Origin of the sequence: Fusicatenibacter saccharivorans (genome assembly GCF_015557635.1) — a bacterium.
Lineage (GTDB): Bacteria > Bacillota > Clostridia > Lachnospirales > Lachnospiraceae > Fusicatenibacter > Fusicatenibacter saccharivorans.
The window spans coordinates 173,015-230,685 of record NZ_JADNOP010000002.1; the positions used below are offsets into that span (position 1 = coordinate 173,015).

48 protein-coding genes (2 of these 48 running past the window's edge) are annotated in these 57,671 nt (G+C 50.7%); 10 read left to right on the top strand and 38 right to left on the bottom strand.

Going from position 1 to position 57,671, the window contains the following annotated elements; all coding sequences use genetic code 11:
- The 3 genes in view from I2G42_RS02700 to I2G42_RS02710 are tightly spaced (at most 18 nt apart) and all read right to left on the bottom strand, a layout consistent with a single transcriptional unit that may run on beyond the window.
- On the bottom strand, positions 1-103 hold the start of the coding sequence (locus I2G42_RS02700) for a DUF6320 domain-containing protein (RefSeq protein WP_195530702.1). The gene continues 1,706 nt to the left of window position 1, outside the view; only the first 103 of its 1,809 coding nucleotides appear in the window; it begins with the start codon at positions 101-103; its stop codon lies beyond the left edge, outside the window.
- Positions 104-116: 13 nt separating this feature from the next.
- The gene (locus I2G42_RS02705) at positions 117-1,109 is read right to left on the bottom strand and encodes an alpha/beta hydrolase (protein WP_055264878.1); all 993 of its coding nucleotides are present in this window, start codon (positions 1,107-1,109) and stop codon (positions 117-119) included.
- An 18-nt stretch (positions 1,110-1,127) separates the two neighbouring features.
- Entirely contained in the window at positions 1,128-2,246 is a 1,119-nt protein-coding gene (locus I2G42_RS02710; RefSeq protein ID WP_195530703.1) for a DUF362 domain-containing protein, read from the bottom strand.
- 246 nt (positions 2,247-2,492) lie between these two features.
- Here I2G42_RS02710 and I2G42_RS02715 point away from each other — a divergent pair, with 246 nt between their 5' ends.
- A complete protein-coding gene (locus I2G42_RS02715; RefSeq protein WP_118595090.1) occupies positions 2,493-3,845 on the top strand; it encodes a 5-bromo-4-chloroindolyl phosphate hydrolysis family protein in 1,353 nt (450 codons plus the stop codon).
- A gap of 73 nt (positions 3,846-3,918) precedes the next feature.
- Entirely contained in the window at positions 3,919-5,067 is a 1,149-nt protein-coding gene (locus tag I2G42_RS02720; RefSeq protein WP_117509496.1) for a toxic anion resistance protein, read from the top strand.
- Between the two features lie 81 nt (positions 5,068-5,148).
- On the opposite strand, the gene I2G42_RS02725 is transcribed toward I2G42_RS02720, so the two are convergent.
- The 18 genes from I2G42_RS02725 to gpr form a co-directional block, all read right to left on the bottom strand.
- Positions 5,149-5,661: a dihydrofolate reductase gene (locus I2G42_RS02725; protein WP_055218639.1), complete on the bottom strand. Its 513-nt coding sequence runs from the start codon at positions 5,659-5,661 to the stop codon at positions 5,149-5,151.
- A complete protein-coding gene (gene larE, locus I2G42_RS02730) occupies positions 5,658-6,539 on the bottom strand; it encodes an ATP-dependent sacrificial sulfur transferase LarE (protein WP_330611266.1) in 882 nt (293 codons plus the stop codon). The genes I2G42_RS02725 and larE overlap by 4 nt, the downstream gene beginning before the upstream one ends.
- 111 nt (positions 6,540-6,650) lie before the next feature.
- Entirely contained in the window at positions 6,651-9,263 is a 2,613-nt protein-coding gene (locus I2G42_RS02735) for a L,D-transpeptidase family protein (RefSeq protein WP_195530704.1), read from the bottom strand.
- A 187-nt stretch (positions 9,264-9,450) separates the two neighbouring features.
- The gene (locus tag I2G42_RS02740; RefSeq protein ID WP_158565815.1) at positions 9,451-10,551 is read right to left on the bottom strand and encodes an LCP family protein; all 1,101 of its coding nucleotides are present in this window, start codon (positions 10,549-10,551) and stop codon (positions 9,451-9,453) included.
- 128 nt (positions 10,552-10,679) lie between these two features.
- Positions 10,680-11,780, bottom strand: coding sequence for a UDP-galactopyranose mutase (gene glf, locus I2G42_RS02745; RefSeq protein ID WP_022462231.1), 1,101 nt, complete (start codon positions 11,778-11,780; stop codon positions 10,680-10,682).
- Positions 11,781-11,792: 12 nt separating this feature from the next.
- On the bottom strand, positions 11,793-12,065 hold the full coding sequence (locus I2G42_RS02750) for an HPr family phosphocarrier protein (protein ID WP_022462230.1): 273 nt from the start codon (positions 12,063-12,065) through the stop codon (positions 11,793-11,795).
- Positions 12,066-12,076: 11 nt separating this feature from the next.
- Positions 12,077-13,393: a CdaR family protein gene (locus I2G42_RS02755; protein WP_195530705.1), complete on the bottom strand. Its 1,317-nt coding sequence runs from the start codon at positions 13,391-13,393 to the stop codon at positions 12,077-12,079.
- Complete coding sequence (gene cdaA / locus I2G42_RS02760) at positions 13,390-14,277, bottom strand: diadenylate cyclase CdaA (RefSeq protein WP_055227332.1); 888 nt, start codon at positions 14,275-14,277, stop codon at positions 13,390-13,392. Before cdaA ends, I2G42_RS02755 begins: the two co-directional genes overlap by 4 nt.
- 56 nt (positions 14,278-14,333) lie before the next feature.
- Positions 14,334-15,494, bottom strand: coding sequence for a hypothetical protein (locus I2G42_RS02765; RefSeq protein WP_118697449.1), 1,161 nt, complete (start codon positions 15,492-15,494; stop codon positions 14,334-14,336).
- Positions 15,491-15,922: a hypothetical protein gene (locus tag I2G42_RS02770; protein ID WP_022462226.1), complete on the bottom strand. Its 432-nt coding sequence runs from the start codon at positions 15,920-15,922 to the stop codon at positions 15,491-15,493. Before I2G42_RS02770 ends, I2G42_RS02765 begins: the two co-directional genes overlap by 4 nt.
- An 89-nt stretch (positions 15,923-16,011) precedes the next feature.
- The gene (locus tag I2G42_RS02775; RefSeq protein ID WP_195530706.1) at positions 16,012-16,731 is read right to left on the bottom strand and encodes a ComF family protein; all 720 of its coding nucleotides are present in this window, start codon (positions 16,729-16,731) and stop codon (positions 16,012-16,014) included.
- 66 nt (positions 16,732-16,797) lie between these two features.
- Positions 16,798-19,053 carry an SF1B family DNA helicase RecD2 gene (gene recD2, locus I2G42_RS02780; RefSeq protein WP_173815883.1) on the bottom strand — a complete coding sequence of 752 codons (2,256 nt, stop codon included), beginning with the start codon at positions 19,051-19,053 and terminating at the stop codon, positions 16,798-16,800.
- Between the two features lie 6 nt (positions 19,054-19,059).
- A complete protein-coding gene (mreB, locus tag I2G42_RS02785; RefSeq protein ID WP_195530707.1) occupies positions 19,060-20,058 on the bottom strand; it encodes a rod shape-determining protein in 999 nt (332 codons plus the stop codon).
- A 168-nt stretch (positions 20,059-20,226) separates the two neighbouring features.
- Positions 20,227-23,055 carry an excinuclease ABC subunit UvrA gene (gene uvrA, locus I2G42_RS02790; RefSeq protein WP_055218624.1) on the bottom strand — a complete coding sequence of 943 codons (2,829 nt, stop codon included), beginning with the start codon at positions 23,053-23,055 and terminating at the stop codon, positions 20,227-20,229.
- A gap of 124 nt (positions 23,056-23,179) precedes the next feature.
- Positions 23,180-24,313 carry a radical SAM family heme chaperone HemW gene (gene hemW, locus I2G42_RS02795; RefSeq protein ID WP_173812882.1) on the bottom strand — a complete coding sequence of 378 codons (1,134 nt, stop codon included), beginning with the start codon at positions 24,311-24,313 and terminating at the stop codon, positions 23,180-23,182.
- Between the two features lie 88 nt (positions 24,314-24,401).
- Positions 24,402-26,216, bottom strand: coding sequence for a translation elongation factor 4 (gene lepA, locus I2G42_RS02800; protein ID WP_022462217.1), 1,815 nt, complete (start codon positions 26,214-26,216; stop codon positions 24,402-24,404).
- A gap of 111 nt (positions 26,217-26,327) precedes the next feature.
- On the bottom strand, positions 26,328-27,734 hold the full coding sequence (locus tag I2G42_RS02805; protein WP_243277118.1) for a stage II sporulation protein P: 1,407 nt from the start codon (positions 27,732-27,734) through the stop codon (positions 26,328-26,330).
- A gap of 23 nt (positions 27,735-27,757) precedes the next feature.
- A complete protein-coding gene (gene gpr, locus I2G42_RS02810; protein ID WP_055218620.1) occupies positions 27,758-28,645 on the bottom strand; it encodes a GPR endopeptidase in 888 nt (295 codons plus the stop codon).
- Positions 28,646-28,826: 181 nt separating this feature from the next.
- Here gpr and rpsT point away from each other — a divergent pair, with 181 nt between their 5' ends.
- On the top strand, positions 28,827-29,090 hold the full coding sequence (rpsT, locus tag I2G42_RS02815) for a 30S ribosomal protein S20 (RefSeq protein WP_022462214.1): 264 nt from the start codon (positions 28,827-28,829) through the stop codon (positions 29,088-29,090).
- A 328-nt stretch (positions 29,091-29,418) separates the two neighbouring features.
- Here rpsT and holA read toward each other — a convergent pair whose 3' ends face one another.
- The 11 genes from holA to argC form a co-directional block, all read right to left on the bottom strand.
- A complete protein-coding gene (gene holA / locus I2G42_RS02820) occupies positions 29,419-30,402 on the bottom strand; it encodes a DNA polymerase III subunit delta (protein WP_055227342.1) in 984 nt (327 codons plus the stop codon).
- A 71-nt stretch (positions 30,403-30,473) separates the two neighbouring features.
- Positions 30,474-32,747, bottom strand: a complete 2,274-nt coding sequence (locus I2G42_RS02825) for a DNA internalization-related competence protein ComEC/Rec2 (protein WP_195530708.1) — start codon at positions 32,745-32,747, stop codon at positions 30,474-30,476.
- Positions 32,744-33,667 (bottom strand): GerMN domain-containing protein, encoded by a 924-nt coding sequence (locus tag I2G42_RS02830; RefSeq protein WP_055218615.1) that lies wholly within the window; start codon positions 33,665-33,667, stop codon positions 32,744-32,746. Before I2G42_RS02830 ends, I2G42_RS02825 begins: the two co-directional genes overlap by 4 nt.
- Before the next feature lie 12 nt (positions 33,668-33,679).
- Positions 33,680-35,146 carry a sensor histidine kinase gene (locus I2G42_RS02835; RefSeq protein ID WP_055218612.1) on the bottom strand — a complete coding sequence of 489 codons (1,467 nt, stop codon included), beginning with the start codon at positions 35,144-35,146 and terminating at the stop codon, positions 33,680-33,682.
- Positions 35,103-35,792: a response regulator transcription factor gene (locus I2G42_RS02840; protein WP_055218609.1), complete on the bottom strand. Its 690-nt coding sequence runs from the start codon at positions 35,790-35,792 to the stop codon at positions 35,103-35,105. Before I2G42_RS02840 ends, I2G42_RS02835 begins: the two co-directional genes overlap by 44 nt.
- Before the next feature lie 17 nt (positions 35,793-35,809).
- Positions 35,810-36,514, bottom strand: a complete 705-nt coding sequence (locus tag I2G42_RS02845) for a helix-hairpin-helix domain-containing protein (RefSeq protein WP_195530709.1) — start codon at positions 36,512-36,514, stop codon at positions 35,810-35,812.
- Between the two features lie 113 nt (positions 36,515-36,627).
- The gene (locus tag I2G42_RS02850) at positions 36,628-37,059 is read right to left on the bottom strand and encodes a DMT family transporter (protein WP_055218605.1); all 432 of its coding nucleotides are present in this window, start codon (positions 37,057-37,059) and stop codon (positions 36,628-36,630) included.
- A gap of 292 nt (positions 37,060-37,351) precedes the next feature.
- Positions 37,352-38,542, bottom strand: a complete 1,191-nt coding sequence (locus I2G42_RS02855; protein ID WP_055218603.1) for an aspartate aminotransferase family protein — start codon at positions 38,540-38,542, stop codon at positions 37,352-37,354.
- Positions 38,529-39,425 carry an acetylglutamate kinase gene (gene argB / locus I2G42_RS02860; protein ID WP_055218602.1) on the bottom strand — a complete coding sequence of 299 codons (897 nt, stop codon included), beginning with the start codon at positions 39,423-39,425 and terminating at the stop codon, positions 38,529-38,531. The genes I2G42_RS02855 and argB overlap by 14 nt, the downstream gene beginning before the upstream one ends.
- Positions 39,426-39,533: 108 nt before the next feature.
- The gene (gene argJ / locus I2G42_RS02865) at positions 39,534-40,757 is read right to left on the bottom strand and encodes a bifunctional glutamate N-acetyltransferase/amino-acid acetyltransferase ArgJ (protein ID WP_195530710.1); all 1,224 of its coding nucleotides are present in this window, start codon (positions 40,755-40,757) and stop codon (positions 39,534-39,536) included.
- A 99-nt stretch (positions 40,758-40,856) separates the two neighbouring features.
- Positions 40,857-41,897, bottom strand: a complete 1,041-nt coding sequence (gene argC, locus I2G42_RS02870; protein WP_022462202.1) for an N-acetyl-gamma-glutamyl-phosphate reductase — start codon at positions 41,895-41,897, stop codon at positions 40,857-40,859.
- Positions 41,898-42,178: 281 nt separating this feature from the next.
- On the opposite strand from argC, the gene I2G42_RS02875 reads away from it, so the two are divergent.
- Entirely contained in the window at positions 42,179-43,411 is a 1,233-nt protein-coding gene (locus I2G42_RS02875) for an argininosuccinate synthase (protein WP_055218598.1), read from the top strand.
- Positions 43,412-43,550: 139 nt separating this feature from the next.
- On the opposite strand, the gene I2G42_RS02880 is transcribed toward I2G42_RS02875, so the two are convergent.
- From I2G42_RS02880 to I2G42_RS02890, 3 genes are read right to left on the bottom strand one after another with little or no spacing between them, the layout of a single operon-like run.
- Positions 43,551-45,368 carry an N-acetylmuramoyl-L-alanine amidase gene (locus I2G42_RS02880; protein WP_195530711.1) on the bottom strand — a complete coding sequence of 606 codons (1,818 nt, stop codon included), beginning with the start codon at positions 45,366-45,368 and terminating at the stop codon, positions 43,551-43,553.
- Positions 45,369-45,383: 15 nt separating this feature from the next.
- Positions 45,384-46,568 carry an iron-containing alcohol dehydrogenase gene (locus I2G42_RS02885; RefSeq protein ID WP_082426140.1) on the bottom strand — a complete coding sequence of 395 codons (1,185 nt, stop codon included), beginning with the start codon at positions 46,566-46,568 and terminating at the stop codon, positions 45,384-45,386.
- A 23-nt stretch (positions 46,569-46,591) separates the two neighbouring features.
- The gene (locus tag I2G42_RS02890; RefSeq protein WP_195530712.1) at positions 46,592-47,431 is read right to left on the bottom strand and encodes a carbon-nitrogen hydrolase family protein; all 840 of its coding nucleotides are present in this window, start codon (positions 47,429-47,431) and stop codon (positions 46,592-46,594) included.
- 643 nt (positions 47,432-48,074) lie between these two features.
- Between I2G42_RS02890 and I2G42_RS02895 the strand changes: the two genes are divergently transcribed.
- The 6 genes from I2G42_RS02895 to I2G42_RS02920 all read left to right on the top strand — a co-directional run bounded on the left by I2G42_RS02895 (position 48,075) and on the right by I2G42_RS02920 (position 55,044).
- Positions 48,075-49,838 carry an ABC transporter ATP-binding protein gene (locus tag I2G42_RS02895; protein ID WP_173829715.1) on the top strand — a complete coding sequence of 588 codons (1,764 nt, stop codon included), beginning with the start codon at positions 48,075-48,077 and terminating at the stop codon, positions 49,836-49,838.
- A 67-nt stretch (positions 49,839-49,905) separates the two neighbouring features.
- A complete protein-coding gene (locus I2G42_RS02900; RefSeq protein WP_117761029.1) occupies positions 49,906-51,690 on the top strand; it encodes an ABC transporter ATP-binding protein in 1,785 nt (594 codons plus the stop codon).
- 241 nt (positions 51,691-51,931) lie between these two features.
- Complete coding sequence (locus I2G42_RS02905) at positions 51,932-52,948, top strand: metal ABC transporter substrate-binding protein (protein WP_195530713.1); 1,017 nt, start codon at positions 51,932-51,934, stop codon at positions 52,946-52,948.
- The gene (locus tag I2G42_RS02910; RefSeq protein WP_173859190.1) at positions 52,948-53,655 is read left to right on the top strand and encodes a metal ABC transporter ATP-binding protein; all 708 of its coding nucleotides are present in this window, start codon (positions 52,948-52,950) and stop codon (positions 53,653-53,655) included. Before I2G42_RS02905 ends, I2G42_RS02910 begins: the two co-directional genes overlap by 1 nt.
- Positions 53,652-54,476: a metal ABC transporter permease gene (locus I2G42_RS02915; RefSeq protein WP_117761022.1), complete on the top strand. Its 825-nt coding sequence runs from the start codon at positions 53,652-53,654 to the stop codon at positions 54,474-54,476. Before I2G42_RS02910 ends, I2G42_RS02915 begins: the two co-directional genes overlap by 4 nt.
- A gap of 43 nt (positions 54,477-54,519) precedes the next feature.
- Positions 54,520-55,044: a VanZ family protein gene (locus tag I2G42_RS02920; protein WP_173812865.1), complete on the top strand. Its 525-nt coding sequence runs from the start codon at positions 54,520-54,522 to the stop codon at positions 55,042-55,044.
- A gap of 97 nt (positions 55,045-55,141) precedes the next feature.
- Here the strand turns inward: I2G42_RS02920 and I2G42_RS02925 are convergent, their stop codons facing one another.
- From I2G42_RS02925 to I2G42_RS02935, 3 genes are all read right to left on the bottom strand, one after another.
- On the bottom strand, positions 55,142-55,852 hold the full coding sequence (locus I2G42_RS02925; protein WP_117761020.1) for a peptidoglycan recognition protein family protein: 711 nt from the start codon (positions 55,850-55,852) through the stop codon (positions 55,142-55,144).
- 101 nt (positions 55,853-55,953) lie between these two features.
- A complete protein-coding gene (gene guaB / locus I2G42_RS02930) occupies positions 55,954-57,411 on the bottom strand; it encodes an IMP dehydrogenase (RefSeq protein ID WP_195530714.1) in 1,458 nt (485 codons plus the stop codon).
- A 69-nt stretch (positions 57,412-57,480) separates the two neighbouring features.
- A protein-coding gene (locus I2G42_RS02935; RefSeq protein WP_022462188.1) for a DUF6106 family protein crosses the window boundary here: on the bottom strand, positions 57,481-57,671 show its 3' portion. It continues 319 nt past the right edge of the window; 191 of the gene's 510 nt are visible here — the last part of the coding sequence; its start codon lies off the right edge, out of view; it ends in the stop codon at positions 57,481-57,483.

Sequence of the window (57,671 nt, forward strand, 5' to 3'; positions counted from 1 at the left end):
AGTAAAACCGGAAGACTCTCGTATCCTTTTTTCCGGTGGCCGCCGGAAATGCCTGTGCCGCGTTGTCCAGCTTTCTCCAGCGCGAAGAATGTTCTTTCTTCATTTTCTATGCCTCCTTACGCCTTCCCGTGTGTCAATTGTTTCTTCACTGCTGCTATGTTTTCCAGTTCTTCGTCTGCATTTTTCTGCTGTTTTTCTTTCCTTAAAAATGCATTCATATACTGAAAACTTTCCTGCACATATAGGTGTTCAATGCCAAGCGCAAAATAGCCGTGCAATGCGCCCTTGATCCGATGATGTTCAACCAGATTGCCAGCCCTTTTCAGCTTTTTCGCATAATCCTCGCCCTCATCGCGCAGCGGATCGTACTGCGCCGTCAGTACCAGCGTGTCCGGCAGTCCCTGCAGATTTTCTGCCAGTACCGGTGCAAAGTACGGATTTTTGCGGTCTTCTTCGGTCCGCTGATACAGAATTACATAATCTTCCATTTTGACACTGGTCAGAAGGTATCCGGTTCCATTGGTTTTCACGGATTTGTACGGTGATTTCTCTGTGTAACAGGAATTCACCGCCGGATAAATCAAAATCTGTTTCCCCGGCAGCAGTTCTTTTTTGTCCCTCGCCATCAGGCAGACTGCAGCCGCAAGATTTCCTCCTGCGCTGTCGCCCATGATCGTGACATTTTCCGGCGCTACCTCCGGCAGAATCTCCCCACGCAGCATTGCCTGGGCGGCGGCGTAGCAGTCTTCTAAGCCTGTCGGGAAACGATGCTCCGGTGCAAGACGGTATTCTACCGATACAACAATCTGCCCCGTCGACTGCGCCATGCGTGCGCAGACACGGTCGTATGTCTCCACACTCTCGGTTGTCCAGCCGCCGCCATGGAAGAACAGAATCGCTTCTTTTGCACCATGCTCCTCCATTTTTTCATCCGGGAAGAACAGCCGAATCGGAACCTTGTAGTCCCCATTATATATTTCCATATCCAATTTTCGCAGAAAAATACGGATCGGATCCAGCTTCTTGATATCGGCAAGCCGACGGGCGGATTCTACTTCAATTCCGCCGTAGGACAATACATTTAAAATGGCTTTGACTGCTTTTTTCATTCGCTCTCTCCTCTGTTGCTATTTTTCTGCTTCTGTTTTTCGTCTAGTTGCAATGTACTGCTTCAAAAATTCATACATCTGCTCATCCGTTGGCGGACAGCCTTTCAGATTGCATGCGAACCCGGAAGTACAACTTCCTACACCAAGCGCCCCGCTCTTTCCCCGGTATCCCTGCCCGATGCAGATTTTTTCGCGGAGTTCCGGCAGCAGTCCTTCCTCTTTCAGCCGGTCGAGCGCCGGGATCAGATAACCGTAGCAGGCACTGCAGGACTCAACTTCCTCTACGGCATCCTGCAGTTCCACGATCTTCCGTTTTTCCGGAATCACTCTTTTTTCACCAATTTCGCCAATTTGGCGGATTGAAAGCCGTGTGAGATCAGCGCTGCCCACGCCCAACTCTTCTGCCATTTTGACATACGGGACATCTTCTGGCTTATAATGCAGTTCCGCGCAGACATATGCATCGATCAACACCGGATCTAACCCAGCGAAAAGGCGATTCATAATAAACGGATTACCGCCATCCTCAAAGTCAAGGTCTCCGCAGATATTATCCACCAAAATAAAATCCTGATGAATCCCCAGCCCCAGATGCGCAATTGGCCGATGAAGTCCCATGGCATGAAAATGACGTTTTTCTTTATTCGGCAAGAGACCTTTCATGTTTTTCAGTGCGCAGGTAATTTTAGTCTGGCAATGGCCTTTCATGACCGGGACATTGATCATAAAATCCACCTTTTTCGCACATTCGCAAATCTGAAGTTCCATATCACCACACTGCACCGGCATGCTTTTTTCCTTCTGCGCATCGATAAGCGGAACGCTGTACTGTTCCGAAAGCATACGGTATCCACAGACCTCAAACGATTCCTCTGTCTTATCCCCGACCCAGGAACCTTCCATGATTTGAAGGTTAGTAAATCCATTTTCCTGAAGATATTCGATGATCCCCGCAACCACCTCCGGATGTGTCGTCCCTCCAAACTCCGCCGGGACAGGTGCTACCAAATTTGGCTTAATACCGATGAGACTGACCTTCGAAGGAATGAGCGTAGCTAAGGCACATTTGTTCAAAAGCTGTTTTGTCATTTCTTTATATTCCATTCCCTGTATCTGGATAATTTCGTTTTTATTCATTTAGTATTGCGGCCCCTTTATTCTGATTTGATTTTTTCTGACATTCGATATTCTTTAGTATATAATAGTTACTGCTTTCTTTCAACTCATCCAAAAACAAAATCATTTCCTGTGAACTGTAACCATTCCCGTCAGCTCCAGCTTCATAGAAAATTAAGCACTGTATGCTTGTAAGATTTCCAATCGCATTGTATAATAAATGGAAAACGGTACACAGAAAAAGTACCTCATCAGAAAGGAACTGTCATGAGTTTTGAAGATGATTTAAAGGATGTCGGCGACAGTATTGGAAAGCTTGTGGATAACGCTGTAAATTCTCAGGATTTTCAGGAATTAAACCGGAAGATTTCAGACACCATCAACCAGTTTGTCTACCCAAACCGGAAGGGACCATTCCGTGCAAATGGCACACAGGAGCCGTCCCGCGGCTATTCCGCAGATACTTCCTACAGCAGCCAGCATTCTTCCCATAATAATACAGCGCAGCAGACCGGACCGCATCACTATTCCTACGGGCCGGGAGGCACGATGCCGGGTAAGAGCGCGAACCCGGTTCCCAAACCTTCCCATACCTGGCAGACCCCCCAGAATACGGAATGGAACAGCCGCATACAAGAACGCCGTGTACTGCGCGAGCGCTTTATGCCATCCACCGATCTTGCACTTGTCGGCGGATTTCAGACGGCCGCCGGCTGGGGTGTCACCGGACTGTTCGGCTGCTGCACAGCGCTTAGTCTCTATTCCTTATTTGCAGGTCCAGACAACAGCGCGCTGATTCCTTCTCTTATTTTTGCCGCATTTACCATCGGCGGCGGCATTCTTCTGAAAAAGGGAAGTAAAAACCGGCGTCTGGTCCGCCATTTCCGCCAGATCTGTACGCTGATCGGCACAAAGGAATATATTTCCACGAAAGAACTCTGCGACAGTATGCACTGTGAGAAAGGTGAGCTTCTGACCGATATTACGACCATGATTGATAAATCCATGCTGCGCCAGGGCCACCTCGACGAGAATGGTACCTGTCTGATGGTGACAAATGACTGCTACGACCAGTACCGCGCAATGCTCGCCAGCCAGAAGGAACAGCAGATTGCTGAGCAGAAAGCACGTGAACAGCTGGAGGCCTCCGGTGTAACGCCGGAATACCAGCAGATGCTGGAAGAATGTGAATCGTATATTCAGAAGATCCATCAGTGCAACCTGGATCTGCCGGGTGAAGTCATCACAGCCAAGCTGAGTCGTCTCGAAACGGTTGTTACCCGGATTCTCGAGGAGGCAAAAAAGCGCCCAAAAGAAGCCGCCGCCCTGCGGAAATTTATGGATTACTATATGCCGACAACCTGGAAGCTGCTCGACGCTTACCGTTCCTTTGAGAACGAACCAATTCAAAGCGACAATATCCTCCGAACCAAGAAGGAAATCGAGGACACACTGGATACCATCAATGCCGCATTCGAAAAGCTGCTTGATGATCTGTTCCAGACAACGGCATGGGATATTTCTTCTGATATCTCTGTTCTGCAGACGATGCTGGCGCAGGAGGGACTGACAAATCAGGCAGGTCCGTCAACGCAGGATATTGAGCCGCTTCACATGTAACTATTCAAAGCTATACAATTGAAATCAAATCACCGGTTACGTTTCCGTACCGAAGAAAAGGAGAATAGAAAACATGAATGATTTTGTAAAGGACACCACTGAAATTCCAAGCTTAAGTTTCGGCACTCCGGAGCCGGAACCGGAACTTCCGGTACAGCAGCCGGAAGAAAAGAAAGAGGTCATGGATGATTCTGTTCTGTCCGACGAACAGAAAGCCATGGTGGATGCCTTTGTTTCCCAGATTGATCTTGCCAATACAAACGGCATTCTGCAGTACGGTGCCGGTGCACAGAAGAAAATGGCAGACTTCTCCGAGAAAACGCTGGAGAACGTCAGAAGCAAAGATCTCGGGGAAATCGGCGATCTGCTCACCTCTGTTGTGACAGAGCTGAAAACGTTTGACGCAGAAGAAGAAAAGGGACCATTCTCTTTCTTTAAGAAAAGCACGAACAAAATCAATGCAATGAAAGCGAAGTATGACAAGGCAGAGGTGAATGTCAATAAAATCTGTGACGTGCTCGACGGCCACCAGCGGCAGCTTCTGAAAGACATTGCCATTCTGGATCAGATGTATGCACAGAACCTGAATTATTTTAAAGAGCTGACCATGTACATTCTCGCTGGAAAGAAAAAGCTGGAGCTGGTACGTTCCACAGAACTCCGTGATCTGCAGAATAAAGCGCAGATGACCGGAAAGGCCGAAGATGCACAGGCTGCCAAGGATCTCGAAGATCTCTGCAACCGATTTGAGAAGAAACTGTATGATCTGGAACTGACCCGTATGGTTTCGATCCAGACAGCGCCGCAGATCCGCATGCTTCAGAACAGCGATTCTGTAATGGCCGAAAAGATCCAATCCACACTCGTCAACACCATTCCGCTCTGGAAAAACCAGATGATCATTGCACTCGGCGTTCATCACTCGACTGAGGCTGCCAAAGCACAGCGCCAGGTTTCGGATATGACAAATGAGCTTCTGAAAAAGAATGCGGAGAATCTGAAGATGGCAACGATCGAGACTGCAAAAGAATCTGAGCGCGGTATCGTCGATATGGAAACCTTAAAACAGACGAACCAGAGCCTGATCTCTACCCTCGATGAAGTGATGAAGATTCAGGAGGACGGCCGCCAGAAACGTGCCGCCGCTGAAGTTGAGCTGGTACAGCTCGAAAATGATATTAAGAAAAAAATGCTGGAGCTTTCTGCAGGCGGACAGCACTGATACTTTTTGTATCCTATATGAAAAAAAACGGAGAAACCGCTTTTTCTGTGGTTTCTCCGTTTTTTACGTCCTGTCTTACCCTTATCTCGGGCGTTCTGCCTTTTCATTCTTTCTTCGGTATTCCGTGAAATAAAATTCAATATCAAAGCAGGTCTGCTCATCGCCCTCTTCTACCATCTCCCAATCCGGTGATTCGTCAAGATCCTCAAAGAAGGTATCCGCCTGATACGTCATGTCAATTCGTGTGACGTATGCCGTATCACAGTATGGGAGAAGCTGACGGTAAATTTCTCCGCCGCCCGCAACATAAATATCGTCGTCCTCATACGGCTTTAACACTTCCATCAGCTCTTTGATACTGTGGACAACGGTTGCGCCGCGGACAGTCCATTCTGGATCACGGCTTAAAATAATATTCGTTCTGCCTTTTAACGGCTGGCCTGCCGGGAGTGTAGCAAGTGTCTTTCTTCCCATCACGACAACGTGTCCCATCGTAGTTTCACGGAAGAACCGCAGATCAGACGGAATACTTACCAGCAGCCGTCCCTGATATCCCAGACCCCATTTGCGGTCCGCACTTAAAATTGCTTTCATTTTGTTTCCTCTTTCTGTGTTATTTTCTCATCCATACTGCCGGAACGGAACCCTTCCAGATCCATCGTCAGGTAAGAAAAGCCGAGCTTTTTCAGATATGCAATCATTTCTTCTCTCTTCTCAAGCACTTCCCCCATACGCTCCGGTGCAATTTCAAGACGCACCACATCGCCATGTACACGCAGGCGGAGATTCTCTTCCGAACCGAACAGCGTATGAAGCCATGCTTCGCCGTCCGCAATCCGATCCAGAACGTCATAGTTAATTTCTGCCCCGTAGGGAAGACGTGTCGCCATACATGGAGTGGATGGACGGTGTGCTACGGAAACGCCGTACTTTGCAGCAAGTGCTTTTACCTCTGTTTTTGTCACATGACACGCTGCAAGCGGGCTGATGACACCATATTCTCTCAGCGCTTTTCGCCCCGGCCGGTAGACATGAAGGTCATCCTCATTTGTTCCGTCGAGTACCTGGGTGACACCGTGATCGCGGGCAAATTCCAGAAGCTTCCCAAAGAGATAGTGCTTACAGAGATAGCAGCGGTTTTCCGGATTGTAACGGATTGCCTCCTGCTCCAGCTCATCAACAAAAAGGACCTCATGAACAGCGCCAACCTCCTTTGCTACTCTTGTCGCTGTCTCCAGGTCGCAGGGCGGATGCAGCCGTGTCTGAAAGGTTACTGCATAAACCTTTGTTCCATATTTTGCAGATGCATCCATGACAAGCTTCAGCAGCAGACTGCTGTCCACACCGCCGGAGAATGCCAGACAGAGATCCTGTTTTGCAATCTCGTCAAGTTGGGTAAGCAATGCTTTTTCCTTATTCTGCATATCTGTTTTCTGTTCTGTCCGGTTCTTTTTCTTTTCCTGTAATTCCATCGTATCTGTCTTCCTTTCCTGTAAAATGACCGATGTCTTCTTATGAGAAAATCCATCGGCGGCACTGCTGCCCCGATGGATTTTCTCATACAGGTATTCCTGTTCTATTTTTTATCGATATGTCGGATCGCTTCCGAAAGCACCGCCTGTCCAGGTATAACGGGTCGGGTTTGTCAGCGGATAATCCAGATTGTCGCCAATGCGGACCGTTGTTCCGCTGCTGACGTTATCATAAATCCATTTTGCATCGATTGCAGTCAGTCTGACACAACCATGTGACATCGGTGATCCCAGGGAATTGAAGTCTACGGCAGAGATCATATTCAGATCCGGTGTGCTGCTTGCTACGCCATGGAAGTAAACAGCGCCATAAATCTGTGATACATATGGTGCCCAGCACACATAATCTTCACCTCTCATTTGCTTCTTTTTCAACTGCCAGCCGATTTTATATGTTCCTGCTGCGGTGTAACTGATTGGATTTCCTACGGAGCAGATCATTGATTTGATCGGGGTATCGTAAGAACCGGTTGCACTGTTATAGCCGTAAATGGTGACACGTCCGCGGGTTCTGTCTACTGTGATGTATTTGGATGACGGATTGAAGATGCTTGTCACATCCTCCATCAGAGAACCGTCTGCTTTGCGGTAACGGCGGTATTGTCCGATGTACTCCCATCCTTCCGTGATTCTGCGTCCGGAAGCATCGAATTTGTACTGTTTTCCATTGATCGTAGCGGTGCAGTTCTGATATCTTCCGCCCCAGCTGCGGAAATAATACTGAGAACCGTTCAGTGTCAGCCACTGATCATGGTACATGCCGCCCCAGCTCTTGAAGTAGTACCAGTTCTTATCATGAAGAATCCACTCGTCATGTGCCATGCCGCCCCAGCTCTTCATGTAATAATAGTTACCGTCATGGTAAACCCAGCCGGTCAGCATTTTTCCATCTTTATCCAGATAATAATAATTTTTATCATAGAGGAACCAGCCTTTTTGCGTCCGTTTGGTTCCATCTGCATTAAACCAGTACCAGGTATCGCCGGACTTGCCCCATTCGTTTTTATACATACCACCCCAGCTCTTGAAGTAGTATTTTCCATCGAGCCATTCATTGACAAGCATGGTTCCATCGGATTTCAGATAATACTTATTTCCTTTGTAGGTCAGCCAGCCGCTGGTATATTTCTTTCCATTTCCGTCAAAATAATACCATACATTGTTGACTTTTGCCCATGCGTTTTTGTAGGCCGCACCCCAGCTGCGGAAGTAATAGGTGTTATCCAGCCACTCATTAAAAGCCATTTTTCCATCGGCTTTCAGATAATAGCTGTTTCCATTGTAATCCAGCCAGGAATTCGTCAGCAGTTTTCCACTGTCTGCCGTCGTCCAGTACCAGATCGTCTGAGTTGCGGTTTTAATTTTTTTCCAGCCAGTTGTGGTCGAAACGGTTCCGTCAGCTCCGACATAGTAATAATTGCCTTCATATTCAGCAACATCATTGACGCGCATACCGCCCCAGCTTCGGAAGAAGTACAAGGTTCCATTCAGATTCAGTGCATTGTCTTCCATATGGCCGTCTTCGTGGAGATAATATTTATTTCCATCGTAATTGAACCAGCCGGTTCGTACGCCGCCCCAGCTTCGGAAGCTGTACCATTTTCCATCAATTTCAGCCCAGCCGGATTTATTTTTCTGATTGCCGGTCTCCATCTCGAAGCTTCCGTCTTTCATGTCTCCGTTCGCATCAAAGGAACCTGGTTTCATATAGTAGGTTGCTGTATCTACCTTTTGCCAGCCGGAAAGGAGTTCTCCAGTTTCTGCATCTACCAGATACCAGGTAGAACCTACTGTCAGCCAGCTTACGGTACGGTCTTCCTGCTGATATACGGTGTGGTTTCCAAGAGATACGGTGCTGTCTGCATTCAGATAGTAGGTATGCGTTACCCCTTTTTCATCGACAACAGTCTGGAAACCTGCCTCTTTTACGCGGGTGCCGTCATCGCCAAACAGATATGTTTTATCTCCTACCTTCTGGGTCTTGCTCCAGATGGCATAGCCGTTTTCATCCGCATAGTAATCGTCTACGCTTCCATCATTAAATTCGAGTGTAACAAGTTCATTTCTTTTCAGTTCCGGTGCAAATACTTTTCCTTCACAGATACCCTGCTGCATCGAACCAAGTCCGTCTTTTGCAGGATCTTCCCCTTCTGTATCCAAGTAGTAGGTTCCGGTTTTTCCATCTTTATCCGTAAGTTCTACTTCACCGGTCAGCATGTAGCCGTTTTCATCAAACACATAACCGACACCGTCGATTTCTATTGGTCCGGTAGCAGCTACCACCTTATTATTCTCATCCAGAACTCCGTACTGAAACTGTTTCTTTCCATCTTTTTCAACGCTGTTCCAGCCTTCCTTCAGATTACTTACTTCCGGAGCCGGAGTTGCGCTCGGCGTCGGTGTCTCGGAAGGGGTCTCAGTTGGTGTTACGGTTGGTGTTGCGGTCGGTGCTTCGGTTGGAGCCGGAGTCTCACTCGGTGTAACCTCTGGGGTCTCAGTTGGCGCCGGAGTCGGAGTCGTTTCTTCGTCTTCGGCCTGAGCTACAGTATCACTTTCCGAATTTACCGGTAATGGACTGGTTTCTGTAGAAGCTGCATATGCACCGGCTGGTGTAACACTTACCATGACGCCAAGTACGGCTGCGGCCAGAAACTTTCTTTTCATTCTTATTCATCCTCCCATTTTTTTACTCTTATACAATTTATAGCTTACTACATTTTTCCATCTATTTCAAGTTATCCGCCGGTAAAATACCTTACAAATTTCTTATGGTTTTTTCCTGTTTTTCGGGCAGAAAAAACCTCCTGACCCCGGTTTTCTGACCGGAAACAGAAGGCTTTTTACTGTTCTTTTATTCGTTTACCGTGGTAGATCCATAGATCTCTGTCTGAAGTCTCGAGATGGTTGCTGCGAAGTCCGGAACAAGCATCTCACCCTTGCTGGAGTACAAGTCGTCGTACGGTACACGGCTCTGTACAATCTCGTAGGACAGAATTGTCGGCAGCTCTCCGATCAATGTCATCAATGTAGACTGATCAATGTTATGGGTAACACTTGGAAGAATGGTATCCGCCAGTGCACTCAGTTCTGTTACGCTTGACGATTTCATTTTCTGCATCATCTTGCTTAAAACCTCTCGCTGACGCTCCGTTCTCTGATAATCAGAATTTCCAACGTAACGGATTCTTGCATATGCAACTGCCTGATAGCCATCCACATGCTGCTCTCCGCCTGCTGTATACTGATGGGCGGAAGCATCCACATTACGGAGTCTGCACATTTCATCAACATATTGGTTCGCTACACGGATTTCATCATCGCTCGGCGAAAGCTCGATTCCGCCGATGGCATCGATAATGTCAATCATGGAATCGAAGTCAACACTTGCATAATTGTCAATCGGCAGTTTGTAGTTGTCCTCGATGGTTCGTACAACCAGCGGACCGCCGCCATATGCGCAGGCTGCATTCAGTTTTTTCACACCGACATCCGGGATATTTGCATACAGGTCACGCATAAAGGATGTCATGTGGATCTGTTTTGTATCTTTATTGATGGACATCAGAATCATGGAATCGGAGTTTCCATACCACGTTTTGTCACGACGGTCAACACCGATCAGCAGAATGTTGTACACGTTATTGTTGTTTGGAAGTTCAATGTCCTGTGTCTCATTTAAAATCTCAGACTGCAGGGCATCCGTCTCCTCATCAGTCAACCCGGTACTTTCTGTCTCAACCTCTGTGGATTTATTGATCGTGATTTTATCGTCGCTTACATAGTTACTCTTGCTGTAATAGTGATTGATTACAGCATAGACACCGACGAGCACAACCAGTACAACTACGAGAAGGATGGTGAGCACATTAACCCAGCCGAATTTCTTCTTTTTCTTTCCTGAGGAATGGCGTCTTTCCGGGATTTCATCCTCGTCATCATATTCTTTTCTCATAACGACCTCTTTCATTTTCTTATTTTCCGGTATTTTCCAGCCGGATATCGTTTATAATATAGTCAAAAAACGGACTGCTGTCAAGTGTGCAGTCCGTTTTGATTGATTTCCGTTTGCAGTTCTTTTTCCTACCGCTGCATTTTCTCCCACTGGTTCAGTGCAGCCTCAATGACTTTGTCCATATCGTAATACTTGTATTCTCCAAGTCTTCCGCCAAAGATAACCTTCTCTTCTTTTTCCGCAAGTGCGGCATATTTCTGATAAAGTTCCTGGTTTCTGGCATCATTCACCGGGTAGTACGGCTCCATCCCCTCTTTCCAGTCGGTGGAATACTCTCTGGAAATGACGGTCTTTTTCTGGGTTCCGAATTCGAAATGCTTGTGTTCGATCACACGCGTATACGGTGTCTCCCGATCGGTGTAGTTTACTACAGCTACGCCCTGATAATTGTCGGTATCCAGCACTTCTGTTTCAAAGCGCACCGTACGGTATTCCAGCTTGCCAAGTGCATAATCGTAAAACGCATCAATCGCTCCGGTGTAAATCACCGTCTCACCCATCGCCAGGTACTTTTCTTTATCTTCCAGAAAATCAACACCTGTCTGTACATCCGCTTTTTCAAAAAGCCGCTCTGTCAGAACGTTATAGCCGCCAATCGGAATTCCCTGATAAAGGTCATTGAAATAGTTGTTGTCATACGTAAAGCGCACCGGAAGCCGTTTGATGATAAAGCTCGGCAGCTCACTGCAGTCTCTTCCCCACTGCTTTTCTGTATAACCCTTAACCAGCTTTTCATAAATATCTTTTCCAACCAGTTTGATCGCCTGCTCTTCCAGATTTTTCGGCTCTCCCGGAACAGCTTTTCTCTGCTCTTCGATGATTGTTTTCGCCTCTTCCGGTGTGCGGATTCCCCACATTTTACTGAAGGTATTCATATTGAACGGCATATTATAAATTTCGCCTTTGTAGTTGGCAATCGGCGAGTTTGTATAACGGTTGAATTCTGCCAGCGAATTGACAAACTGCCACACCTCTTTATTCGAAGTATGGAAAATATGCGCTCCATACTTGTGTACATGAATTCCCTCGATTTCTTCACAGTAAATATTTCCGCCTGTATGATCTCTTCGTTCCAGTACAAGACAGTTTTTCCCTGCCTGACCGGCAAGATAAGCGATCACTCCGGAATACAGACCGGCGCCAACCAGAACATAATCATATTTCTTCATTGTTCTTTCTCCTTACAGTTCTTCCCCAAGTCCCGTCCGGATGGAATTGACAAGGAACTGCAGAGCTTCCTCCTCGTCCTCTCCCTCGCAGAACAGCTCAATTTCGTCTCCGCATTTGACGCATGCGCCAAGGACGCTTAAGACGCTCTTTGCATTTGCTGTATTTCCATCTCCGTAGTGGAATGTAATAGATGATTTAAACTGCATTGCCTGTTTGCACAGGGTTCCGGCCGGGCGAAGATGAAGGCCGGTTGGATTTTTCACGGTCACTTTTCCGCTTACCATTGGTTTCCCTCCTAATTTGTTCCTGTCGTTTTATTTGCTACTGCTTTTTCTTTGATATGAATCGTTGTCTTGACACTGTCTACGAGCTCATAGCCATCCGGCAGTGTGATTTTTACCGGTACCTCGTAATCCCCGACACCCATTCCATTCAGATCTATGGATGCGTTGATCTGGGAAGTATCTAATTTGGCCAGATTTTTGTCCGATGCTTTAATGCGGATTGCAAGCTGTGTCTGATCATACAGAACGGTATAAGTGGACTGAAGATTGCTCGTCTCGATCTGATCGACATCAAGTTCAAATTCCCTGCTCTCATTCGGCATAACCGTTACGTGAACGGTAACGGATGCAGACGAACTGGAGGATACTTTCAGATCTGTCACATCGGCGAGAATATCGCTTAAGTCAACCGTCGTCTCCACATCGGAGCGTTGTCCTGCAACGGAGGTATAGTCTTCCGGAATTTCAATCGTATTGCCTTCATCCGCCAGCTTTGCAAGTGCCTCCTCGGATCCGGCAACGGTGATTTCCTCCGGTGTGGTATAGATATTTTTAATCTGATAGCCGTCTGCCGGAGTTCCGCTGTACAGTGCACTCAGCTTAATACCGGATACACGGCGCCACAGTTCAATATCCACATCCACCTGCGGGGAGCCGCTGTCGAAATTCAAAAATTCCATCTGGGATTCCGGCATCTCATCCTGGTTTTTATCAATAATCATCAGATCCGCCGTGACGGTTCCGGAGTTCCGCATATTGGTTACATCTACTTTTGCCACCACACTGCTGATCTTATTGATCAGGGACGTCGGGCCGGAAATGGTGATGCTCTCCGGATCGGAAGTCATCGTTCCCACTTCGTAATCTTTTGCCGGTTTCGTATTTCCTGCGTCAATTGTGATCGGGAATTTTTCGCTGTCCACATCCTCGATTTCCACAGGGATCGTTGCTGTCACTGTGCTCAGTTTTTCCTGTTTTACCATGGAGCACGTTGCCTTGATCGGCACATAAACCGGGTTTGTATCCATCGTCACAATCTGGGTCAGATCGGCCGTGACGGTGATATCCGATGCTTTCAGCCGGCTGACAACCGAGTTGTTGTCCGTGACAGTAACCGTGACCGTCTGGTATTCCTCCGCAATCTGGTATGTTTTCTTTCCGGCTGCGATGTAGGCTTCATTGGTCACCTGCACGGGGACATCAAAGCGCTCTTTCACAATCGGGTCATTCACACTGACCACAACGTACCAGATTACAATGGAAATCAGGATAGAAAGAATTTTCAAAGGGAGATTGTTCAGAAGCTTTTTCAGAATTTTCTTTTTCATTTCTTCTCTCCCTCCACTTTCTGACGCATTCCGCCGATATGCCATCCTTTCTTCTCTTCCGGTTTTTTCGCGAGCTTCTGGATTTTGTGAAGCTGCTCCCGAAGGTCGCTCGGTGTTACTGCCGTGTGGAGTTCTCCGCCGGAAGCATACGACACATTTCCGGTTTCCTCGGAGACAATAATCGTAAAGGAATCCGTCACCTCACTGATGCCGACACCTGCACGGTGGCGTGTTCCAAGATTCTTGTTCAGATCCATGTTGTCGGACAGCGGCAGGTAACATGTTGCTGCCGTGACACGGTTGTTCCGTACAATCACGGCTCCGTCGTGCAGCGGCGTATTGTGTTCGAAAATATTGATCAGCAGCTGGCTGGTCAGAACGCCGTCAATCGGGATTCCGGTCTTTTCATATTCCTCCAGGGTGATGGTCTTTTCGATGACGATCAGCGCTCCGGTCTTTACTTCTCCCATTTCAAAACTGGCCCTTACCAGTTCATTGATGGTTTTGTCACTGAACCGTTCATTTTCCTCCTGGCCGCTCGCAAAAGAAATAGCAGACAGCGGATTCTTTTCTCCAATCTGCTCGACCACTCTTCGAAGCTCCGGCTGAAAGATAATTACAACCGCTGTGATCGCCGCCCCGCCGATGTTTCCGAACAGCCACAGAATCGTCTGCATTTTCAGCACGTTTGCAATGATGACAAAGACACCAATCAGAAAAATACCTTTCATCAGCGTATAGGCCTTTGTATTCTGCAGCCAGCGGATTAGGTGATAGACGAAAAATGCAATGAGCAGAATCTGCACAATATCAATCAGTTCAATTTGTTTTGGCAGCCCGTAGTCTGCCGTTCTTGTGACAATCCAGTTCCACACGCCACGCACACTGTCACTTCCTTTCTTTTCCCCCGTCCGGTTTTCTTCTGATTTTCAAAATTCTTTTAAAGATCCTTTAAGGTGTCCTCCAGCATGCTCTTATAATCCACATCCTGATAATCGCCCTCGTCCAGCGGCGGAATTTCTTCTTCCTGAATTTCTTCTGTTTCGTTTATTTCTTCTATTTCTTCTTTTTCCTCGATCTCATCAAGATCCCTGCTGTTCCCGGATTCTTCTGTATGTCCAAGATTTGCCAGAGCATCGAGTTCCTCGTCTGTCAGATCCGGTTCTTTTTTCTTTTCATTCCGAATATAAGTCACACAGCGCTGTGCCTTTGTCACATTGAATTTTGGAACGGCTTTTACGTAGTAATAATAATCGTCGTCATCATATTCCAGGTATTCTGTCCGGGTGTAGTCTGCACCGAACAGGAAAAACTCCAGAACAAATCCAACCAGACAGCCGGCCGCCGCCCCGATCAGAACCATCGGGAGTGCAATCTGTACATCCAGTGCCAGGCTTCCGGCAATCATAATAACCGCGTAGGCAACCGAACCTGCCACAATGGAAATCTGCCATGCATAGTCCGCACTGCTGTGGCGGATTGCATTGACAAGAAGTACGGTCAGTGCACAGGCGATCAGAACCAGCAGCATTTCCTCATTGCGGAAGAGGCCGTTGAAAAATTCCTGTACGACTGCCGTGATCTCCGGTGCTTCCGCCGCATGAAGCAGCGGCTCCATTTTTCCGTGAATCATGTCGCACATATAGTAGACAACGACACCGCAGGCTGCTGAAAATGCAGAGAGCGGCGTGCCGGCAAGACCATAGGCAACCGGAACGGCAGATGGCACGTGAAGCCAGAATGCGAGCGGTGTCAAAAGGAGTGCCGGCGCATCCTTCGGCACAAAGCGAAGATATAGAAACCAGAGCACCAGCAGAACCAGCGCCGCAAGACCCGCGATTACCATGTGAAGTGCAAAGCAGTGACCGATGATCACCAGCATTGCAAGGAAAACCATTCCATTCAATGGCAGGATGGCGCAGATCAGTGACAGAATCAATACCACATACATGCTGTTCAGCATCTTCAGATAGCCGAGATTGGAATTAATACCACGAAATACAGCAAGAGCGAGCAGAAATTTCACAATCGGAAGTACGATTCCGCTGCAGGAGCCGTAAAACTCTTTTAATTTTTCTTTCAGTTCAATCAATACTGTCATGTTTCCTTCCTCCTGCGCCCGGATTTCTTCCCGCTTTTTTCCTGTTCCTCATACATGTTCTGCAGGTCATCCAGCTCTTTTCCATACCATTTCAGCTTTTTCTGTGCTCCCTGGTAACGGATCGTGCTGATCACATACACGGCAATGGAATAGACTGCCAGAAAACACAGATAGGACGCGATCAGACACCCTGCTGCAAACTGCAGGTCGATTGTGTCTATCTCGTCCACCAACCATTCAATATGATATAAGACTGCAACCGCAAGTACCAGAATGTATCCGATGGAAGCCAGAAAAAAATTTTTCAGAAGCTCTTTTCCGATGTAATCACTCCGAAAATAGCGGCCGATTCGTAAGGCATTTTTTTCTTCTTTTTTTTCGAAAAAAGCCAGTTTTGTCATCTGACGAATCCTTTTTTCGTCCAACATGCCTCTTGGTCTCCTCTTCCCGTTCTAAATTATGTTTATTTTACCATATGTTTCCGATATTGGAAAGCTATTCTCAAAATATTCACACACTATTTTACAATTGCCGCACAAACAAAATCCACCTGTTCTGCTCCATTCACTTTCAACAGTGACGCAATGGCATCAACCGTGCTTCCCGTTGTGTAAATGTCATCTACCAGAAGAATCCGGCAGTATTTCATCTGTCCCGGCTTTGCCAATGCAAAAGCTCCCTCCAGGTTTTTCCGCCGCTCGGCGGGACCAAGCTCTTTCTGGCGTTTTGTTTTTTTCACACGGCGGATCAGGCGGGCATTCATGGGAAGTTCCATTTCTTCTGCCAGCTTTTCTGCAAATACCTCCGCCTGATTGTAGCCGCGCTGCCGCTGTCTCGCCGGATGAAGCGGCACCGGAACGAGCACCTCCGGATTTCTTCTCTGGATCTGCTTTCCCACATAGAAAAACGCCGCGTGAGCATAAAATCCAGCGTATTCCTGCCGTTCATGATATTTGAACCGCATCAGGGAAGCCTCAAGTTCCCCGTGGTAACCGTACGGCGCAAAACCGCGGTCGAAGCTGTGCCTCGTTCTGCTGCAGTCCCGGCAGAACTCTTCCTCACTGCCCACGGGTTTCCCGCATTTTTTGCACCGCGCGCCCAGAATCGGATGGATCTTTTCCACACAATTCCGGCATAGATACAGCTCCTCACGTGCCAGCAGTCCGTCACAGATGGGACATCGTCTCGGATAAACTGCGTTTAAAAGCCAGTTTCCTGTTTTATTTTTTTCTTTCATGTAACCTGCGCTTTCCCTTATCCACTCTGCCGGATGCAGCCGCATCCATGCCCCGGAAAAACGTGTTTACGCGTTTTCTTCCTGCATTTCCCGGATTCTTCTGGCGAGCGTTGTATACCGGTTCGCCTCGATATGATTTCCGATCATTGCCTGGAATGTCACATCACTTCCGACGATGGTGACACACTTTCTGGCTCTCGTCACGGCCGTATACAGAAGATTCCGCGTCATCAGCATGCGCGGGCCGCCGAGCAGCGGAATCACAACCGCCGGGTACTCGCTTCCCTGCGCTTTATGTATCGTTGTGGCGTAGGCGAGCTCCAGCTCGTCCGCCTGTTTGAACGTATAGTCTGCGAATTTTCCTTCCTCAAACTCCACGGTGATCACCTCGGTATACGGGTTGATGCTCCGGATCATGCCGAGGTCTCCGTTGAATACACCCATACCGCGCTCCGCCACGATTCCGTTGATGCCGCGGATTTCCCACTCCATCTGGTAATTGTTGCGGATCTGCATGACCTTGTCGCCCTCGCGGAGGATATTACCTCCATTTTCCCGCTCGGCTTTGTCCGGTGCGGGCGGGTTCAGGTATTTCTGCAGAATCTGATTCAGATTTTCCACGCCGAGTGCACCTTTCCGCATCGGAGTCAGAATCTGGATATCCTGCGGGCGGGCATCCACATAACGCGGCAGTTTCTGGGACACCAGCGTCACCAGCACTTTCCAGATCACGTTGACATCGTACCGTTTCAAAAAGAAGAAATCTTTGCTCTTATTGTCCAGTATAACCTCTTCCCCATTATGGATCTTATGTGCATTGACAACAATATCGCTCTGGGATGCCTGCCGGAAAATGTGCGTCAGGCAGACAATCGGAAAGCATTCCGAACGGATCAGATCCCGGAGGACACTGCCCGGGCCGACACTTGGAAGCTGGTTCTGGTCTCCCACTAGGACCAGCCTTGTTCCCGGCACAATCGCGGAAAGAAGGGCATGCATCAGGTGGATATCAACCATCGACATCTCATCAATGATGATGACATCCGCGTCGAGCGGATTATCTGCGTTCCGCTCAAAATGCACATTTGCCGAGGAGTCATCCACATTTCCCGTCAGTTCCAGAAGACGATGGATCGTGCAAGCCTCACAGCCAGTTGCCTCTGTCATTCGTTTCGCCGCTCTTCCGGTCGGCGCTGCCAGGAAAATGTCGAGGCCTTCTGCCTCAAAATAATGGATCATCGCATTGATGGTCGTCGTTTTTCCGGTTCCGGGACCTCCGGTCAGGATCATAAGACCGCTGTATGCCGCCTCAACGACTGCCGTCTTCTGCATCTCATCCAGCTCGATCTGATATTTTTTCTCGATCTTTCCGATCCGCTTTTCGATTGCCTCACGGTCTTCCTCGCATGTAATATTCAGCTCATGCAGCATGCGCGCCGTACTCAGTTCCAGATAATAATACTGGCTGGCGTACACAATCCGCAGCGGCTCATCCCCTTCCCGTTCGGCCGGGAGCTCGCGGATGACCGCTTTTTTGTCGATTGCCATATCCTGCAGAGATTTCTGCATCCGCTCCGGTTCTACGCCGAGAAGTTCCTGCCCTCTCCGAAGCAGCACCGGTTCCGGCAGATAGACATGGCCTTCTGCCGTCGCCTGATTCAGCACATACGAAAGACCGCTCTTGATGCGGAATTCGCTGTCCACGGCAATCCCGATTTTTCCGGCAATCTCATCCGCCGTCCGAAATCCCACGCCTGCGATATCTTCCGCCATTTTATACGGGTTTTCCTTTAAAATCCGGTACACATTGTCCCCGTACTGCTGATAAATCTTTGCACCGAGATTCAGCGCAATGCCATATCCCGAGAGGAAAATCATCGCATTCTGCATTTCGGCTTTTTCTGCCACCTGCTGTGCAATTTCACGCGCTTTCCGCTCGCTGATTCCCTTTACCTCCGCGAGGCGCTCCGGCTCTTCCTCGATGATCCGAAGCGTATCGTCACCGAAGCGGCGCACAATTCTTGCCGCCAGCGCCGCACCGACTCCTTTGATCGCACCGGAACCGAGATACCGCTCCAATGCAACAGAATCCTGTGGAACTTTCGTCTCATAGGATTCAATGCGGAACTGCTTTCCATAGGCAGCATGTTCAATATAATCTCCTGAAGCCTCGATCAGCTCGCCCTCTCCGATCATCGGAAGCGTGCCGACGCATGTCAGCTCGCGCCCCTTCATGCTCAGATTCAGGACGGTATAGCCGTTCTCCTCATTCCGGAAAATAATGTGTTCTACGTAGCCTTCTACTTTTTCTTTTTCACTCATCTTTTATCAAAACTGGCTTTCAAATTCATTCATCACTTCGCGGTACTGGCCGGTTCCAAGCGCAACGACGCTCGCCGGATTTTCTGCTGTCACGGTATTGATGCCGGTCCGCTCCTGGATCAGCTCGTCCATTCCGGCAAGGAGACTGCCGCCTCCGGTCAGGATAATGCCGCGGTCGGAAACATCGGATGCCAGTTCCGGCGGCGTTTTTTCCAGCACGGCACAGATCGCATCCGCAATCTGGTTTGTCGTCTGGGTAAGGGCACCTCGGATTTCGTCGGAGGAAACTGTAATCGTCGCCGGAAGTCCGGTGATGACGTTTCTTCCCTTGATCTCCATCGTTTTCTCCTCGGCCCGCGGATAAGCGGAACCAATCCGGATTTTCACTGCCTCTGCGGTCTGTTCTCCGATAAATACGTTGTATGTTTTCCGTACATAGCGGATGATATCCTGGTCAAATGTCTCACTGGAAATCTTGACCGAATTGGAAACAACGGTTCCCGCAAGCGAGATCACAGCGATATCCGTCGTGCCTCCGCCGATGTCCACGATCATATTTCCGCATGGTTTCGTAATGTCAATTCCGGATCCGATTGCCGCTGCCACCGGCTCCGGCACGATCAGCACTTCCCGGGCTCCCGCCTGGTACGTTGCCTCCTCCACAGCCTTCCGCTCTACTTCCGTCACACCGGACGGCACACAGATGCTGATTCTCGGTTTCCGGAATGCTCTTCTTCCCATTGCCTTCTGGATAAAGTAGCGCAGCATGCGCTCGGTGATCAGAAAGTCCGTGATCACGCCCTGCCGCATGGGCCGGACCGCCATAATATTGCCCGGTGTCCGTCCAATCATCTGACGCGCTTCTTCTCCAATTGCCCGTACTTTATCTGCATCTTTATCATACGCAACTACGGACGGCTCCTTTAATACAATGCCTTTTCCCTTGGCATAGACCAGGATGCTGGACGTCCCCAGATCAATTCCGATATCGGTCGTTGCAGCCATAGTAATCCCCTTTCCTGTTCTCTTTTATTTTTCTTTATTTTAATCTGTTTGAAATTTGTATAGAATAAGTTCGGGTTCAAAACACCCGAAACACAAAAGGATCGAATGTGTTCTGAACCCAACCCGCTTCTTATTATATACAATCCCTTTTAAAATGGAAAGGATTTTTTAGAGATATTTTTCGACATATTTTCCGGTGTAGGATACCGGGCTCTTGGCCACTTCCTCCGGCGTTCCGCACGCAATCACGGTTCCGCCGCCGTCTCCGCCCTCCGGTCCGATATCAATAATATAGTCCGCCGTCTTGATGACATCCAGATTGTGTTCGATAACAACGACGGTATTTCCGCCCTCGGACAGGCGATGCAGAATCTCCACCAGTTTGTGGACATCCGCAAAATGAAGTCCCGTCGTCGGCTCGTCGAGAATGTAGATCGTTTTTCCCGTGCCGCGGCGGCTCAGCTCTGCTGCGAGCTTGATACGCTGCGCTTCTCCGCCGGACAGCGTGGTGGACGGCTGGCCGAGGCGGATGTAGGAAAGGCCGACATCGTACAGGGTCTGTAATTTCCGGAAAATCGACGGTACCGGCCTGAAGAATTCCAGTGCCTCCTCGACCGTCATATTCAGCACATCGTAGATGCTCTTTCCTTTGTATTTGACTTCCAGTGTCTCACGGTTGTACCGTTTTCCATGGCAGACCTCACACGGCACATAGACATCCGGCAGGAAGTGCATTTCGATCTTCAGGATACCGTCGCCGCCGCAGGCCTCGCATCGGCCGCCCTTCACATTAAAGCTGAATCTTCCCTTCTTGTAGCCGCGCGCCTTGGCATCCTGCGTTGCCGCAAACAGGTCGCGGATCTGATCGAACAGACCTGTGTACGTTGCCGGATTGGAACGCGGTGTTCTTCCGATCGGGGACTGGTCGATGTCGATGACCTTATCGAGCTGTTCCATACCGATGATGTCTTTGTGTGCACCCGGAATCGTCCGCGCACGGTTCAGATCTCTTGCCAGCCGTTTGTACAGAATTTCATTGACAAGAGAACTCTTTCCCGATCCGGAGACTCCGGTCACGCAGGTCATGACACCGAGCGGGAAATTCACGTTGATATTTTTCAGATTGTGCTCTTTTGCTCCGACTACCTTCAGCCAGCCCGTCGGCTTTCTGCGCTCGGACGGAACCGGAATTTTCAGCTCTCCGCTTAAGTATTTTCCGGTGATGGAATTCGGATTTTTCATCAGATCTTCCGCTGTTCCGATCGCCACCAGCTCTCCGCCGTGCTCACCGGCTCCCGGGCCGATATCGACAACGCAGTCAGCGGCGCGCATCGTATCCTCGTCGTGCTCCACGACGATCAGGCTGTTTCCGAGGTCACGCAGATGTTTCAGCGTCGCGAGAAGTTTGTCGTTGTCTCTCTGGTGAAGACCGATGCTCGGCTCGTCGAGAATATAGGCGACACCGACAAGGCCGGAGCCGATCTGCGTTGCCAGACGGATTCTCTGCGCCTCACCGCCGGACAGCGATGCCGTTCCGCGCGCCAGGGTCAGATAGTTTAATCCGACATCCGCAAGGAAGCTCACACGCGCACGGATCTCTTTTAAAATCTGCTTTCCGATCAGCAGCTGCTGTTCGGAGAGTTCGAGGTTCTGCATAAACTTCTGCAGATTGTCGATGGAAAGGGATGTTACTTCAAAAATATTTTTATCTCCGACCGTCACACCAAGCGACGTCGGTTTCAGACGCTGGCCATGGCACGCCTGGCACGGGGTCACACGCATGAAGGTTTCGTATTCCTGTTTTGTAGAATCCGATCCGGTCTCACGGTAGCGGCGCTCTACATTTTTGATCAGCCCCTCAAAAGCCACATCGTACACACCGACGCCGCGCTGACCGCGGTAATGCACCTTGACGGATTTTCCGTTCGTTCCGTAAATCAGGATATCGTGGATTTTTTTCGGATATTCACAGAACGGAGTGGAAAGGGAAAAATCGTACTCCTCTGCCAGCGCATCGAGAACGGCTCTCGTATAGCTCGATTTGTCCGTGCAGGACTGCCAGCCGAGCACGGTGATGGCTCCGTCTGCGATGGATACGGTCTTGTCCGGAATCATCAGATCCTCGTCGAACTCCATCTTGTAGCCAAGGCCGGCACAGCTCGGGCAGGCGCCGAACGGGTTGTTGAAGGAAAAGCTTCTCGGCTCAATCTCCTCCATGCTGATGCCGCAGTCCGGGCAGGAAAAGCTCTGGCTGAAGTTGAGCTGATTTCCGTCCATCGTGTCGACCACCAGAAGGCCGTCCGCCAGATCCAGTACATTCTCGACGGAATCCGTCAGACGTTTCTCAATGTCCGGTTTGACTACAAGACGGTCCACAATAATGGAAATGTTGTGTTTCAGGTTCTTATCCAGCGTAATCTCCTCGGACAGCTCATACTGGCTGCCGTCGATCATCACGCGGACATAGCCGCTGCGTTTTGCCTGTTCGAGCACCTTTTCGTGTCTTCCCTTGCGGCCGCGCACAACCGGCGCGAGAAGCTGGATTTTCGTCCGCTCCGGGAGTGCCATGATCTGATCGACCATCTGGTCCACCGACTGGCGGCTGATGACTTTTCCGCACTTCGGGCAGTGCGGAATACCGATTCTCGCGTACAGAAGACGGAAGTAATCGTAAATCTCCGTCACGGTTCCGACGGTGGAACGCGGGTTCCGGTTCGTCGATTTCTGATCGATCGAAATAGCAGGCGGCAGGCCTTCGATGCTGTCCACATTCGGTTTTTCCATCTGTCCTAAGAACTGGCGCGCGTAGGAGGAAAGGCTCTCCATGTACCGCCGCTGGCCCTCCGCATAGATCGTGTCAAACGCAAGCGAACTCTTTCCTGAACCGCTGAGGCCCGTAAATACAACAAACTGGTTTCTGGGGATATCGACATTCAGTGCTTTCAGGTTGTTCTCCCTGGCTCCCCGTATTCTGATAAACTCTTTTTTCTCTGCCATAACTGTTCCTCTTATTAATTGGAATCCCTGTCCGGACAGGGACAGGAATCTTGTCTCGTTTTCTTCCATTATAGCACACCGCCGTGCGTTATGCAAACATTTGTTCTATTTCTTTATCATCTTTTTACATCAGAAAATCTGCCAGAATCACATTGCTGACGGAAATCCCATCGCGTGTCAGAGCCAGGCGCCCGCTGTGTTCCTGTAAAAGATGCATCGCTTCGTATTTCTTCAGAACCCCGCCGTATACGGCATGGATCTCCTTTCCAAACTTCTCCTCAAACTCCGCCGTCGAGATCCCTTGTGTCATTCGAAGGCCGAGAAACATAAATTCTTCCATGGCATCCTGCCGGGAAAGAATTTCCTCATCCTCACGGATCTTTTCCAGTGCTCCGCACGCTTTCAGATGCAAAGATCGATCTGCCGTATTCGTCCACCGGCGGTTTCCGAATAACGATGCCGCGGAAGGCCCGAACCCCAGATAATCCGTCCTTTTCCAGTAGCCGATATTGTGGCGGCATGCGAAGCCCGGCTTTGCATAATTGGAAATCTCATACTGGAAAAAACCGTATTCTGCGAGGATTTCCGCCGTTCTGGCATACATTTCGCGTTCTGTGTCCTCATCCGGCAGATCCAGTTTCTGCTCCGCAAACGGGGTTCCCGGCTCCACGATCAGGCTGTAGGCGGAAATGTGCTCCGGAGAAAGCTCCGCGATCGTCCGAAGACTCTCTTCCCATTTCTCTTCACTCTGCTCCGGCAGACCTGACATCAGATCCACGTTGATATTCGCAAACCCGGCATCCCGTGCCAGTGCAAAACTCTCCTGAAATTCCGCAAACGTGTGGATTCTTCCCAGCCGTTTCAGCTCCTCATCGTGAACCGACTGACAGCCGATACTGATCCGGTTGAAGCCGCTCTTCCTGTAACATTTCAGTTTTTCCGCATCCAGCGTTCCCGGATTGGCCTCCAGCGTAATCTCAGCATCCTCTGAAAAAACGTACTTGCTCCGCAGTTTTTCCATCACACGGGCGAGCATTCCGGCATCCACTGCGGATGGTGTTCCGCCGCCGAAAAAGACGGAAATCACTTCCCTTTCTGCCGTCTCTTCCGCTGCATCGATTTCTGCCAGCAGAGCCTCTTCATACTCCTTCTGCATTGCTTTCGTGCCCGGTCCCGAGACAAAATCACAGTAGGCACATTTCCGGATGCAGAACGGGATATGCACATAGAGTTCCAGTGGTTTTCTTTTTTTATTCATTCTGCTTTTCCTCCGTACGATCGAAAGACCGGCCCCTGCGCTCCCGCAACAGCAGGCGGCGCCGACAGGCCGGTCTCATTTTTATCTCTTAATTTTCATCCAGTTTCAGCACGCTCATAAAGGCTTTCTGCGGAATCTCCACGTTTCCTACCTGGCGCATCCGCTTCTTACCTTCCTTCTGCTTCTCCAGCAGCTTCTTCTTTCGGGAAATATCGCCGCCGTAGCACTTGGCGAGGACGTCTTTGCGCATCGCGCGGACGGTTTCTCTGGCGATAATCTTCGATCCGACAGCCGCCTGGATCGGGATTTCGAAGAGCTGCCGCGGAATCTCTTCTTTGAGCTTCTCGCACATCTTTCTTCCGCGCTCGTAGGCAGATCCCTCGAATACGATGAAGGACAGCGCATCCACTTCTTCTTTATTGACGAGGATATCGAGTTTTACAAGCTCGCTTCTCTCATAGCCGAGCAGCTCGTAGTCGAATGACGCGTAACCTTTGGAGCGGGATTTTAAGGCATCAAAGAAATCGTAGATAATCTCATTCAGCGGGAGATGGTAATGAAGCATCGCACGCGTCGTCTCCATGTATTCCATTCCCTGATACTGGCCTCGTCTCTGCTGGCAGAGCTCCATGATCGGTCCGATGTAGTCGGTCGTCACCATAATCTCTGCTTTTACCAGCGGCTCTTCCATATAATCAATCTCGGACGGGTCCGGCAGATTCGACGGGTTGGTCAGGTCAATGACGGTTCCGTCGGTTTTGTGAACCTTATAGATAACGCTCGGTGCGGTCGTCACGAGATCCAGATTGTACTCACGCTCCAGGCGCTCCTGAATAATTTCCAGGTGAAGCAGTCCAAGGAAACCGCAGCGGAAGCCAAAGCCCAGTGCTGCCGATGTCTCCGGCTCGTAGAAGAGGGATGCATCGTTTAACTGCAGTTTTTCCAGCGCGTCGCGCAGATCACCGTACTGTGCGCCGTCGGCCGGGTACATGCCGCAATATACCATCGGGTTGACTTTTTTGTAGCCCGGCAGTGCTTCTGCACACGGACGGTCGGCATCGGTCACGGTATCACCCACGCGGGTGTCGCGCACGTTTTTGATGCTGGCGGTGATATAGCCTACCATTCCGGCGGAGAGCTCGTCGCACGGGATCAGACGGCCTGCGCCGAAGTAGCCGACCTCGACAACTTCCTCGACAGCGCCTGTCGCCATCATGCGGATTCTCGTTCCTTTTTTCACGCTTCCTTCCATCACACGGCAGGAAATGATGACGCCGCGGTATGCATCGTAGACGGAGTCGAAAATCAGTGCTTTTAACGGTTCCGTCGGATCACCTTCCGGTGCCGGAATTTTCTGTACGATCTGCTCGAGCACCTCGTCCACGTTCAGGCCGGTTTTTGCGGAAATCCGCGGAGCATCCTGCGCTTCCAGTCCGATGACATCCTCGATCTCTGCAATTACACGGTCCGGCTCGGCGCTTGGAAGGTCTACTTTGTTGATGACCGGGAACACATCCAGGTCATGGTCAAGGGCGAGATAGACGTTGGCAAGGGTCTGCGCCTCGATACCCTGCGATGCATCGACAACGAGCAGCGCGCCGTCGCATGCGGCAAGGCTTCTGGAAACCTCATAGTTGAAGTCAACATGGCCCGGGGTGTCAATCATGTTTAAAATGTACTCCTCGCCGTCGGCCGCTTTGTATACGGTACGGACCGCCTGTGCCTTGATCGTGATGCCGCGCTCACGCTCCAGATCCATATTGTCCAGCACCTGATCCTGCATCTCACGCTCGGTCAAAAGGCCTGTTTTCTGAATAATACGGTCCGCAAGGGTTGATTTTCCATGGTCGATATGGGCAATAATACAAAAATTACGAATTTTACTCTGATCTATTCCTGACAAGTTTTTTCCTCCTGCTTTTTCCCTACGATACCAGATTGCTCCATATTTCGTACTCCCGCAATCTGTCTATTTTGTATGATACGAAATTCCACTCAAAAAAGCAAGATAAATTTATCCGCCTGATGCCGGACTTTTGCCCGACAGAACTTTATGCAGGATATCCGAAAACGGCCCCATTGCATTTTTCACCTCCTCGACCGTATTCGTCTGCGCACCAACCTCGAGAAGAACAGATCTCGGGCGGAGATGGAGGTTGTAGCGGTAGCCTTTTAAATAGATACAGCGTGAAAAGCCGGGATAATACTGTTCTGCCTCATACTCCATCTGAAAGGAAAATGCAAGGTTTTCCGCCTGATACGGATTGGGCAGGCTTGTCAGTTCGCCGCTTTCTTTCGTGCGGGAAAGGCCGTTGAAAAACATGATCTGCGCGGTCGGCTTTCCGTTGATTTCTGTCACAAGACGTTTTGAACCATTGACCCCGTCCCGGTGCAGGTCGATCACGACCTGAATGGACGGGTGTTCTTCCAGCGCCGCTGCGATGACCGGCTCCGCGTAGTTGTAGGCGCGGCTCCGCTCGAGACAGCCTTCTTTCATGTCAAATGCCTCTGTAATATGAAGCACTTCGTATCCGTACTGCTTTTCCAGAAGCTCCTGCAGATCATCACCGAGGCCGATTACCGTGTCCGCTCTTTCTCCCGGCCGGGAATCGGCGAAGGTTTCCTGCGAATGGGTATGATAGATCAGAATCTGCGGGCCTTCGGCATTTTCCGGCAGGGTCAGGTCTTTTCCGAGCAGGGTGCTGCCGTCGATCTCGCCCGGCAGGACCGAAGTGTTGGGATCGACAACGAAGAAGCGGTTCAGGAGCGCCTGCTGGTCAGCAAGAAGGTCAGGGGAAATTGTCTCCTGAATCGTGTCGGCCTCCGGGTAGAGAATCTCACGCGGTGCGCCGCCGGTTTCGATGGTCTCCTCCGGGACAGACTGCGGCGCTTCGGGTTCTGCCGTTGATGCCGACTCTCCGGCTGCCGGTTCTGTGATTCCTGTTTCCGTCTGCTCCGGCTCCGTGATTTCCATTCCATCTTTTTGAGTTTCATCTTTTTGAGTTCCATCCTTTTGATCTTCCTCAGTTCCCTGCTCCTTCGATTCTGTCTGCCCTCTTTCTGCTCCCGGTCCCGGATTCGAATCCTGCTTCGCCGTATCCGTTTCCGCTGCTTCTGTCCCGGCAGACAGCGTATTCTCTGCCGTGCTTCCCTCCCGAAGCGCCGGTATCTGATCCCGCACTGCCGCGAGGAGATTTTCCATCCATCCCCTTCCGTCCTCTTTTCCGTCATAAAAAAGAAGCGGCATCATCACATCCACGGATAACTGCTCCGCCTGTGCTGCCGCCCGCTGCAGCAGAACTTTCCCCTCTGAGAAATGATTTTTCCGGAGAACCGCTGCACTGCGGAACAGCAGTATACTGCAGGACAGGAAAAGACATCCCCATCCGAACCATCGTCCATTTCGCCTGGCATTCCACATATTATCACCATATTCATGATATGTTACAGTTCCCCGGAAAATGCCTGATTCATACCTGCCGCAAGAACCCCGGCCAGGCGGCGGACCATCTCGTCGATCTCTTTTGTCGTCACGTAAAGGCTTTCGAGCGCCGGTGAAATGACTTCTCCCAGAAATTCATCCATCTCGGACTCCTCCAGCGATTCCAGAACGCCTGCGACGGCATCGTGGACGATCGTTCCTGCCCCTACAACGGTCGGCACACCGATTCCGATGACCGGCACGCCGAGCGTCTCCTGATTTAAGGCATTGCGGTGGTTTCCGACGCCCGAGCCCGGCCAGATTCCGGTGTCGGCAAGCTGGATCGTACAGTTCAGCCGGTGAATACTGCATGCGGCAAGGGCATCCACGGCGAGAATCACATCTGGATGGGTCTGTTCTGCCGTTCCGCGCAGGATTTCCACTGCCTCCATGCCCGTCTGTGCCATAACGCCGGGAGCAAGGGCACTCACTTCCCGGCCCTTCTTTCCGTAGGTGCGCACCAGATGGCGCGTAACGTTAAGCTGCTCCACCGTCTCCGGCCCGAGCGCATCCGGCGTGATGCCGCGGTTGCCGAGGCCGGCCACAAGAACGGATCCGCACGCTTCCGGCACCATTTCCATCAGACAGTGGGAAAACTCCTCCGCCGCTTTCCGGCTCTCCTCCTCGTCTGCCGTCAAAAGCAGCGGCGCTTCGATCGTCACATACGTCCCTTTCGGCTTTCCCATCATTTTTGCACCCTGCTCCGATGTGATTTTCACAATGGTTGTCTGAATTTCCGCCTTTCTTTTCTTCTTCTCAATCTCGACCCCGGAGATCTCCACATGGTCCCTCTCAAATTTTTCCTGATTCTCCATCGCCAGGTCTGTCCGCATCCTATACTTTCCTATCATACTTTTCTCCTTCTCCTGTATTTTTGTTGTAGTTTTTGCAATTTTCTCAAAAATATGTATTGACAAACCATGCGAAATATTATAGGATAATAAAGCATGTTTCAGTGGAGCGCCCGTGTCTGTTCCATTGAATAACATCCCTTAAATCACATTAATTTTAAAAATATTGGAGGTGTACAGTTTGGCTAACATTAAATCCGCAAAGAAAAGAATCCTGGTAAATCAGACAAAGGCAGACCGCAACAAAGCAATCCGTTCTGCAGTTAAGACTTCTATGAAAAAAGTAGATGCTGCTGTTGCTGCAAACGATAAAGAGGCTGCTGCTGCTGCATTAGTAAATGCGATCTCTACCATCGACAAGGCTGCTTCTAAAGGCGTTTATCATAAAAACAACGCTGCCAGAAAAGTATCCAATCTGAGCAAAGCTGTAAACTCAATCGCATAATAAAGATATAAATCAAAGAGAACTTAGTCATACCGTCATGTGGCTGGGTTCTTTTTTTTATGCTTACCAAAAGAGTGCGCCGCGACAGATCTTTTGATAAACACAGAACAAGGCGTATCGGCCAGTTTTCCTGTACCGGTACGCCTTGTTCTTTTTATAGCAATCCCCGAAAATAATGCAAAAAATTCAGCACCGCAGAGCGTGAATTACTGCGTCACAGATTTTCGTCGTACCCCGGTACGCCTTCAAATCTGTTCCTTGCAATTCGCGCTCAGCAGCACTGCCTTTTTTGCATTATTTTCGGGTCTTGCTATAGAAAACTCTGCTCTTACGCCGCCCTGCTGTATTTCGTAATCAGCAGCTCCACGCTCAGCAGATCGGAAATTTTTCCCGTCTTCACGTCCTCTTCCATCTGCACGCAGTCATTGACCGCCGCTTTTAATTCCTCCGCCGCATACTGGCGCGACATGGGAATATAGTTCCGCACAACGAAGCTCTGCAGTCCCGTCCGTTTTGCGATCGTCGCCTGATCGCAGTGCTCTGCCAGCAGCTCTTTGACCTGCAGCAGCAGATTGAACTGGCGTGCCAGCAGAAAGAGAATCCGCATCGGCGGCTCCTTTAAAGCCAGCAGATCCTGATACAGATCGAGCGCTTTCCGCTGCTTCTTCTCCGTTACCGCGCGGATCATCTCGAAAATCCGGTTCGTAATCTGCGTTGTGCAGACTGCCTCGATATCCGCCCGCGTGATCACATCTCTTCCCATCGTATAGCTGAGCAGTTTTTCCAGCTCCTGCGAGATATTTCCCATATCCGTGCCCGTCTTTTCCAGAAAATCTTCCATATCCTGGCGCGTGATCTTTTTTCCCTCTTTTTTCATCATGCCGAGTACCCAGGTCATCAGCGTCTTTTCGTCCTGACGAGCAAATTCCACTGCTCTTCCCTGCTTCTGCACCGCCTTGTACATACGGTTCCGCTTATCAACTTCCTCCTCCACGAAGATCAGCACCAGATAATCCGGCAGGGATCCCATGTAGTCTGCCAGCGCGTCGGCTTTGTTTTTGAAAAATCCCGTATTTTCCAGCAGAATCACACGGCGGTCCGCAAAAAACGGCATCGTCTCCGCAAGGTCAATCACTTTGGGAATCTCGGTTCCTTTTCCCTCAAAGCGGGAGAAATTCATCGTGTCGTCCTCCGGCAGCAGTGCGTTTTTCAGCTTGTTTTTATACTGATGCTTCAGATAGGCTTCTTCTCCGTAGAGCAGGTAGGCCTGCTTAAAATTCTGCGTTTTGATATCTTCTAAAATGCTTTTCATTCCATCCTCTTTCTTTCGTTCCGGCAGAAGCACGTTTGCGCAGTGCCGCAGCAGCCGGAGCTTTTGACCATTCAGGAGACGGGAAATTCCACATCCGACCGGTATCCGTGAACCGCCAGGCGGTCACGCTTCAACTGTACTGTCACGGCTCCATCCACCGGTGTTCCGTAGATATGGCTTTTGCAGGCACGAAGCCGCTCCAGCAGCTCCCGGTGCGGATGGCCGTACCGTCCCGGCCACGCGCAGGAAATCAGGCTGATCTGCGGCTGTATGCGGTTCAGAAATGCCTCGCTCGTTGAATTTCTCGAGCCGTGGTGCGCCACCTTTAAAATCTGGCACCGCTCTGCCGCCCCCAGGACCTCTTCTTCTCCGCTTCCCTCCAGATCTCCCGTCAGAAGTGCGCGGCAGGCACCGCAGGAAAGCTGTAATACAACACTTCCGGCGTTTTCCTCTCCCGTATAGTCTTCGTCCGCTCCCGGATGAAGCACCGATACGGTGAGTTCTCCTGCACGGATCTCGTCTCCCTTTTTTAGATATTCTACCATAATTCCCGCTTTTTGTGCGGCTAAAATAAAAGGATTTTCTTTTTCGCTTCCTTTCATCCACACAGGCAGGAACAGATGGCGGATGCGAAGCGCCGTTTTCTGCTCCCCGATCATCTCCAGCAGTTCGAGGATTCCGTTCGTGTGATCTGCGTCCGGGTGCGTGACAACAACGGCATCAAGAGCGGCAATGCCGCGCTGTTTCAGATACGGGAGAATCCTTTTTTCCCCGATCGCAGACGCACTGCTGCTCCCGCCGTCATTCAGCATCAGAAAACGGCCGCTCTCCACCACCAGCGCATCGCCCTGGCCGACGTCCAGCGCTGTAATGGAAAACGTTTCCCGGGGACGGTAAAAAAGCAGAACACAGGCAAAAAACATGGTAATACCAAAGAGCATCCGCTCCCGCCTTCGTGCCTGCGCACCTTTTCGTTTTGCCCCATCCGGATTCATCTCCCGTTTTCGTTTTCGCACATACAGTATCACCAGCAGACCGGTCAGAATGATTCCATATCCTGCCATCTGCCATTTTTCCGGCTGACCGCAGATCCACACATTTCCCGGAATCTGTGCGACCGCCGCTGTCATCTGCCGCAGAAGTGTGAGCAGGAACCGCGCCGGAAGCAGAACAACACTTCCCGCTTTCACACTTGCCAGTCCCGCCAGAAGCCCCGCAGCACCCGTCAGCAGCACCGCCGTCATGACAGCTCCTGCAAACAGATTCGGCAGAAACGCAAAGAGCGGAATCTCATAAAAATACCACGCCTGCAGCGGGATCATGACAAGCTGCAGGGAAAGGTACACCATCGCAGCCTCTTTCCCTTTCGCCGCAAGTTTTTCCAGCCCCGTTTTTTCCCCGCGTCTCTTCCGTTCCGCCTTCTCCCCCGCCAGAACCGGATAAACCCCGGAAATGGCTGTTACTGCTCCAAACGAAAGCCAGAACCCGCTCTGCTCCAGATACGAGGGATTTTCCGCCAGCATCAGAATTGCCGCAAGAGAGAGCGCACTTAAGGAATCATACGTCCTTCCCACTGCGACAGCTCCCATCCGCACTGCAAACATCACCACTGCACGCACGGTCGCCGTTCCGCTGCCGGTAAACATGCCATACAGCACCATACCGGCGGCCGCTGCCAGAGACGCGGGAGTTTTCGGCAGATGCAGCGCCATCAGCAGCCGTCGGAGTGCCATGCCGAGCAGCATCAGATGCATGCCAGAAACGGAAATCAGGTGCAGCAGACCGCTCTGCTGATACGCCAGATACGTCTCCTCCGTGAGTTCCGACCGTTCCCCGAGCAGCATCGCAGAAAGCACACCTGCCTCCTCCTCCGGCATCATTTCTTTTAAAACGGCACAGCACCGCTCCCGCTCCAGCCGGAGCGCTTCGCCGAGATTCCACCGCCCGACATCCACAACTTCCTCCCGCTCCGAAATCACGTAGAACGCACAGCCTTTTCCCTCATAATATGTTTTCTCATCAAACATCCCCGGATTGCGCGGGCTTTCCGGCTTTTTTACAGTTCCGTACACCCGCACAGCGGCTCCGACCGGCAGATCTCCCCGCTTTGCGAGCAGATAAATTTTCCCTTTGCTTCCCTCCCCGCGCAGCACATACCCGTTATTGCTGCTCTTTTTCTCATACGTTTCAATTGTCCCTGCAATCCACACCTTCCTGCCCTGCTGCGCTTTGTTTTCGTATTTGGGGTCAGAAAAAGGCGTGCCAAGAGGCACGCCCGCAATCTGCAGCAGCACAAGCACCAGCATGAATCCAAGACACGCCAGGCACATGGGCCGTTTTCTCATATATCTTTTTCCTCCAGATAAGACAGGTCTTCCTCGTAGAACTGATTGAGTTTCATCGTTTCACGGAAGGTTACATCGCTCTCTCCGTTGATGGAAAACTGCACCTTATCCACCTTACAGTTCGCCGTGATGGAATCCACCACCGCATAAATCGGAATCTGCTCCGCCACACTCGAAAGCGCAGAATCCTTAAAAGATTTGTCAAAATTCACATAGGCAATCCGATCGGATGTCGTGACACTTAAGACATTCATCGTATCCGGCAGCACTGCATAGTGGCCGTCTTCTTTCGGTCCCTTCATCAGCTGCTCCACCACGACACGCTCCAGCGGGATGTTCGTGCTGTACGGCACCCGCCGCGTCTCCTTCACAAGATGATCGCCTGCTTCATTTGCAAAATACAGTGTCAGCGTCGCATACTGATACTGATAAATTTCCCTTCCGGAATTTTCCAGAAAGCTGTCCGCCGTCATCGTTCCGATCTCGCGTCCTTTGGAATCCTTTAACGGATCCCCGTCGATCAGAAGCGTCACGCGCTCCACCTCCGGAACCTGCACAAAGGTACGCACCAGTCCTGCACGCACCAAAACCTCCTGCGGCCGCGCAAGCTCTCCGTACTCTCCGCTTAAGTTCAGCGTAAGGAGCCCGTTCTCCAGCGTATACGTCTTGATGGAAATCCCATTGGAAAGAAGTGCCTGGTTTCCGTCCTTGGCAGGTTTCTCCTGCAGCGCGTCAACCAGCTCCTTGATCAGTTTCTGATCCGTTCCTTCTTTTGGTTCATACGGCTCCTGCACCAGTGTTGTGCCGGTTTTGTCCAGGCAGTACAGGTGATACGCCGACTCCTTCTGGCTCTTCTGCCACTGCCCGCAGCCGCTAAGAAGCAGCACGCCGGCCAGCAGTACGCCAAGTATCCGTTTCATGTGCGCCACCTCCTACATCACGTAATTCAGAGGAATCCGCACGGAAAATGTCGTTCCCTCGTTTTCTTTGCTGTATACACGGATCGCTCCCCGGTGCATGACAATCGCGCTCCGCGCAATCGCAAGGCCAAGGCCGGTTCCGCCGATTTCCCGCGAGTGGGACTTATCCACGCGGTAAAAACGCTCGAAGATATGCGCAATCGACTCCTCCGGGATGCCGATGCCGGAGTCTGCCACCGTCACGTAGAAATATTTGTGATCCGCATTTAAGGATACACGCACCCATCCATTCTCGTTGTTGTACTTGATGCCGTTTTCGATCAGGTTCGAGAACGCCAGCGAGAGCTTCGTCGCATCCACCTCCGCATTGACCGGGCGGAAGCTGTCGAGAATGAGCTCCACATTTTTCTGTGCGGCAATCGGATGAAGCCGCTTCAGCAGCTGCTCTAACAGCTCGTTGATATTGACCTGGGTGATATTGAGGTCTGCCACCTTTTTGTCCATCTTGACCAGCGACAAAAGGTCGGTAATAATCTGGTTTTCGCGGTCGATCTCCGAGGTAATATCCTGCATGAACTCCTGATAAAGTTCCACCGGAACGCCCTCCTGCCCGTTCAGCGAATCCGCCAGAACCTTCATGGACGCAAGCGGCGTCTTTAACTCATGCGAGACGTTCGAAACAAATTCCTGGCGGGAATCGTCGAGCGTGCGGACGCGGGTCAGCATCTTGTTGAATGCGTCCGTGATCAGCTCTGTCTCGAGGTAATCCGGAACAGAAATGCTTTCATCAAGATAGCCATCGGTGATGTCCTCGATGGAACGGGTGACCTTCTGGAACGGCTTCATCAGAATGCCCGCGAGCAGATAGCCAAAAACCAGCACGAGAAGCGCAATGATCGAAAGAATCGTCATTCCCTTCGTCTCCAGAATTTTCATATTCGCACGGATCTCATCCGTCGAAATGCTGACGAGCATAACGCCGAGCGTCTCCTTCGTCTCGGTATTCTGAATCCGCACCGTCATTTCCAGATAGCTGTTTTTCCGGTCGTACTGGCTCGTCTCCTTGCCCTGAAAGCTCTGGATGACCTCCTGCGAGATAATCGTCTTTCCGCGGTCCATATCGTACGTATCTTTGATGACGCGGAAATCCTGGTCAATAATCAGGATTCTGCCGCCGTAGATATTCGTCAGCATACTGAGCTGTCCGTTGATGACATCCGATCCAGGATCTTCCATGTAATTCTGCTGGATGAGCTGGTTGCAGATAATATCGCACTGATTTTTTACGGTAATACTGCGCACCGATACCGCACGGTCCTCATAGCTGTTTACGATGCTCTTCTCAAGGATCACACACGGTACAATGCCGATGATCACAAGAATCACCGTGATGCGGAAGCGCAGACTCCGCAGAAACTTCCATTTTTCTTTGTTTTTAAGCCTGGAAATAGTAACCAACTCCCCACTTTGTGTGAACATACTTCGGTTCACTTGGATTTTTCTCGATCTTTTCGCGCAGACGGCGGATATGTACATCTACGGTGCGCACGTCGCCCGGGTACTCATAGCCCCAGACAATGTTCAGCAGGTTCTCTCTGCTGTACACCTTGTTCGGATTGAAGACGAGAAGCTCGAGCACATCGAACTCCTTCGCAGTCAGATTGATCTCGCGGTCTCCGATGAAGACTCTTCTGCCCTCGCAGTCGATCCGCAGGTCTTTCACCTGTACGACTTTTGCTTTCTCTTCTTTTGGCTCCTGGCGGGCCGCACGGCGCATGATGGCCTTGATGCGTGCTTTTACTTCCAGAATGTTGAACGGCTTTGTGATGTAATCATCTGCGCCGTATTCCAGTCCCAGGATTTTGTCCATGTCCTCGCCCTTTGCGGTCAGCATGACGATCGGAACGTTGGAAAATTCACGGATCTGCTGGCAGACGGACAATCCGTCCAGCTTTGGCAGCATCAGATCCAGAAGGATCATATCGTATTCTTTTTCTTTTGCCATGGAGAGTGCTTCCTCGCCGTCGTATGCGCAGTCAACCTCCATGCCGTCCTGCTCCAGGCTGAAGCGGATTCCTTTTACGATCAGTTTTTCATCATCAACTACAAGAACTTTCTTTGCCATTTCTTCTCCTTCTTGTTCTAAACCTCGATAGAACCCCTTATCTTTTCAAACATCTTTTCCTTGATGCCCTCAATGTTCATAATCTCCTCAATCGAACCAAACGGGCCGTTTGCTTCGCGATAGGCGATGATGGCATCCGCACGGCTCTCTCCGATGCCGGAGAGTGTCATCAGTTCTTCTTTTCCGGCCGTGTTCAGGTTGACTTTGCCGGAACCGGAAGCCTGCTCCGTGCCGCCCGTATTCTGCTGCGGTGTTTCCGTGCTTTCCATGTTTTCTGCCTCCTCGCGCGTCCAGACGGTGATCTGCTCTCCGTCTTCGATTTTCCGTGCAAGATTGAGGATTTTTTCTTCAGCATCCGGCAGAAATCCGCCTGCCGCTTCCACAGCCTGCACTACGCGGCTTCCGCCCGGCAGCGTGTAGACACCGGGGGAAGCGACCGCACCGCAGATATAAACCTGCACCGTTTCTTCCGGTGCTGCCTCCTGTGCCTCACGTTTTTCTGGAATGCCTGTGGTTTCTCCGGCGCTTTTTTCGGAAACCGTCTGCTCCTCATCCACTTCCTTCTGATTCCCGAAAACGGTTTCCGCCGTGCTCCCGCCTGTGCTATCTGACAGTTTGTATTCTGTATCCCTGTGGTTGCATCCGCAGAGCAAAAAAACCAGCATCGCCGCCAGTATTTTTGCATGTTTTCTGCCTCTGTTCTGCTGTTTTTTCAATTTCATGCTGTGTACTCCCTTCCGCTTCGCATCTGACGCGCAAGGGTCCCTTGTGTACGCATAACTACGTTTCTATTGTATCGAAGAAACCATAAAAATACAAGTAGAAATCTTAATCGTTATTCCCACTGAAACACTACAATTCCCACAACTGCCACTGCCATGCCGAGCAGCTTGCGCACGGTGAAATCCGTTTTTTCCATACCGAAAAGGCCGAACAGTTCAATCAGCCACGCCGCTGCGAGCTGGGAAATGACGATCAGCATCGCCGCCTTCGCCGGGCCGAGCCCTGCCATACTCCAGATAACCGTGATCGTGATAAACGCGCCAATTGCCCCGCCGAGCAGCAGATACCACGGCTTTACGCGGAACAGATCCCCGATCGGCTCCCTCCCGGTGATGCACCATGCCGCAAGACAGACGGCAAACGCACTAATCTGCACCCAGCCGGCCGCCAGCCATGTACTCGTCTGTTTCGTCACCTCTGTGTTGAAAACGCCCTGAATACTCATCAGTGCGCCGGAAAGCAGCGCTGTTAAAATTCCCGCCATTGATTCTTCCTCCTGCTGTTTTTTTATGTACTCTCGGAGTCTTTCTGCGCTTGATTTTACGAGAAGATTTTTTGTCAGTTGTGCCCAAATTTCTGAGGCGTACGCGGTGCGTACGTTGATGAAATTTGGGTGCAGTTGGCGGAAAATCGGCCGTAAAAGCAAGTGCAGAAAGGCCCCGAGAGTACATTTTATACTATTCCTTTTTTCCCCGTTTTTATACAGAATTCAGGGACAGCAGGAAAACAGCCGCCCGGTCTCCTGCATAGGAAACCAGACGGCTGTCTATTTCACATTACTGTAATGCTTTCTCCAGTTTTTCAATCATCTCATCGATGTCATCTTTCGTAATCACAAGCGGCGGTACCATACGAAGAACGTCGCTTCCGGCGGAAATCACAAGAAGTCCGTTCTCAATCGCGCGGTTGATGACTTCTCCGACCGGACGGCCCGTTACGACAAGGCCCTGCATAAAGCCTTTTCCACGGCGTGCTGCGAGGCAGTCATATTTTTTCACCAGCTCGTCCAGCTTTTTCTCCAGATACGGAGCCGTCTCTGCTACATGCTCTACGACATGCTGTTTCTCATAGCATTCAAATACAGCATTGACAGCCGCGCAGGCCAGCGGGTTTCCGCCGTATGTCGTTCCGTGGTCTCCCGGAACGAGCGAATGCTCTGCCGTCTTTTTATTCAGCACGAAGGCGCCGACCGGAACGCCGCAGCCAAGTGCTTTTGCACACGTCATGACATCCGGCTGTACGCCGTAATCCTGCCATGCGAACAGTTTTCCCGTTCTTCCCATACCGCACTGGATCTCGTCGAGAATCAGCAGGATGTCGTGCTCGTCACACAGATCGCGCACGCCCTGTAAAAATTCTTTCGTTGCCGGATAGATACCGCCCTCGCCCTGTACAGTCTCCATGATGATCGCACATGTCTTGTCGGTAATCTGTGCCTTTACGCTCTCCAGATCATTAAAATCCGCAAATTTAATGCCGCCGATCAGCGGTTTGAACGGATCCTGATAATGCGTATTTCCTGTTACAGAAAGCGCTCCAAGGCTTCTTCCATGGAAGGAATGGTTCATCGCGATGATCTCATGATCGTTGCTGCCGTCTTTTAAGTAAGCGTATTTTCTCGCTACTTTGATGGCTCCCTCGATCGACTCCGTACCGCTGTTCGTAAAGAATACTTTATCCATGCCGGATGCCTTCGCCAGCTTTTCTGCCGCGGAGCCCATCGGAACATTGTAGAACAGGTTGGAAACATGGATGACTTTGTCCACCTGGTCTTTCACTGCTTTTTTATAATCGTCATTGCTGTAGCCGAGCGCATATACCGCGATACCTGCCGCAAAGTCCAGATATGCTTTTCCGTCGGTGTCATACAGATGAACGCCCTCGCCGTGGTCGATCACGAGCGGGAACCGGTTATAGGTGTGGAGCACGTACTGCTCGGTCTGTTCCATATACTCATTCGTCTTCATGATTGAATTTCTCCTTGTTTTCCCCTAAAATAGCCGTACCAATTCCTTTGTTCGTAAAGATCTCAAGCAGCAGGCAGTGCGGGATTCTTCCGTCCATGATGTGGACTCTCGATACGCCGTTCCCGATCGCATCGATGCAGCCCTGCAGTTTTGGAATCATGCCGCCGCCGACATTTCCGTTTGTGATGAGATCTCTTGCTTCCTGTACGTGGAGCTCGGAAATCAGGCTCTCCGGATCCTTCGGATCTTTGTAGACACCCTCGATATCGGTCAGGAATGCCAGTTTTTCTGCATTTAACGCCTCAGCGATGGCGCATGCCGCGTCGTCTGCGTTGATATTGTAAGTATTGAAATCATCATCCATGCCGACCGGGCAGACAACCGGAAGGAAGTCGTTCTCCAGAAGATCGTACAGCACCTTCGGGTTTACGTTCTTGATATTTCCAACGAAGCCGATATCCTCGCCCTTGGACAGCTTCTTCTCTACATTTAAGAGTCCGCCGTCTTTTCCGCTGATGCCGACAGCATTAACTCCGAGTGACTGAATCATGGTGACAAGCTCTTTGTTGACCTTATTCAGCACCATCTCTGCCACCTCCATCGTATCGGCATCCGTTACACGAAGGCCGTTGACGAATTTCGGTTCCATGCCGACTTTTCCGACCCAGCGGCTGATTTCCTTTCCGCCGCCATGTACGATGATCGGTTTGAAGCCGACCAGTTTCAGAAGAACTACGTCCTGAATGACGTTTCTCTTTAACTCTTCATCCACCATTGCGCTTCCGCCGTATTTGATGACAATGATTTTGCGGTTGAACCGCTGAATATAAGGAAGTGCCTCGATCAGCACATTTGCTTTGTCCAGATACATCTGATTTACCATGATTTTTTCCTCGCTCTCCTCTTTTGATTCCTGATTCTGCTGTACCGGAAATACGGTTTCCCGGCACTGTTTCGTTGTATTCCCTCAGAATTTTTATCCGACTATTTTTCAAGAACGGTAATCCGCATTAATTTTTACATAGTCGTAGGTCAGGTCGCAGCCCCATGCCGTTGCTGTCGCCTCTCCCATGTGGATATCGGCGGTCGCAGTTACTTTCGGCTCGGAGAGGATCTTCGTTGCCTCCTCCTCGCTGTAGTCAACGGCAACACCTTTCGTGATAATCTGCAGTTTTCCGGCTACGCTCTCAAAGTAGAGGTCTACATTTTCCGGATCGAATTTTGCTCCGGAGTAACCCATCGCGCAGAGGATTCTTCCCCAGTTGGCGTCATGGCCGAAGATTGCCGCTTTCGTCAGACTCGATGTGATGACGGATTTTGCCAGTGTCACGGCCTGCTCTTTGCTCTCGGCTCCCTGAATCGTCACTTCGAACAGTGCGGTTGCGCCCTCGCCGTCGCCTGCGATGTGCATCGCCTGTGTTTTATTGACTTCAAAGAGTGCTTCTTTGAAAATCTTGTAATCCTCGTTTTCTTCCGTAATTTCCGGGTTTCCGGCAAGACCGTTTGCCAAAAGGAGAACGGTATCGTTTGTGGAAGTATCACCGTCTACGGAAACCATGTTGTAGGTGTCCGGTACGACTTCGCTCAGTGCTTTCTGCAGCATCTCTTTCGAAATATTTGCATCGGTTGCCACAAAGCTCAGCATGGTGCACATATTCGGATGGATCATTCCGGAGCCCTTGCACATGCTGCCGATCGTTACGGTTTTTCCGCCGATTTCGATCTGAACAGCAACTTCCTTCGGCTCGGTGTCGGTTGTCATGATCGCCTGTGCTGCTGTAGCTGCGGCTTCTCTTGTAGCTGCAAGCTGCGGTTTCAGCATTTCCACGCCGGCTGCGATCTTATCGATCGGGATCTGTTTTCCGATAACACCGGTCGATGCAACGAGTACAGAATCTTCCGGAATCGAAAGTGCTGCGGATGCCGCTTCTGCGGTCTTTTTACAGTAGCCATAGCCCTCCTCGCCGGTGCATGCATTGGCAATACCGCTGTTGCAGACGATAGCCTGTGCATTCGGATGGTTGTATACGATCTCCTGATCCCATTTGACCGGAGCTGCTTTTACAATATTGGTCGTAAAGGTTCCTGCTGCTACGCACGGTACTTCACTGTAAACGAGTGCCATATCCTTTACACCCTGTTTTTTAATTCCTGCCGCACCGCCTGCTGCCTGAAAGCCTTTTGCAGCGGTAATGCCTCCTTCGATTTTCTTCATTATTTTATCCTCACTTTTTACATTCTATTGTAACAATTCAGAGTTCATCTTGATTTTTCTTACGCTGTATCTCGATGTTACCTTTCCGACGTTTCCTCATTACGGGAACATCGGCGGCATGCACAGGCCTTCGTTTTCCGGCAGACCGAACATCAGGTTCATATTCTGTACCGCCTGTCCTGCTGCGCCTTTGACCAGGTTGTCCATCGCACCCATCATGATGATTCGTTTCGTTCTCGGATCGATCTTGAAGTTGACATCCACATAGTTGCTTCCCTCGACCCATTTCGTCTGCGGGCAGACATCCTTATCGAGAACACGTACAAACTGCTCGTTGGCATAATACTTATCGTAAACGGCTTTAACCTCTTCATAGGTCACATCTTTTTTCAGGGATGCGTATGCCGTTACGAGAATGCCGCGGTTCATCGGAACAAGATGCGGGGTGAAGTTCAGGGTGATCGGGTAGCCGGCTGCATAGGAAAGCTGCTCCTCGATCTCCGGTGTGTGGCGGTGGCCGGCAACGCCGTATGCCTTGATGTTTTCATTGACCTCACAGTAGAGGTTGTCCACTTTCGCTCCTCTTCCTGCTCCGGAAGTTCCGGATTTTGCATCGATGATGATGGTGTTGCCATCAATGAGATCTTCCTTTAATAAAGGATAAATCGAAAGAGTCGAGCAGGTCGGATAGCATCCCGGGTTTGCCACGATGCGCGCCTGTTTTACTTTCTCACGGTTGATCTCGCACAGTCCGTAAACCGCCTCGTCGATATACTGCGGGGATTTGTGCTCGATCTTGTACCACTCTTCATACGTTTTTACATCTTTAATACGGAAATCGGCGCTCAGGTCGATGACCTTTACTTTCGAAAGAATTTCATCATTTACCAGGGAAGCACAGAGTCCCTGCGGAGTTGCTGTAAAAATGACGTCTACTTCCTTTGCAAGCTGCTCCATGTTGTCGTCCTTGCAGACATCGTCTACTAACTGAAACATATTCTGGTAAACCGACGCATATTTCTTATCGATATAGCTTCTGGAACCATACCATTTAATCTCCACATCTTTGTGTCCCAGGAGAATACGCACCAGCTCGCCTCCTGCATATCCTGTAGAACCGATAATTCCTGCTCTGATCATACCTTTTTCTCCTTTTTCTTTCGCCCGTTTTCTTGTCTTGCCGGACATTTTTTCTTTTCTCTTTATGATAGCTCAATTATTTTCTTTTTTCAATGAAAAATCTTTGTTTTCTGCTGTCATATACCGTCGATTGCATAAGTATACACCTCAAATGTATATTATGCAAGTTTTTTTTGAATTTCTGAAAAAAAGCTTGCATAATCCTGTCGTATGATGTATATTTTAGTCATTGACGATGCACCGCGCATATAGGTGCACGAGAAATCCAAGGAGGATCTTACATTATGAAAGAAAAAGTTGTACTTGCCTATTCCGGCGGACTTGATACTACTGCCATTATTCCGTGGCTGAAAGAGACCTTTGACTACGAAGTAATCTGCTGCTGCATCGACTGCGGCCAGGGAAACGAGCTGGTTGGCCTCGATGAGAGAGCAAAACTTTCCGGCGCTTCCAAATTATATATCGAAAACGTTATCGACGAGTTCAGTGAAGACTTCATCATGCCGTGCGTAAAAGCAGGCGCTGTTTATGAGAACAAATACCTGCTCGGTACTTCCATGGCACGTCCGGTTATCGCAAAGAAACTCGTTGAGATCGCAAGAAAAGAAGGTGCTGTTGCCATCTGCCACGGCGCTACCGGTAAAGGAAATGACCAGATCCGTTTCGAGCTCGGTATCAAGGCCCTTGCTCCGGATATCAAAGTAATCGCTCCTTGGAGAATGACCGATGTATGGACCATGCAGTCCCGTGAAGACGAGCTGGCTTACTGTAAAGCACACGGCATCGACCTTCCGTTTGATGCAAACCACAGCTACAGCCGTGACCGTAACCTGTGGCACATCAGCCATGAGGGACTTGAGCTTGAGGATCCGTCCAACGAGCCGAACTACGACGATCTTCTCGTACTGACCACTCCTCCGGAAAAAGCTCCGGACGAAGGCGAGTACGTAACCATGACCTTTGAGGCCGGCGTTCCGAAGACCTTAAACGGAAAAGAAATGAAAGTTTCTGAAATCATCACCGAGCTGAACAAGCTGGGGGGAAAACACGGCATCGGTATTGTTGATATCGTTGAGAACCGTGTTGTCGGCATGAAATCCCGCGGTGTTTATGAGACTCCTGGCGGAACTATCCTGATGGCTGCACATGAGCAGTTAGAGGAGCTGATTCTCGACCGTGAGACCCTGAAAACAAAGAAAGATCTCGGAAACCTGCTTGCTGAGGTTGTTTACGAAGGAAAATGGTACACTCCTCTGCGCGAGGCAATCCAGGCATTCGTTGATGTAACCCAGAAATACGTAACAGGCGAAGTAAAATTCAAACTGTTCAAAGGCAACATCATCAAAGCCGGCGAGTCTTCTCCGTACAGCCTGTACAATGAGTCTCTTGCTTCCTTCACCACCGGCGATCTCTACGATCACCACGATGCAGACGGATTCATCACACTGTTCGGTCTGCCGCTGAAGGTTCGTGCGATGAAAATGCAGGAGCTGGAGAAAAACAACAACAAATAAGATCTGTTCCTATGGATTCCCAAAAGAAAGCGGACTCGCTCCGCTTTCTTTTTTTTGCATACAAAAAGGACCCGCCCATTTCAGGCAGGTCCCTTTGTTGCCAGGCATATCAATAATTGGTCCAGTGGACCAATTTTGATTATTCGTAATATGCGTCGATTCCGTCCGCAATTCCCTGTGCCATCTTGTTTCGGTAATCCTCGGTTGCCATCAAACGGTCCTCGGAAGGATTGCTCATGAAGCCAAGCTCAATGATCGTGACCGGAATGGTACTCCAGTTGATGCCGCTCATGGAATCGGTGTAAATCACATCGCGGTTCTTCGCACCGGTGTCTTTGCAGAATGCTGCGATCATCTTCTGGGAGAGCTTCTGGCTCTTGCTGATCACATCACCGGAAAGATACGTATTTCTGCTGCTCGGTGCCATCGTGAGTGCTCCGTAAACCGACTGGTTCGAATCGCCGTTCGCGTGTACACGCACGAGAATGTCTGCTCCGTTCTGCGCGGCAAGTTTTGCACGCTCGGAGTTGCTGATATTGACGTCGTGCGTCTCGCGGATCATGTAAACATCGTAGCCGCGCTCCTCAAGGATATCGCGTACCTTTAAGGATACCGCAAGGTTCAGCTCATACTCATTGATGCCGGTTGCCACACCGCATGTTCCGGAAGCAACCTTCGCCTTATAGGTCGATGATCCCGGTCCGATCGGCTCTTTCTCGCTGTTTCCTCTTCTCTGGTGTCCTGCGTCGATTGCCACGCAGATATTTTTGCTGTTCCGGCGGACACCGTTTTTATCAACGTAATAGCCGTCGATGTAGGTATCCTTATAGATGCCTCCCCAGCTTCGGAAGTAATACGTTTTTCCGTCCACTTCCTGCCAGCCGTTCTTGTAAATACCGCCCCAGCTCCTGAAGTAATACGTTGCGCCTTTGATCGTTACCCACTGGCTCTTATACATGCCGCCCCAGCTCTGCAGGTAATACCAGTTATTATCATACCACAGCCATTCACTGTGCATCATTTTGCCGTCCTGCCTCAGATAATACCAGTTCTTGTCATACAGCAGCCAGCCTTCCCCTTTTGGGGTTCCGTTGCTGTCCATGTAATACCAGTCACTGCCCTTGGCCGCCCAGGCGTTCACGCGCATGCCGCCCCAGCTTTCAAAGTAATAATCAACGCCGTCAATCGTCTGCCAGCCGGTACTCATCACACCGTCTGCGTCTACATGGTACGTTCTTTTATCATGCACAAACCACTGATTCGTTCTGAGGCTTCCGTCCTCATTCAGATAGTACCATGTTCCGCCGACTTTTTTCCAGCCCTGGAATCCGGCTCCGCCCCAGCTCTCGAAGTAGTAGAGCGTTCCGTCAATCTTCTGCAGTCCGGTGCTCATCACACCGTTTTCATCTACATGGTATGTTCTCTTGTCGTGAACGAACCATTCATTCGTTTTGACGCTTCCGTCCTCGTTCAGATAGTACCATGCCCCGCCGACTTTTTTCCAGCCTTTGTATCCGGCTCCGCCCCAGCTCTCAAAATAATAGAGCTTTCCGTTGACCATCGAAAGACCCGTGCACATGATTTCGTCTGCATTCAGATAATATCTCCGGTTCAGATGGGTGATCCACTCGCTGGCGGCCATCGTGCCGTCCTCTTTTCTGTATTTCCAGCTTCCGTCCTCCTGTTTCACCCAGCCGGCAGGAAGTTTCTCTTCCGGCTCCTGTTCGTTGTCCTCACCTGGAATCGTAACAGCCGGCGTCTCGTTTTCCGAAGTACCGCTCTGCTCCTGCACTGCCGCTTCCTCATCCGAATTCTGCTCGGAACTTTCCGTCTCATCCTGCTGCCAGGTTACGGCCGTGCCGTCATTTTCTGCTGCGCTTACCCTTGCTGGAAGCGCCCAGCCTCCTGCCGCAACGGCCGCTGCGATCAACAGTGCTGCGATTTTCTTTTTTGCCATCTGTTTTTCCTCCTTTTATCGCGCCATCTGGTAAATCTCATATACTTCCTGTGCGCCCAGCTTGCGGATGCGGGACAGTTTTACAGTGTCCTGCTGTGTTGCATCCATGGAAAGGGCACGCAGATCCTCATCCGACGGGTTCGGGATATCAAGCTCATGCAGGGAGGTCGGCATGCCGAGTGAATGGAAGAACGCTACTGTGCGCTCAATGCCTTCCGTTGCCCGTTTGTGATCGCTTCCCTCTGTGATGCCCCAGACTTTTTCTGCAAACCGTGCAAACCGCCAGAGAACCGTCTCCTCATCGTACTGGTATTTCGCCCAGGCACCCCAGACTGCCGCTAGGGATGCGCCGTGTGCTACATCGTATTTTGCACTTAACGCATGGCCAAATTTATGTACCGAAAAATCTTTGCCGCGTCCGCACTCCGTCAGTCCATTGTGTGACAGGCTTCCGCACCACATGATTTCCGCCATCGCATTGTAATCGGATGGGTTTTCCAGAACCTTCGGTCCGTTTTTGATTACGGTACGGAGGAGTCCCTCTGCGATCTCGTCCGTCATCTCGCACTGGCTCTCCGGAATGAAATAGCGCTCCATCGTGTGCATCATGATGTCGGTTACTCCGCAGGCAATCTGGTATTTCGGCAGGGTTGCTGCCAGCTCCGGATTCATGATGGCAAATTTGCAGCGGTTGAACGGCGTGTTGATGCCGGCCTTTTTGCCGATTGCCTCGTTTGTCAGAACGGCTGAATCGCTCATCTCGCTTCCGGCTGCCGGTATCGTCAGAACCGCTCCTACCGGGAGAGATTTTGTCAGCGGTACTTTTTTCGTCCAGATATCCCAGAGTGCCTCCGCCGGATTTGCAGCTCCATGCGCAACGGCTTTTGCGGTGTCAATCGAGCTTCCGCCGCCGACGGCAAGAATAAAGTCTGCCTGCATTTCCACTGCTTTTTTCACACCCTCCTCGGCAAGGGCAAGTCTCGGGTTTGGTTTTACGCCGCCAAGCTCTTCAAAGGCAAGGCCCTCTTTTGCAAGAGATGCTTCCACTCGGTCCAGAAGACCGCTCCGTTTTGCACTTCCGCCTCCGTAAACGACGAGCACCTTTGTGCCGCCCCATTTCTTTACCTCAGCGCCTGCCTGGTTTTCGGTCTCTTTTCCGAACACGACTTCCGTCGGGGTATACTGTATAAACTGATCCATCTTCTTATTTCCTCCCTGCATTTTTATTCTTCATAAATCCGTACGTTTCCCGAGCTTACACGGTAAAGATCGTCTCTCCTGTTTTCCAGAGACGGGATTTCATTTCTTGTCCGCTCCAGCACTTCCGGATCCAGCTCTGCGATGAGTACCTGCGGGGTATCATCTGCCTCCGCAAGAATTTCGCCGTCCGGCGCAAGGATCATGGAATGGCCGTACGCCTCAAACCGCGCTTTCTGGCCGCACTGGTTGGCGGCGAGCACGTAGCATCCGTTTTCAATGGCGCGCGTGCGCAGCAGTGCTTCCCAGTGGCGCTCTCCCGTTGCTTTCGTAAAATCCGCCGCTATCAGAAATGCATCTGCTCCGGAGGATGCCATCAGCCGGTACTGTTCCGGAAAGCGGATATCGTAGCAGATGCTCATGCCGAACAGGCCAAGCGCCGTGTCCGCAAGAACAATTTCATTTCCCGGGCAGATCTCGTGTGATTCTTCGTAGGAGACACTGCCCGGAATATTTACATCAAACATATGTATTTTGCTGTATTCTGCAATCGTTTCTCCATCTGGTCCGAACAGAAACGACGTGTTGGACGGACGCCCCGGATGGCGCCGTACCGTCATGCTGCCACAGTGCAGATAGACACCGTACCGTTTGGCAAGGCTGGAAAACCGGCGGCTGACGTAGCCCGGCACTGCACTTGCGTGGCCCGGCATGTCTGCTCCCGTGTATTCTGCGGTCTCCGGGAAAAGAATCAGCTTCGCTCCCTGTTCCGCCGCCTCCCGCACATACTGCTCGGCCATACGCATATTTTCATTCATATCCGGCCCGGAATCCATCTGCACCAGACCTGCAATTATTTTTTCCATCTTTTTGTCCCCTCGTTTCACATGTTATCTTGTGATTTTTCCGCTTATACTCTCGTTTATTATATCGCATATTCCCCAAAACAGCTACCCAAATTCGCAATTTTCATACCTTTTGCAGCTTTTATTTTTTAATTTTTGAAAATAACAATTGACAAATCCAGAAAACAGGAGTAGCTTAGAACCATAAGCTGTCGTGTTCGATCAGATGCGGCAGAAAAAATCATGAAAGGAGAACACCACTTATGATCAATCTTATTTATGCATCCAGCGTAAAACAGAATAAACTTCGTATGGCGATCAAACCAGGTGGCTGCCCTTCTTTCGAAATTCTTTGTAAGCATTAACTCTGCATAACAAATCTCTATGCATTCTTTATGCCTGCTATTTCGCACAGAAGGCGCGGTACGTTGATACTGCGGCTTTTTTTATTGCTATAAACAGTACGAAACCGTTCTTTCCGGCTTCGCTCCGTTTCCGGCAGGCAGATTCCGCGGTCTTCTTACCGCATCGATTCCCTTCTTTTATATACAAACGCAGCCTTCGCTTTCGTTTCCCGTTGTTCCGTTCCCACACTTACGGAGCTTTTGAAAGCCTATGTTCTGCCAGACACCCAAACGACATCAATGAGGAGGTTTTAACATTCATGAAGAAAAATCCAATCGGTAAGTACCTGCTCCAGAACTGGTACTACTACGTTTTCGCTTTTGGTTCCATGGCCTTAAGTGTCTTTCTCGATATGCTCGCGCCGCTTGTCACGCTGCACATCGTGGATGACGTGCTGGTCGGTCACAAAATGGAACTGCTCTGGAAATACCTTGCCGCCTTTCTTCTGATCGGTGCCGCAAAAGCCCTGTTTCAGTACATCAAAGAATTTTTATTCGATGTCAGCAGCGTCCGCGTCGCCAGCCAGATGAGGGGCAACCTGTTCCGCCACGTCCAGCGGCTTTCGGTGGAATACTTTGACAAAAACAATACCGGCGAACTCCTCGCCCGCGTGCGCGATGACGTCGACCGGATCTGGGATATCCTCGGCTTTGCCGGCATGCTGATCTTAGAAGGCCTGATCTGTATCATGATGGCAATGGTCAGTATGGTCAAACTGGATCTGCCGCTGACACTCGTCTCCGTGGCGATCCTTCCTTTCGTCGCAGGCATCGCAATCCGCCTCGAAAAAGAACTCGACCGTGTCTACGATGCCATCAGCGAAGAAAACGCCGTCATGAATACCGTTGCACAGGAAAATCTCGCCGGTGTCCGCACCGTCAAATCCTTTGCACGGGAACCGTATGAGATCAAAAAATTCCGGAAACACAATCAGAAATACTGCGATCTCAACATGGATCAGGCGCGCGTCCTGATGAAATACGATCCCGCCATCTCGTTTCTTACGAAGCTGATGCGCGTGCTCGTCCTTCTCGCGGGCGGCTACGGTGTCATCCACGGACGCATTACGCTCGGTGTTTTAACGGCCTTTATGGAGTACACCTCCAAGATCACCTGGCCGATCGAAAACGTCGGCTGGCTCGGCAACTGCTTCGCTTCTGCGATTGCTTCCAACAAGAAGCTGAACAAAATTCTCGCAGAGGAGCCGCAGATCGCAGAACCGGAAAATCCGGTGGAGCTTTCAAAACTTCCGGGTGACCTGGAATTCCATCACGTCGATTTCTCCCTGCATGACACACCGATTCTGCAGGATATCGACTTTACCTTAAAGCAGGGCCACACACTCGGCATCATGGGTATGACGGGTTCCGGAAAAACAACCATCGTCAATCTGCTCGAGCGTTTTTACGATGTCACCGACGGTTACATCTGTCTCGACGGCCACGATATCCGCACCCTGCCGCTGCGCACCGTGCGCGATACTTCTTCCGTCGTCATGCAGGACGTCTTCCTGTTCTCAGATACCATTTCTGAGAATGTCCGCCTCGGCAGCCGCAGCACGATGAAATCCGAGGAGGTACATAACGCTGTCTCCGCTGCATGTGCTTCCGAGTTCGTCGACCATCTTTCGGATCAGTACGAAACCGTCATCGGCGAACGCGGCATGGGACTTTCCGGCGGTCAGAAGCAGCGTCTTTCCATCGCACGCGCCCTGGCAAAACAGGCTCCGATCCTCGTACTGGATGATTCCACCTCGGCGCTCGATATGGAGACCGAATACGAAATCCAGAGCCATCTCGCCGAGAAAAAAGATGTTTCCAAGATCATCATTGCCCACCGCATTTCTTCGGTGCAGAGTGCCGATGAGATCCTGTATCTCGATCACGGACGCATCGCCGAGCGCGGCACGCATGAGAGTCTGATGGCACAGAAAGGCCTGTACTACTCCACCTGGGAGGCTCAGTACGGTGATTACCATAAAGCAAAGGCAGCCCTCGAGCAGGCACTTCCTGCCAATGCTTAATTCAATTTAATCTGTTACCCGACAACTTCTGTATTTACTTACCCGTTAAGAGAGGAACAATACGATTATGGCTATCAATTCCAGTAAAGTAGATGAAGAGCAGAAAGAGGTCTTAAAGAGCGCGACCATCCGCCGCCTCTTCTCCTACTTAAAAAATTATAAACGCCAGGTTGCCGTCGTTCTCGTGGTTCTCGCCGTTACCATCGCGATTTCCACTGTGAACCCGCTGCTCCTGGAGTACGCCATCGACGTCAATATTGCGCAGAAAGACTGGCGCGGGCTTGTTGCCCTCTGCGTATTCATGGTTGTGATCAACCTGGTTTACGCGGCCGGTGTCCGCCTGCGGATGCTTCTGATGGCGCGCATTACCAACAACATTCTTCTGGAAATCCGTGACGAGCTCTACACGCATATCCAGACCTTAAGCTTCAGCTTTTTCGATACCCGCCCGGCCGGAAAGATTCTGGCGCGCATCATCGGCGATGTCAACTCGTTAAAGGATGTGCTGAACGACGGTGTCACAAAGCTGATTCCGAACATTCTCACGATCATCGCCATTCTGGTGATCATGATGATCAAAAACATCTGGCTCTCCTTAAGTGCGATTCTCGTGCTACCGCTGATCGCTATCGGCATGTATTTTATTCAGATCGTCGCACACAAGAGATGGCAGACGTTCCGGAAAAAATCTTCCAATGTTACGGCGTATATCCACGAGGACTTCTCCGGTATCCGCATCATCAAGAGCTTTACCGCAGAGCAGGAATCGCAGGGCGAGTTTGACCGGCTTCTTCTTGAGCATCAGAACTCCTTCATCCATGCGGTCCGCCTGGCGGATGGTTTTTCCGCTGTGATCGAGGTGACCTGGGGCATCGGAACGTTTCTTCTGTATTTTATCGGTATTTCCGTGCTCGGCGTGGATGCCGTTCCGATCGGTACGTTCACGGCGTTTGCGATGTATCTGACGATGTTCTGGGATCCGATCCAGAACCTGGCCGGTTTTTACAACAAGCTGATCACGAACCTTTCCGCTGCGGAGCGAATCTTTGAGATCCTCGACACACCGGCGGAGGTTGCCGACAAGCCTGGCGTCACAGAACTGCCGCCGATCAAAGGAGAAGTAACGTTCGACCACGTCAGCTTTGCCTACTCCGATGATCCGGACACGCTGGTTTTAAAAGATGTCAGCTTTACAGCGGCTCCCGGTGAGACGATCGCACTCGTCGGCCCGACCGGCGCTGGAAAGACGACCATTGTCAATCTGATCAGCCGTTTCTACAATATTACTTCGGGAACGGTCCGCGTCGACGGCCACAGCCTGACGGATGTCTCCATCAACAGCCTGCGTGCCCAAATGGGCGTGATGACACAGGACAACTTTCTCTTTTCCGGCACGATCCGCGACAACATTGCGTATGGAAAGCTCGATGCCACGGAGGAAGAAATCATTGCCGCCGCAAAGGCCGTGCATGCCCATGACTTTATCATAGAGCTGCCGGACGGCTATGACACCGAGATCAGCGAGCGCGGTGCCCGTCTTTCCAACGGCCAGCGCCAGCTTCTCGCCTTTGCCAGAACGATGGTGTCTGATCCGCGGATTCTGATTCTCGACGAGGCGACGTCCAGCATCGACACACAGACAGAAATTCAGGTGCAGCAGGGAATCGAAAGCCTGTTGAAGGGCCGTACCTCGTTCATCATTGCGCACCGTCTTTCTACTATTAAAAATGCAGACCGGATTTTCGTGATCGACCACGGAAAGATTTTCGAGCAGGGAACCCACGACGAACTGATGGCAAAACAGGGCGCGTACTACCAGCTCTACCAGGCACAGTTCCGCAGGGTATCGTAATCCGGTTTCACAAAACGTATCAAATATCTGCAAAAAGCTGCTTCCCCGCTTCTGGCGGACGCAGCTTTTTGTGTCTTTCCTTGACAAATGAATCACCCCTGCTATATGATGGTAACTGATCTTTTTTCGGAGGGGTACACTCTCCGTCTGCCGCTTCCCACTCCTGCGGCATTTGTTACTGAACGGTCTGATACGGAGCTTTTTCACAATGCTTCCGTATTTTCTTTCAGAAAGGAGTATCATGACGTTTTTTTCCAGAAAACATTTACGCCTTCTCCTCCTTCCTGCGCTCCTTCTTCTGACGGGCTGCGCAGGTTCCGCAAAGGAGACGGCGGATTCCACAGAGAACGAAAAGCTCTCCGCCGTGGCGACCATTTTTCCGCAGTACGATTTTCTGCGTGCCATCGGCGGCGATCACCTCGATCTCCACATGCTGCTTTCCCCGGGCGCAGAAAGCCACTCATTTGAGCCGACACCGGGCGATATGATCACAGTTTCCGAATGCGATCTCTTCGTCTACGTCGGCGGCGATTCCGATGCCTGGGTGGAAACGATTCTCGATTCCGTCGATACCTCGAACAAAGAAGTCGTCACGCTGATGGACTGCGTCGACACCGTTGCCGAGGAAACGGTCGAGGGAATGGAGACCCACGGCCACGCACACGATCATGAGGACGAGGATACGGACCACGACGAGGATTCCCACGATCACGAAGACGAATCCCACGGCGAACAGGACGAGCACGTCTGGACTTCACCGAAAAATGCAATGCGGATTGTCCAGAAGCTCTGCGATGCGCTCTGCCGCCTCGACCCGGAAAACGCGGACGATTATCAGGCAAACACTGCTTCATACCTCGCTTCGCTTACCTCCCTCGATGAGGAATTTTCCGATGTCACAGCGAATGCCAGCCGCCACACCATCGTTTTCGGCGACCGTTTTCCGTTCCGCTATTTCGCAGACGCCTACGGCCTCGACTATTACGCGGCATTCCCCGGCTGCTCCTCGGAATCCGAGGCGAGTGCCAAAACACTTTCTTTTTTAATTGACAAGATCAACGAAGAGCAGATTCCTGTCGTCTTCCACACCGAGCTGTCCAACGAAAAAATGACGGACTGCATCTGTGAGGCGACCGGCGCGAAAAAGCTGCTGCTTCACTCCTGTCACAACGTATCCAAAGATGATTTCGAAAACGGCGCCACGTATCTTTCCCTGATGGAACAGAATGTCGCCGCACTAAAGGAGGCTCTGAACTAATGGCTCTACTTACCTGCAGTGATGTCACCTTCTCCTACGAGGGCATCCCGGTCCTGACCGATGTCAACTTTACCCTGGAAGCCGGCTCCTACCTCTGTATTGTGGGCGAGAACGGTTCCGGAAAAAGTACTCTGGTCAAGGGACTGCTTCACTTAAAAAATCCGTCCACCGGCTCGATCACAACCGGCGACGGGCTTCATCCAAGCGAGATCGGCTATCTGCCGCAGCAGACCGCCGCACAAAAGGATTTCCCGGCGAGCGTCTGGGAAGTCGTGCTGTCCGGCCGGCAGAACCACCCGCATTTCCCGCCGTTTTACACAAAGGCAGACAAAGAGGACGCGCTCCGCAATATGGAGCTTCTCGACCTCCTTCCATTAAAGAAACGATGCTACCGTGATCTCTCCGGCGGCCAGCAGCAGCGTGTGCTTCTCGCTCGTGCGCTTTGCGCCACAAAGAAACTGCTGCTCCTCGACGAGCCGGTCACTGGCCTTGACCCGGTCATGACAAACGAAATGTACCAGCTCATCCGCCGCATCAACCGCGAGCAGAACGTTACGATCATCATGGTTTCCCACGATATCCGCAATATTCTGCCGGACGCAACGCACATTCTCCAGCTCGACCAGAAGCAGGTCTTCTTCGGTCCGATGGACGAGTATCTGAAAACCGAGGCGGGAAAACAGTTTTTAGGAGGTGCTGACTTATGATTTCGAATCTGCTGAAAATGCTTTCTTATCCGTTTATGCAGCGTGCCCTTGTGGTCGGCATTCTCGTCTCTTTGTGTGCCGCACTGCTTGGCGTCAGCCTCGTGTTAAAGCGCTACTCTATGATCGGCGACGGCCTCTCCCATGTCGGATTCGGCTCTCTTGCAATTGCAACGGCACTCGGTTTTGCTCCGCTTGCCTTCACAATCCCTGTCGTCGTGCTTGCCGCCTTTCTGCTGCTCCGCATGAACGAATCCAGCAAGATCAAAGGCGACGCCGCCATCGGCCTGATTTCAAGCTCTGCGCTTGCGATCGGTGTCATCACGGTTTCGTGGTCGAGCGGCATGAACACCGATGTCAACAACTACATGTTCGGAAGCATCCTTGCGATGAGTGATGAGGACGTTGTTCTCTCCGTGGTGCTCTCCATCGTCGTGCTGATCCTGTTCGTCCTGTATTACAACCGTATTTTTGCCGTCACTTTCGACGAGACATTTGCCAAAGCAACCGGTGTCCGCGCAGAATTTTACAACATGCTGCTGGCATTCTTAACCGCCATCACCACCGTCCTCGGCATGCGCATGATGGGCGCGCTTCTGATCTCAAGCCTGCTGATTTTCCCGGCACTGACCTCGATGCGTCTCTGCCATACCTTCCAGAGCGTGGTGATCTGCTCCGCGGTTCTCTCGGTGGTGTGCTTCCTTCTTGGCATGTCCCTCTCGTTTTTCCTGTCCTCCCCTGCCGGAGCGACGGTCGTAATCGTGAACCTGCTGGCATTCCTGATCTTTTCTGCGATTGCCAGAATCCGCGAGCATACCGCATAAAAAGTTTCCGATCTGACCTGCTTTGTTTTACCGGAGGTATTTTATGAATCGAATTGTAATTGCACTGTTAAAACCGTTTTCCTTCATCCCGGCGATTCTGATGATGTCGCTGATTTTCTCCTTCTCTTCCCAGAACGGAACGGAATCCTCACAGCTCAGTGAAAAAGTGGCGCGCAGCATTTTCATCACGATCGACCACGTCATGGACCGCGGATGGGATGATGAGAAGATCCAGGAACTGGCTGACGAGTATCAGTACCCGGTGCGGAAGCTGGCTCATATGACAGAGTACTGTCTGCTTGCAATCTGTGTTTCGCTTCCGCTCTACGTCTACGGCCTGCGCGGCTTCGCGCTCACATTTCTTGCCGGCATCCTCTGTGTCGCCTTTGCCGCGAGCGATGAGTTCCACCAGACGATGGTCGCCAACCGCGGCCCGTCGGTAAAGGACGTCGGCATCGACAGCATCGGCGTTCTCTTCGGCATCACGTTTGTACGGCTGTTCTGCTGGATTGCACTCGGCGGAAATACGAAAAAAAGAAAGCGGCGCAGACGGCGTTACTATTACTAAAAATATTGGATAACAGAAAAATCCCCGTTGGAAAAATCATTTCTCCTGAAACTGATTTTCCCAACGGGGATTTTTTCATTTTTCTTAAAAACAGCTCTTAGGAAAGTGAATCCGCATACGCCTGAATATCTGCCTTCATCTGAATCCAGGCATCCTCATGCTCCACGTAGTACAGAGGGCAGAGCTTTTCGGTTACATCATAGTGACGGATCACATCGTCCGAAGTCAGATTGAACCGCTTGCATAAGAAACCGGCGAGCTGGACCACAGAATTGTATGTCTCATCGGTAAATTCACCGCTGTCATCCGGGTGGCAGCATTCAATCGAGATCGTATCGAAATTACGCTGGTTCGATGCATACGACCATTCACTCGTCGGGATACACTGAACGACTTCTCCCTCGATGCCGACGACGAAATGGCTGCTGGCCTGCGCCTCCTGCGTCTCAGGCAGGTTTTCAAAGTAATCACGGTTCTGCATCGCCGTGCTTCCCGGGTTTGCGGTGTAGTGAATAACGATACCGTCCACCTTTTTCAGCCTCGTCTGCGGTCTGGACCAGCTGTTCGGCGTCAGAAGCTCCACATCAATCGGCGGAGCGCCGGTCCAGTCGGTGATATCGTTGTCCTCATAATCAGAACCGGAATAGTCAACGGCCGTGATATCACTTGCCGTTTTTGCCACACGGCGGATGCCGCTGTAAATGCCGACGCAGATCAGCACCACCAGAACTCCCGTCAGAAACATTCTGCGGTGAAGCTGGCGCTGCCTCTGTTTTCTTGTCGTTTTTCCCCGTCTCTTCTGTGCCATATGTTCTCTCCCCGCTGCAAATAAGCGCTCCCTCATTTGAAAAGGCAGAAGCTGAAAAGTTTCTGCCCTTTCCCCCTTCTGCCTTTTGCGACTTTTTATTCTTATTTATCGTCCACGCTGTAGTTCGGAGCCTCTTTGGTGATGTGGATATCATGCGGATGGGACTCTTTTAAGGATGCTGCGGAAATCTTCACAAATTTTCCGGTCTCCTTTAAGGTCTCAACATCTTTCGCTCCGCAGTAGCCCATACCGGAACGAAGTCCGCCGATCAGCTGGAATACAGTGTCCTCTACGAGGCCTTTGTATGCTACACGGCCTTCCACACCTTCCGGAACCAGTTTCTTGGCGCCGGTCTGGAAGTAACGGTCTTTGCTTCCGTTCTCCATGGCTGCGATGGATCCCATTCCACGGTATACTTTGTATTTTCTTCCCTGGAACAGTTCGAAATCTCCCGGGCTCTCATCGCATCCTGCGAAGATGCTTCCCATCATGCAGACATTGGCACCGGCTGCGATAGCCTTTGTCATGTCTCCGGAGTACTTGATACCGCCGTCGGCGATGATCGGAGTTCCGGTCTTCTTTGCTTCCTCATAGCAGTCCATAACGGCTGTGATCTGCGGTACACCGATACCTGCAACGACACGGGTCGTACAGATAGAACCAGGTCCGATACCGACTTTAACAGCGTCTGCTCCGGCTGTGATCAGGTCTCTTGTTGCCTCTGCGGTTGCCACGTTTCCGGCGATTACCTGCAGATCCGGATAATGCTCTTTGATGAGACGAAGTGTTTTGAAGATATTTGCGGAATGTCCGTGAGCGGAGTCGATGACGATCACGTCTACATGTGCTTTTACCAGCGCATCGACACGATCGAGCACGTTTGCCGTGATGCCGACTGCGGCACCGCAGAGCAGACGTCCCTGCTCATCCTTGGCGGACAATGGGTACTTGATGGTTTTCTCGATATCTTTGATGGTGATCAGACCTTTGAGGTTGAAATCGTCATCGACAATCGGAAGTTTTTCTTTTCTGGATTTTGCAAGGATTGCTTTTGCCTCGTCCAGCGTAACGCCTACTTTTGCAGTGATCAGGTTTTCGCTGGTCATGGACTCTTTGATTTTCTTGGTGAAATCAGTTTCAAACTTCAAATCACGGTTTGTAATAATACCAACCAGTTTTCCGTTCTCGGTAATCGGGACACCGGAAATACGGAATTTTGCCATCAGATTATTGGCATCTTCCAGGGTGTGCTCCGGAGACAGATAGAACGGATCGGTGATAACACCGTTCTCAGAACGTTTTACTTTGTCTACTTCTTCTGCCTGCTGCTCAATCGACATATTCTTGTGAATAATACCGATTCCTCCCTGACGTGCCATGGCAATTGCCATACGGTGTTCTGTAACCGTATCCATGCCGGCGCTCATCATCGGGATGTTCAGCTTGATCTTCTTGGTCAGATGCGTAGTCAGATCTACCATGTTTGGGGTTACTTCAGAATACTGCGGAACCAGAAGCACATCATCGAAGGTAATACCATCACCAATAATTGTACCCATTTTCTTATCTTCCTTTCTTCTTAAGTCTTTTTGATTTATCACCTAATTTAACACAAAACAAAAAAGCTGTCAATCCATAAATACTTTTCTTGGTGCGCGGTTGCGGATATCTTTTAACATCACTTCATCCGGTTCGAAGATCACCATCTGCATTGTGTTGTCCTTGGAGATCACAAATGCATACGGTTTGTGGCCCTGTCCTTCGATTCCGGAGGAATAGTTGTAACGTTTGATGCTCTGATTGTTTTTGTAGGAATCGA

Excerpts from the sequence above, each read along its gene's own strand:
- I2G42_RS02705 (WP_055264878.1), bottom strand. The coding sequence starts at position 1,109 with ATGAAAAAAGCAGTCAAAGCCATTTTAAATGTATTGTCCTACGGCGGA.
- I2G42_RS02710 (WP_195530703.1), bottom strand. The coding sequence starts at position 2,246 with ATGAATAAAAACGAAATTATCCAGATACAGGGAATGGAATATAAAGAA.
- I2G42_RS02715 (WP_118595090.1), top strand. The coding sequence starts at position 2,493 with ATGAGTTTTGAAGATGATTTAAAGGATGTCGGCGACAGTATTGGAAAG.
- I2G42_RS02720 (WP_117509496.1), top strand. The coding sequence starts at position 3,919 with ATGAATGATTTTGTAAAGGACACCACTGAAATTCCAAGCTTAAGTTTC.
- I2G42_RS02725 (WP_055218639.1), bottom strand. The coding sequence starts at position 5,661 with ATGAAAGCAATTTTAAGTGCGGACCGCAAATGGGGTCTGGGATATCAG.
- larE (WP_330611266.1), bottom strand. The coding sequence starts at position 6,539 with ATGGAATTACAGGAAAAGAAAAAGAACCGGACAGAACAGAAAACAGAT.
- I2G42_RS02735 (WP_195530704.1), bottom strand. The coding sequence starts at position 9,263 with ATGAAAAGAAAGTTTCTGGCCGCAGCCGTACTTGGCGTCATGGTAAGT.
- I2G42_RS02740 (WP_158565815.1), bottom strand. The coding sequence starts at position 10,551 with ATGAGAAAAGAATATGATGACGAGGATGAAATCCCGGAAAGACGCCAT.
- glf (WP_022462231.1), bottom strand. The coding sequence starts at position 11,780 with ATGAAGAAATATGATTATGTTCTGGTTGGCGCCGGTCTGTATTCCGGA.
- I2G42_RS02750 (WP_022462230.1), bottom strand. The coding sequence starts at position 12,065 with ATGGTAAGCGGAAAAGTGACCGTGAAAAATCCAACCGGCCTTCATCTT.
- I2G42_RS02755 (WP_195530705.1), bottom strand. The coding sequence starts at position 13,393 with ATGAAAAAGAAAATTCTGAAAAAGCTTCTGAACAATCTCCCTTTGAAA.
- I2G42_RS02765 (WP_118697449.1), bottom strand. The coding sequence starts at position 15,494 with ATGACAGTATTGATTGAACTGAAAGAAAAATTAAAAGAGTTTTACGGC.
- I2G42_RS02770 (WP_022462226.1), bottom strand. The coding sequence starts at position 15,922 with ATGTTGGACGAAAAAAGGATTCGTCAGATGACAAAACTGGCTTTTTTC.
- I2G42_RS02775 (WP_195530706.1), bottom strand. The coding sequence starts at position 16,731 with ATGAAAGAAAAAAATAAAACAGGAAACTGGCTTTTAAACGCAGTTTAT.
- recD2 (WP_173815883.1), bottom strand. The coding sequence starts at position 19,053 with ATGAGTGAAAAAGAAAAAGTAGAAGGCTACGTAGAACACATTATTTTC.
- mreB (WP_195530707.1), bottom strand. The coding sequence starts at position 20,058 with ATGGCTGCAACGACCGATATCGGAATTGATCTGGGGACGTCCAGCATC.
- uvrA (WP_055218624.1), bottom strand. The coding sequence starts at position 23,055 with ATGGCAGAGAAAAAAGAGTTTATCAGAATACGGGGAGCCAGGGAGAAC.
- hemW (WP_173812882.1), bottom strand. The coding sequence starts at position 24,313 with ATGAATAAAAAAAGAAAACCACTGGAACTCTATGTGCATATCCCGTTC.
- I2G42_RS02805 (WP_243277118.1), bottom strand. The coding sequence starts at position 27,734 with ATGTGGAATGCCAGGCGAAATGGACGATGGTTCGGATGGGGATGTCTT.
- gpr (WP_055218620.1), bottom strand. The coding sequence starts at position 28,645 with ATGATAGGAAAGTATAGGATGCGGACAGACCTGGCGATGGAGAATCAG.
- holA (WP_055227342.1), bottom strand. The coding sequence starts at position 30,402 with ATGAAAAGCATTTTAGAAGATATCAAAACGCAGAATTTTAAGCAGGCC.
- I2G42_RS02825 (WP_195530708.1), bottom strand. The coding sequence starts at position 32,747 with ATGAGAAAACGGCCCATGTGCCTGGCGTGTCTTGGATTCATGCTGGTG.
- I2G42_RS02830 (WP_055218615.1), bottom strand. The coding sequence starts at position 33,667 with ATGAAACGGATACTTGGCGTACTGCTGGCCGGCGTGCTGCTTCTTAGC.
- I2G42_RS02835 (WP_055218612.1), bottom strand. The coding sequence starts at position 35,146 with ATGTTCACACAAAGTGGGGAGTTGGTTACTATTTCCAGGCTTAAAAAC.
- I2G42_RS02840 (WP_055218609.1), bottom strand. The coding sequence starts at position 35,792 with ATGGCAAAGAAAGTTCTTGTAGTTGATGATGAAAAACTGATCGTAAAA.
- I2G42_RS02845 (WP_195530709.1), bottom strand. The coding sequence starts at position 36,514 with ATGAAATTGAAAAAACAGCAGAACAGAGGCAGAAAACATGCAAAAATA.
- I2G42_RS02850 (WP_055218605.1), bottom strand. The coding sequence starts at position 37,059 with ATGGCGGGAATTTTAACAGCGCTGCTTTCCGGCGCACTGATGAGTATT.
- I2G42_RS02855 (WP_055218603.1), bottom strand. The coding sequence starts at position 38,542 with ATGAAGACGAATGAGTATATGGAACAGACCGAGCAGTACGTGCTCCAC.
- argB (WP_055218602.1), bottom strand. The coding sequence starts at position 39,425 with ATGGTAAATCAGATGTATCTGGACAAAGCAAATGTGCTGATCGAGGCA.
- argJ (WP_195530710.1), bottom strand. The coding sequence starts at position 40,757 with ATGAAGAAAATCGAAGGAGGCATTACCGCTGCAAAAGGCTTTCAGGCA.
- argC (WP_022462202.1), bottom strand. The coding sequence starts at position 41,897 with ATGATCAGAGCAGGAATTATCGGTTCTACAGGATATGCAGGAGGCGAG.
- I2G42_RS02880 (WP_195530711.1), bottom strand. The coding sequence starts at position 45,368 with ATGGCAAAAAAGAAAATCGCAGCACTGTTGATCGCAGCGGCCGTTGCG.
- I2G42_RS02885 (WP_082426140.1), bottom strand. The coding sequence starts at position 46,568 with ATGGATCAGTTTATACAGTATACCCCGACGGAAGTCGTGTTCGGAAAA.
- I2G42_RS02890 (WP_195530712.1), bottom strand. The coding sequence starts at position 47,431 with ATGGAAAAAATAATTGCAGGTCTGGTGCAGATGGATTCCGGGCCGGAT.
- I2G42_RS02895 (WP_173829715.1), top strand. The coding sequence starts at position 48,075 with ATGAAGAAAAATCCAATCGGTAAGTACCTGCTCCAGAACTGGTACTAC.
- I2G42_RS02900 (WP_117761029.1), top strand. The coding sequence starts at position 49,906 with ATGGCTATCAATTCCAGTAAAGTAGATGAAGAGCAGAAAGAGGTCTTA.
- I2G42_RS02905 (WP_195530713.1), top strand. The coding sequence starts at position 51,932 with ATGACGTTTTTTTCCAGAAAACATTTACGCCTTCTCCTCCTTCCTGCG.
- I2G42_RS02910 (WP_173859190.1), top strand. The coding sequence starts at position 52,948 with ATGGCTCTACTTACCTGCAGTGATGTCACCTTCTCCTACGAGGGCATC.
- I2G42_RS02915 (WP_117761022.1), top strand. The coding sequence starts at position 53,652 with ATGATTTCGAATCTGCTGAAAATGCTTTCTTATCCGTTTATGCAGCGT.
- I2G42_RS02920 (WP_173812865.1), top strand. The coding sequence starts at position 54,520 with ATGAATCGAATTGTAATTGCACTGTTAAAACCGTTTTCCTTCATCCCG.
- I2G42_RS02925 (WP_117761020.1), bottom strand. The coding sequence starts at position 55,852 with ATGGCACAGAAGAGACGGGGAAAAACGACAAGAAAACAGAGGCAGCGC.
- guaB (WP_195530714.1), bottom strand. The coding sequence starts at position 57,411 with ATGGGTACAATTATTGGTGATGGTATTACCTTCGATGATGTGCTTCTG.